Source organism: Pseudomonas sp. YuFO20, from assembly GCF_035064975.1.
Lineage (GTDB): Bacteria > Pseudomonadota > Gammaproteobacteria > Pseudomonadales > Pseudomonadaceae > Aquipseudomonas > Aquipseudomonas putida_AE.
In genome coordinates, this window is sequence record NZ_JAXDEO010000016.1 from 56,317 (window position 1) to 113,987 (window position 57,671).

Annotated in this window: 49 protein-coding genes (2 of these 49 only partly in view); 23 read left to right on the forward strand and 26 right to left on the reverse strand. The window is 61.0% G+C overall.

Annotation, left to right across the window (positions count from 1 at the left end; genetic code table 11):
• Positions 1–1,170, forward strand: partial view of a pyruvate kinase gene (gene pyk / locus SOP85_RS11220; protein ID WP_274074334.1) — the 3' portion only. 282 nt of this gene lie to the left of the window's left edge; 1,170 of the gene's 1,452 nt are visible here — the last part of the coding sequence; the start codon falls outside the window, past its left edge; the stop codon is at positions 1,168–1,170.
• Between the two features lie 238 nt (positions 1,171–1,408).
• Entirely contained in the window at positions 1,409–2,791 is a 1,383-nt protein-coding gene (locus SOP85_RS11225; RefSeq protein ID WP_323626975.1) for a hypothetical protein, read from the forward strand.
• A 199-nt stretch (positions 2,792–2,990) separates the two neighbouring features.
• Here the strand turns inward: SOP85_RS11225 and SOP85_RS11230 are convergent, their stop codons facing one another.
• Both SOP85_RS11230 and SOP85_RS11235 read right to left on the reverse strand, forming a co-directional pair.
• Positions 2,991–3,926, reverse strand: a complete 936-nt coding sequence (locus tag SOP85_RS11230) for an iron-sulfur-binding ferredoxin reductase (protein WP_323626976.1) — start codon at positions 3,924–3,926, stop codon at positions 2,991–2,993.
• Positions 3,919–5,025 carry a GGDEF domain-containing protein gene (locus tag SOP85_RS11235; RefSeq protein WP_323626977.1) on the reverse strand — a complete coding sequence of 369 codons (1,107 nt, stop codon included), beginning with the start codon at positions 5,023–5,025 and terminating at the stop codon, positions 3,919–3,921. The genes SOP85_RS11230 and SOP85_RS11235 overlap by 8 nt, the downstream gene beginning before the upstream one ends.
• 311 nt (positions 5,026–5,336) lie before the next feature.
• On the opposite strand from SOP85_RS11235, the gene SOP85_RS11240 reads away from it, so the two are divergent.
• The 6 genes from SOP85_RS11240 to SOP85_RS11265 all read left to right on the forward strand — a co-directional run bounded on the left by SOP85_RS11240 (position 5,337) and on the right by SOP85_RS11265 (position 13,127).
• Entirely contained in the window at positions 5,337–6,860 is a 1,524-nt protein-coding gene (locus SOP85_RS11240; RefSeq protein ID WP_323626978.1) for a fumarate hydratase, read from the forward strand.
• A 135-nt stretch (positions 6,861–6,995) separates the two neighbouring features.
• Entirely contained in the window at positions 6,996–8,762 is a 1,767-nt protein-coding gene (locus SOP85_RS11245; RefSeq protein ID WP_323626979.1) for a sensor histidine kinase, read from the forward strand.
• The gene (locus SOP85_RS11250) at positions 8,756–10,081 is read left to right on the forward strand and encodes a sigma-54-dependent transcriptional regulator (RefSeq protein ID WP_274074328.1); all 1,326 of its coding nucleotides are present in this window, start codon (positions 8,756–8,758) and stop codon (positions 10,079–10,081) included. The genes SOP85_RS11245 and SOP85_RS11250 overlap by 7 nt, the downstream gene beginning before the upstream one ends.
• 307 nt (positions 10,082–10,388) lie before the next feature.
• Positions 10,389–11,708 (forward strand): MFS transporter, encoded by a 1,320-nt coding sequence (locus tag SOP85_RS11255; RefSeq protein ID WP_274074327.1) that lies wholly within the window; start codon positions 10,389–10,391, stop codon positions 11,706–11,708.
• A 320-nt stretch (positions 11,709–12,028) separates the two neighbouring features.
• Positions 12,029–12,244, forward strand: coding sequence for a hypothetical protein (locus SOP85_RS11260; RefSeq protein WP_323626980.1), 216 nt, complete (start codon positions 12,029–12,031; stop codon positions 12,242–12,244).
• A 253-nt stretch (positions 12,245–12,497) separates the two neighbouring features.
• Complete coding sequence (locus SOP85_RS11265; RefSeq protein ID WP_323626981.1) at positions 12,498–13,127, forward strand: flavin reductase family protein; 630 nt, start codon at positions 12,498–12,500, stop codon at positions 13,125–13,127.
• Here SOP85_RS11265 and SOP85_RS11270 read toward each other — a convergent pair whose 3' ends face one another.
• Together SOP85_RS11270 and SOP85_RS11275 are read right to left on the reverse strand one after the other, a co-directional pair.
• Positions 13,128–13,358 (reverse strand): hypothetical protein, encoded by a 231-nt coding sequence (locus tag SOP85_RS11270; RefSeq protein ID WP_323626982.1) that lies wholly within the window; start codon positions 13,356–13,358, stop codon positions 13,128–13,130.
• Positions 13,359–13,399: 41 nt separating this feature from the next.
• A complete protein-coding gene (locus tag SOP85_RS11275; protein WP_274074323.1) occupies positions 13,400–13,753 on the reverse strand; it encodes an antibiotic biosynthesis monooxygenase family protein in 354 nt (117 codons plus the stop codon).
• A 404-nt stretch (positions 13,754–14,157) separates the two neighbouring features.
• On the opposite strand from SOP85_RS11275, the gene SOP85_RS11280 reads away from it, so the two are divergent.
• Positions 14,158–15,087, forward strand: coding sequence for an AraC family transcriptional regulator (locus SOP85_RS11280; RefSeq protein WP_323626983.1), 930 nt, complete (start codon positions 14,158–14,160; stop codon positions 15,085–15,087).
• Between the two features lie 103 nt (positions 15,088–15,190).
• Here SOP85_RS11280 and SOP85_RS11285 read toward each other — a convergent pair whose 3' ends face one another.
• From SOP85_RS11285 to SOP85_RS11310, 6 genes are all read right to left on the reverse strand, one after another.
• Positions 15,191–16,246 (reverse strand): ABC transporter ATP-binding protein, encoded by a 1,056-nt coding sequence (locus tag SOP85_RS11285; protein WP_274074321.1) that lies wholly within the window; start codon positions 16,244–16,246, stop codon positions 15,191–15,193.
• Between the two features lie 16 nt (positions 16,247–16,262).
• Positions 16,263–17,111, reverse strand: coding sequence for an ABC transporter permease (locus SOP85_RS11290; protein WP_007986104.1), 849 nt, complete (start codon positions 17,109–17,111; stop codon positions 16,263–16,265).
• Positions 17,108–18,016 (reverse strand): ABC transporter permease, encoded by a 909-nt coding sequence (locus tag SOP85_RS11295; RefSeq protein WP_323626984.1) that lies wholly within the window; start codon positions 18,014–18,016, stop codon positions 17,108–17,110. Before SOP85_RS11295 ends, SOP85_RS11290 begins: the two co-directional genes overlap by 4 nt.
• Before the next feature lie 193 nt (positions 18,017–18,209).
• A complete protein-coding gene (locus SOP85_RS11300) occupies positions 18,210–19,313 on the reverse strand; it encodes an extracellular solute-binding protein (RefSeq protein ID WP_274074319.1) in 1,104 nt (367 codons plus the stop codon).
• 218 nt (positions 19,314–19,531) lie between these two features.
• On the reverse strand, positions 19,532–20,980 hold the full coding sequence (locus tag SOP85_RS11305; protein ID WP_323626985.1) for an aldehyde dehydrogenase family protein: 1,449 nt from the start codon (positions 20,978–20,980) through the stop codon (positions 19,532–19,534).
• Positions 20,977–22,614 carry a 5-guanidino-2-oxopentanoate decarboxylase gene (locus SOP85_RS11310; protein WP_323626986.1) on the reverse strand — a complete coding sequence of 546 codons (1,638 nt, stop codon included), beginning with the start codon at positions 22,612–22,614 and terminating at the stop codon, positions 20,977–20,979. Before SOP85_RS11310 ends, SOP85_RS11305 begins: the two co-directional genes overlap by 4 nt.
• Before the next feature lie 159 nt (positions 22,615–22,773).
• Here SOP85_RS11310 and SOP85_RS11315 point away from each other — a divergent pair, with 159 nt between their 5' ends.
• On the forward strand, positions 22,774–23,655 hold the full coding sequence (locus SOP85_RS11315) for a LysR substrate-binding domain-containing protein (protein ID WP_323626987.1): 882 nt from the start codon (positions 22,774–22,776) through the stop codon (positions 23,653–23,655).
• 103 nt (positions 23,656–23,758) lie between these two features.
• On the opposite strand, the gene SOP85_RS11320 is transcribed toward SOP85_RS11315, so the two are convergent.
• The gene (locus tag SOP85_RS11320; protein WP_323626988.1) at positions 23,759–24,637 is read right to left on the reverse strand and encodes an MBL fold metallo-hydrolase; all 879 of its coding nucleotides are present in this window, start codon (positions 24,635–24,637) and stop codon (positions 23,759–23,761) included.
• Positions 24,638–24,750: 113 nt separating this feature from the next.
• On the opposite strand from SOP85_RS11320, the gene SOP85_RS11325 reads away from it, so the two are divergent.
• Together SOP85_RS11325 and SOP85_RS11330 are read left to right on the forward strand one after the other, a co-directional pair.
• A complete protein-coding gene (locus tag SOP85_RS11325) occupies positions 24,751–25,656 on the forward strand; it encodes a LysR family transcriptional regulator (RefSeq protein WP_323626989.1) in 906 nt (301 codons plus the stop codon).
• Between the two features lie 207 nt (positions 25,657–25,863).
• The gene (locus tag SOP85_RS11330; RefSeq protein WP_162837843.1) at positions 25,864–26,040 is read left to right on the forward strand and encodes a hypothetical protein; all 177 of its coding nucleotides are present in this window, start codon (positions 25,864–25,866) and stop codon (positions 26,038–26,040) included.
• A 6-nt stretch (positions 26,041–26,046) separates the two neighbouring features.
• On the opposite strand, the gene SOP85_RS11335 is transcribed toward SOP85_RS11330, so the two are convergent.
• Positions 26,047–26,943, reverse strand: coding sequence for a helix-turn-helix domain-containing protein (locus SOP85_RS11335; protein WP_274074313.1), 897 nt, complete (start codon positions 26,941–26,943; stop codon positions 26,047–26,049).
• 190 nt (positions 26,944–27,133) lie between these two features.
• On the opposite strand from SOP85_RS11335, the gene pobA reads away from it, so the two are divergent.
• The gene (pobA, locus tag SOP85_RS11340) at positions 27,134–28,318 is read left to right on the forward strand and encodes a 4-hydroxybenzoate 3-monooxygenase (RefSeq protein ID WP_323626999.1); all 1,185 of its coding nucleotides are present in this window, start codon (positions 27,134–27,136) and stop codon (positions 28,316–28,318) included.
• Between the two features lie 76 nt (positions 28,319–28,394).
• On the forward strand, positions 28,395–29,912 hold the full coding sequence (locus SOP85_RS11345; protein WP_323626990.1) for an MDR family MFS transporter: 1,518 nt from the start codon (positions 28,395–28,397) through the stop codon (positions 29,910–29,912).
• A 96-nt stretch (positions 29,913–30,008) separates the two neighbouring features.
• On the opposite strand, the gene SOP85_RS11350 is transcribed toward SOP85_RS11345, so the two are convergent.
• The 4 genes from SOP85_RS11350 to SOP85_RS11365 form a co-directional block, all read right to left on the reverse strand.
• Positions 30,009–30,857 carry a cache domain-containing protein gene (locus tag SOP85_RS11350; RefSeq protein WP_274074383.1) on the reverse strand — a complete coding sequence of 283 codons (849 nt, stop codon included), beginning with the start codon at positions 30,855–30,857 and terminating at the stop codon, positions 30,009–30,011.
• Between the two features lie 100 nt (positions 30,858–30,957).
• Entirely contained in the window at positions 30,958–31,830 is an 873-nt protein-coding gene (locus SOP85_RS11355) for an ATPase (protein ID WP_323626991.1), read from the reverse strand.
• A gap of 108 nt (positions 31,831–31,938) precedes the next feature.
• Entirely contained in the window at positions 31,939–32,931 is a 993-nt protein-coding gene (locus tag SOP85_RS11360; RefSeq protein ID WP_323626992.1) for an NAD-dependent epimerase/dehydratase family protein, read from the reverse strand.
• Positions 32,932–33,027: 96 nt separating this feature from the next.
• Positions 33,028–33,927 (reverse strand): LysR family transcriptional regulator ArgP, encoded by a 900-nt coding sequence (locus SOP85_RS11365; protein WP_274074309.1) that lies wholly within the window; start codon positions 33,925–33,927, stop codon positions 33,028–33,030.
• Between the two features lie 96 nt (positions 33,928–34,023).
• Here SOP85_RS11365 and SOP85_RS11370 point away from each other — a divergent pair, with 96 nt between their 5' ends.
• The 3 genes from SOP85_RS11370 (at position 34,024) to SOP85_RS11380 (ending at position 35,807) form a co-directional block, all read left to right on the forward strand.
• On the forward strand, positions 34,024–34,425 hold the full coding sequence (locus SOP85_RS11370; RefSeq protein ID WP_323626993.1) for an ACT domain-containing protein: 402 nt from the start codon (positions 34,024–34,026) through the stop codon (positions 34,423–34,425).
• 5 nt (positions 34,426–34,430) lie between these two features.
• Positions 34,431–35,033: a LysE/ArgO family amino acid transporter gene (locus SOP85_RS11375; RefSeq protein ID WP_274074307.1), complete on the forward strand. Its 603-nt coding sequence runs from the start codon at positions 34,431–34,433 to the stop codon at positions 35,031–35,033.
• 177 nt (positions 35,034–35,210) lie between these two features.
• The gene (locus SOP85_RS11380; protein ID WP_274074306.1) at positions 35,211–35,807 is read left to right on the forward strand and encodes a superoxide dismutase; all 597 of its coding nucleotides are present in this window, start codon (positions 35,211–35,213) and stop codon (positions 35,805–35,807) included.
• A 116-nt stretch (positions 35,808–35,923) separates the two neighbouring features.
• On the opposite strand, the gene SOP85_RS11385 is transcribed toward SOP85_RS11380, so the two are convergent.
• On the reverse strand, positions 35,924–36,235 hold the full coding sequence (locus SOP85_RS11385) for a YqfO family protein (RefSeq protein ID WP_323626994.1): 312 nt from the start codon (positions 36,233–36,235) through the stop codon (positions 35,924–35,926).
• Between the two features lie 5 nt (positions 36,236–36,240).
• Positions 36,241–40,137, reverse strand: coding sequence for a phosphoribosylformylglycinamidine synthase (gene purL / locus SOP85_RS11390; RefSeq protein ID WP_323626995.1), 3,897 nt, complete (start codon positions 40,135–40,137; stop codon positions 36,241–36,243).
• Between the two features lie 285 nt (positions 40,138–40,422).
• Between purL and mltF the strand changes: the two genes are divergently transcribed.
• Positions 40,423–41,883 (forward strand): membrane-bound lytic murein transglycosylase MltF, encoded by a 1,461-nt coding sequence (gene mltF / locus SOP85_RS11395; protein WP_274074303.1) that lies wholly within the window; start codon positions 40,423–40,425, stop codon positions 41,881–41,883.
• Positions 41,884–42,009: 126 nt separating this feature from the next.
• Here mltF and pdxJ read toward each other — a convergent pair whose 3' ends face one another.
• From pdxJ to lptF, 8 genes are all read right to left on the reverse strand, one after another.
• Positions 42,010–42,753, reverse strand: a complete 744-nt coding sequence (gene pdxJ, locus SOP85_RS11400; protein ID WP_323607852.1) for a pyridoxine 5'-phosphate synthase — start codon at positions 42,751–42,753, stop codon at positions 42,010–42,012.
• A gap of 49 nt (positions 42,754–42,802) precedes the next feature.
• The gene (recO, locus tag SOP85_RS11405; RefSeq protein WP_408598671.1) at positions 42,803–43,486 is read right to left on the reverse strand and encodes a DNA repair protein RecO; all 684 of its coding nucleotides are present in this window, start codon (positions 43,484–43,486) and stop codon (positions 42,803–42,805) included.
• Between the two features lie 172 nt (positions 43,487–43,658).
• Positions 43,659–44,561 carry a GTPase Era gene (gene era / locus SOP85_RS11410; protein WP_020799458.1) on the reverse strand — a complete coding sequence of 301 codons (903 nt, stop codon included), beginning with the start codon at positions 44,559–44,561 and terminating at the stop codon, positions 43,659–43,661.
• Positions 44,554–45,243 carry a ribonuclease III gene (rnc, locus tag SOP85_RS11415; protein WP_018927089.1) on the reverse strand — a complete coding sequence of 230 codons (690 nt, stop codon included), beginning with the start codon at positions 45,241–45,243 and terminating at the stop codon, positions 44,554–44,556. The genes era and rnc overlap by 8 nt, the downstream gene beginning before the upstream one ends.
• A 184-nt stretch (positions 45,244–45,427) precedes the next feature.
• Positions 45,428–46,282: a signal peptidase I gene (gene lepB, locus SOP85_RS11420; RefSeq protein ID WP_180205237.1), complete on the reverse strand. Its 855-nt coding sequence runs from the start codon at positions 46,280–46,282 to the stop codon at positions 45,428–45,430.
• A gap of 5 nt (positions 46,283–46,287) precedes the next feature.
• Positions 46,288–48,087 carry a translation elongation factor 4 gene (gene lepA / locus SOP85_RS11425; RefSeq protein WP_046818874.1) on the reverse strand — a complete coding sequence of 600 codons (1,800 nt, stop codon included), beginning with the start codon at positions 48,085–48,087 and terminating at the stop codon, positions 46,288–46,290.
• A gap of 171 nt (positions 48,088–48,258) precedes the next feature.
• Positions 48,259–49,320, reverse strand: coding sequence for an LPS export ABC transporter permease LptG (lptG, locus tag SOP85_RS11430; RefSeq protein ID WP_323607854.1), 1,062 nt, complete (start codon positions 49,318–49,320; stop codon positions 48,259–48,261).
• Entirely contained in the window at positions 49,313–50,431 is a 1,119-nt protein-coding gene (gene lptF / locus SOP85_RS11435) for an LPS export ABC transporter permease LptF (RefSeq protein ID WP_274074300.1), read from the reverse strand. The genes lptG and lptF overlap by 8 nt, the downstream gene beginning before the upstream one ends.
• Before the next feature lie 416 nt (positions 50,432–50,847).
• Here lptF and SOP85_RS11440 point away from each other — a divergent pair, with 416 nt between their 5' ends.
• From SOP85_RS11440 to SOP85_RS11460, 5 genes are all read left to right on the forward strand, one after another.
• Positions 50,848–52,338: a leucyl aminopeptidase gene (locus SOP85_RS11440; protein ID WP_323626997.1), complete on the forward strand. Its 1,491-nt coding sequence runs from the start codon at positions 50,848–50,850 to the stop codon at positions 52,336–52,338.
• Positions 52,339–52,397: 59 nt separating this feature from the next.
• Positions 52,398–52,826 carry a DNA polymerase III subunit chi gene (locus SOP85_RS11445; RefSeq protein ID WP_274074298.1) on the forward strand — a complete coding sequence of 143 codons (429 nt, stop codon included), beginning with the start codon at positions 52,398–52,400 and terminating at the stop codon, positions 52,824–52,826.
• 8 nt (positions 52,827–52,834) lie between these two features.
• On the forward strand, positions 52,835–53,224 hold the full coding sequence (locus tag SOP85_RS11450) for a DNA polymerase III subunit chi (protein WP_274074297.1): 390 nt from the start codon (positions 52,835–52,837) through the stop codon (positions 53,222–53,224).
• Positions 53,225–53,641: 417 nt separating this feature from the next.
• Complete coding sequence (locus SOP85_RS11455) at positions 53,642–54,568, forward strand: hypothetical protein (protein WP_323626998.1); 927 nt, start codon at positions 53,642–53,644, stop codon at positions 54,566–54,568.
• A gap of 321 nt (positions 54,569–54,889) precedes the next feature.
• A protein-coding gene (locus SOP85_RS11460; RefSeq protein ID WP_274074296.1) for a valine--tRNA ligase crosses the window boundary here: on the forward strand, positions 54,890–57,671 show its 5' portion. Its footprint extends 65 nt past the window's final position; 2,782 of the gene's 2,847 nt are visible here — the first part of the coding sequence; the start codon lies at positions 54,890–54,892; its stop codon lies beyond the right edge, outside the window.

A 57,671-nucleotide genomic window follows, 5' to 3' on the forward strand; every position in this document is an offset into this window, starting at 1 on the left:
TCCACCAGCCATCCCCTGACCGAAGGCAACCAGCAAGTGGTCGGCATCGACTACCCGGACCTGGTCAAGGACTGCGGCGTGGGCGACGAACTGTTGCTCGACGACGGTCGCGTAGTGATGCGCGTCGACACCGCCACAGGCACCGAACTGAACTGCACCGTGACCATCGGCGGCCCGCTGTCCGACCACAAGGGCATCAACCGTCGCGGTGGCGGCCTGACCGCTCCGGCCCTGACTGAAAAAGACAAGGCTGACATCAAGCTCGCCGCGGAAATGGAAGTCGACTACCTCGCGGTGTCCTTCCCGCGTGACGCCGCGGACATGGAATACGCCCGTCAACTGCGCGACGAAGCCGGCGGCACTGCCTGGCTGGTAGCGAAGATCGAACGCGCCGAAGCCGTGGCCGATGACGAAACCCTCGACGGCCTGATCAAGGCGTCCGACGCCGTGATGGTGGCCCGTGGCGACCTCGGTGTGGAAATCGGCGACGCCGAGCTGGTGGGCATCCAGAAGAAGATCATTCTGCACGCACGCCGCCACAACAAGGCCGTTATCGTGGCGACCCAGATGATGGAGTCGATGATCCAGAACCCGATGCCGACCCGCGCCGAAGTGTCGGACGTAGCCAACGCCGTGCTCGACTACACCGACGCCGTGATGCTCTCGGCCGAAAGTGCTGCCGGCCTGTACCCGCTGGAAGCCGTGCAGGCGATGGCGCGCATCTGCGTCGGCGCTGAAAAGCACCCGACCAGCAAGACCTCCAGCCACCGCATCGGCAAGGAATTTACCCGCTGCGACGAGAGCATTGCGCTGGCGACCATGTACACCGCCAACCACTTCCCGGGCGTCAAAGCGATCATCGCCCTGACCGAAAGTGGCTACACCCCGCTGATCATGTCGCGTATCCGTTCCTCGGTGCCGATCTACGCGTTCACCCCACACCGCGAAGCCCAGGCCCGCGCGGCGATGTTCCGTGGCGTGTACACCATCCCGTTCGACCCGGCTTCGCTGGCGCCGAACGAAGTCAGCCAGAAGGCGATCGACGAGCTGGTCAAGCGCGGCGTCGTACAGAAAGGCGACTGGGTCATCCTGACCAAGGGCGACAGTTACCACACCACCGGCGGCACCAATGGCATGAAGATCCTGCACGTTGGCGATCCAATGGTCTGAGTGACACGCTGAAAACCAAAAGCCCTGCCATGTGAATGGCGGGGCTTTTTTTTGCCTGAAACTTCGCCATCAGAAAGTTTTTTTATCTCAAAATAATCGACAAACCTGTCAACTCTGACAGTTGTTCATTTCCCCCCGCCCCCGTCTCATAGAGAGCAGCAGCACCGTACTGTTTTTGCGGAACGGGCAGAGGATGCGAGTGCAAACGCACTCGCCCATTACATCAAGGGAAAGTGCAATGACCACGGAAAAAATACATGCTTCGACTCTATCAGGCGAACTGGACCCCATTTTTGGTGAAAACGGCTTGGCCGTCCTCCGTTCACCAAACCCCGATTTCCCAAACTGGTCCTCACGGGTTGTCGCTGTAGGTCCTGACGATATGATCTACATCGCGGGAGTTCTATATGATGATGTCAACGGAATGCTCTTCGCGCTGACACGCCTGAATGAAGCTGGCTCTGTCGACACCAGCTTTGGCAAACAGGGTTTCTTCTACGATTTTTTTTACGGATCCGCTAACTCCAGCTTCTACGCCGAACAGATTGCATTTGTGAATGGCAGAATTCTGCTGACGGGAACGCTGTTTTACCGTGTAGGCGGCGTGAGTGCGCGGGATAAGGCCGCCGTTCGTTTTCTTCCCAATGGCACCATTGATAAAGAATTTGGCAAAGAAGGAAAAGTCATTATCCCGGCTCCCAACACGACTGCTGATTTACACGCCGTATCCGCGTACAACGAAAAATGTCTGGAAATCGAAAAATCAAGATGTGTTTCATCCGATTCTCTGAACAAGCTTGCGCCCTACGCGCGCGAAGCTTCGCCAATTACCGACGATCGCATCATATTGCTTCATGAATCTGGCACCTTCGCCTCGATTGATGCCTGGATCATCTGCTTGACTCCAAGCGGGGAACTTGACGTTTCATTCAATGAATCGGGTTTTGCTCGTGTCAGACATGACATGTTTAACTTCTTGCAACTGATTAGCCTGATCGTCGACGATGCGGGCAACTACATCAGTGCCGGCCACGCCAAAACAGGTTACTCCAATCCCCCTGAAGCAGTTGTTCTAGTAAAACACAGCAGAGACGGCAAACTGGATAAATCCTTTCAACGAGACGGATTTCTGGTTATGGAAGATGAAGACCCACTCTATTACCAGGAGCTTGCCAGTATAGTAAAACAACCCAACAATCGCATTCTGTGCACAGGTTCAAGGCATTCAAGACACGACACTGCGATCTCCGGATTTTTAATGAGTCTGGAAGCTGACGGCTCGAACAATATCCAGTTCAACGGTGGAAAACCGGTATTCATGAACATAAATTCATCCAGTACGTATTGGTACACTGCTGACTTCCTGCCTGACGGAAGCTTCGTGACTACCGGACTTTTAGAAAAATCCCGTAATGAAAGTCGTTACGCTATCTCGCGTTTCTTTTACAACGGCGTTCATGACAAGGACTATAACAACGGGGTGGGCTGGCTTGACTATAAAGAAGCGGTAAACATTGGTTTGTATTCTTCAGCCATTAAAGACAACAAGGCCTTTTTTGCGGTGGAATTTAAAGAAGAAACTGTAGTCATCCGCGCAGTAGCAAAAGGACTGATGCCCTGAAAAACAAAAGCCCTGCCATGTGAATGGCGGGGCTTTTTGATTTTTGATCCGGAAGATGTGTTGCCTGGGTAGGCCTCATCGCGGGCAAGCCCGCGAAGAGGCTTGTCAGGGCGGTTCAGTCGTAGCGTCAGCAGGCCGCGTTCGCGTTCAATCTGGATGGCATCGGGCATGGAGGGTCTCGCATCTGAAAAATCAGCGCTCAACCGCGGGGCAGGAAGACGTCGGCCAACAGTTGGTTGCGTGGCAGCCCAGCCAGGTACAGGCGCCGGGCAAAGGCATCGACGCTGTCGGGGGATCCGCAGAGCAAGGCCTGGGTTTGTCGCGAAACAAGCCGCAGTTGCGCCAAAGCCGCGAGCAACTCGGTCGGTGTCCACAGCTCGATGCTGAGGTTCGGACGGCTGGCGGCCATGGCTTGTAGAGGTTTGGCCAGATAATGCTCGTTGGCATCATGGGCCAGGTGGATGACCCGAATGGCGCCCCGATGATCCTGGCGCAAGGCTTCTCGCAAGACGCCGAACAACGGTCCCAACCCGGTGCCGGCCGCCATCAGCCACAGCGGTCGGTCGTGCCAGTCCGGGTCGTAATGCAAGGCTCCGCCACGCAATTCGCCGAGACGGATCGGGTCACCAATCTTCAATTGACGCGCGGCATCACTGAATTCGCCGGGTTGGCGACAATCAAGGTGAAACTCCAGAAAACGGTCTTCTTCCGGCAGGCTGGCCAAGGAATACGGCCGCGCCACATTGCCCGCCCACAACACCAGATGCTGCCCGGCGCTGTAGCGCAACGGGCGTTGTGGCGTCAGGCGCAGGCGCAAAACGCTACTGCTCAACCAATCAGCCGCAGCGACCTCGGCCGGACGGCCGTCCTCTTGCGGGTCGAAGGTGTGCACTTGCAAATCTTCAATCACCTGGCACTGGCAGGCCAGGCGCCAGCCTTGCTGACGCTGCTCTGCGCTCAGGGCATCGGGGCGGCTGTCGCTCGGTAATCCTTGCATGCACTGCACCAGGCAGGCATGACAACTGCCGGCGCGGCAGCTGTAGGGTACCGGTACGCCGTTCTGATTCAGGGCATCAAGCAGATTGGCGCCGGTTGCCACCGACCATTGGCGATCGCCCACGCGTAATTCAGGCATCGACGTTTTCCCACGCCGCCGCGCACCGGTTGCGGCCGTCACGCTTGGCGCGATACAGCGCCTGATCCGCCCGCTGCAAGGCCTCGTCAAGATCATCGCCCATGTCCAGCAGGGTCATGCCCGCGGACAAGCTGAGACTACCGACCTTCAAACCGATCAACTCGACATCGATGAAGGCGAGGCGCAGCCGCTCGCAACAGGCGGTCAAGCGCTCGGCATCGCAATCGGGCAGCAACACCACGAACTCTTCTCCGCCATAGCGTGCCAGGACATCGCCGTCGCGCAGGCAGGCCGACGCCACGCCGGCAAACGCCTGCAGCACCTGATCCCCAGCCGCATGGCCATAAATGTCGTTGATCCGTTTGAAGTGATCGAGGTCGATCAGCGCCAGGCCATGCACGACGCCGGCGTCCATGGCTTTGAGTTCGCGCGAAGCCAGGCGCAGGAAATGCCGGCGATTGAACAATCCGGTCAACTCGTCGGTGGCCACCAGGTCCTCGAGCTGACGCATCATCCCGCGCAACGTGTCCTGGTGCGCCTGCAGGGCGAAGCGGCGCTGACGCATGCGCAGTCGCGAGGCCTGGACGTAGCGGGCGTACATTTCCAGCCAGACCAGCACGATAAACAGCACGCACACCTGCACCACCGCCAGCGCCGGGTCGGCCAGCTGAAAGTGGTAACCCTCCCACAGGGTGATCGCGCTGAAACTGAAAAACACCAGCAGCGCGCACCGCGCAAATGCACGGCGCGACAGATGAAACAGCCCGAACAGCAGAATCAGCACGTAGAACACCAGGAACGTGCCGCGGGCCTCATCCAGATTGGCAATCAGCCAGGTTTGCCAGCCAAGCCCCAGCAGCACCTGCGCCTCGGTCAGGCTGGGGTCGGAAAAACGCAGGTTGCAGCCGCTGTAAAACACCGCGAACAACGCCGCCTGGCTGATGACCACCAGAGCGCTGCCAACGGCGACATTGGCCAGCGGTTCATCGTAATGGCCGGTGAAAAACGCCAGCCACAGCAGCAACAAAGCCAGGGCATAAGTGCCGGCCGCGAGGGCAAACCGTTTGAGTAACAGGCGCTGGATGGCGTTATGGGTCAATCGTTGACTCACCCTATGAAAGGAGACTGACAGAGCGTCCTACTCTACAGACCGATAACCACTTTAGTGGTGCGGCCGATAAATGACCATTCAATTTTCGGGCTGACCCGATTCGGGGATCGGGTTCGACCATGCGACCAAGGTTTGACCACCGGCGCGTGTACCCGCCAGCAAGGCGCGTTATACTGCCGCGCCTTTTTAGCGTCGCGCCAGCAGCCCCGGCGTGCCTTGAAAGGTGCTTGCAACCGACCGATGCACCCAAGCTGCAAGCACCTTATTGAATGTTCCCGTCTTTTAGAGGAGCGCGACTCATGACCGTGATCAAGCAAGACGACCTGATTCAGAGCGTTGCCGACGCCCTGCAGTTCATTTCCTACTACCACCCCGTGGATTTCATCCAGGCGATGCACGAAGCCTACCTGCGCGAAGAATCGCCAGCGGCCCGTGATTCGATGGCGCAGATCCTGATCAACTCGCGCATGTGCGCCACCGGCCACCGCCCGATCTGCCAGGACACCGGCATCGTCACCGTATTTGTCCGCGTGGGCATGGACGTGCGTTGGGATGGCGCCACCATGGGCCTGGACGACATGATCAACGAAGGCGTGCGTCGCGCCTACAACCTGCCGGAAAACGTCCTGCGTGCTTCGATCCTCGCCGACCCGGCGGGCGCTCGCAAGAACACCAAGGACAACACCCCGGCGGTTATCCACTACTCCATCGTTCCGGGTAATACCGTGGAAGTGGACGTGGCGGCCAAGGGCGGCGGTTCCGAGAACAAGTCGAAAATGGCCATGCTCAACCCGTCCGACTCGATCGTCGACTGGGTCCTGAAGACCGTTCCGACCATGGGCGCCGGCTGGTGCCCACCGGGCATGCTCGGCATCGGCATCGGCGGTACCGCCGAGAAAGCCGCTGTCATGGCGAAAGAAGTGTTGATGGAATCCATCGACATCCACGAGCTGAAGGCCCGTGGCCCGCAGAACCGCATCGAAGAAATGCGCCTGGAGCTGTTCGAGAAGGTCAACCAGCTGGGCATCGGCGCCCAGGGCCTCGGTGGCCTGACCACCGTGCTCGACGTGAAGATCATGGATTACCCGACCCACGCCGCTTCGTTGCCGGTGTGCATGATCCCGAACTGCGCCGCCACCCGTCACGCCCACTTCGTGCTCGACGGTTCCGGCCCGGCTTCGCTGGAAGCGCCACCGCTGGACGCCTACCCGGAAATCGTCTGGGAAGCCGGCCCGTCGGCTCGTCGCGTCAACCTCGACACCCTGACCCCGGAAGAAGTGCAGAGCTGGAAGCCGGGCGAAACCGTCCTGCTCAACGGCAAGATGCTCACCGGTCGCGATGCGGCGCACAAGCGCATGGTCGAGATGTTGAACAAAGGTGACACCCTGCCGGTGGACCTCAAGGGTCGCTTCATCTATTACGTCGGCCCGGTCGATCCGGTGCGCGAAGAAGTGGTTGGCCCGGCTGGCCCGACCACCGCAACGCGGATGGACAAGTTCACCCGGCAGATCCTCGAGCAAACCGGCCTGCTGGGCATGATCGGCAAATCCGAGCGCGGCCCTACCGCTATCGACGCGATCAAGGACCACAAGGCCGTTTACCTGATGGCAGTGGGCGGCGCGGCTTACCTGGTGGCGCAAGCGATCAAGAAATCCCGCGTTGTCGCTTTCGCCGAACTGGGCATGGAAGCGATCTACGAGTTCGACGTGAAAGACATGCCGGTGACCGTTGCGGTCGACAGCAAGGGCGAGTCCGTACACATCACCGGTCCTGCCATCTGGCAGCAAAAGATCAGTGAAAGCCTGGCGGTAGAAGTGCAGTAAGCGCTTCGGCTGTCTGAAAAAGGCGACAGGGGATTCAACCCCTGTCGCCTTTTTTATTACCTGCACAAGGCGTGGGAATACCGAAGAGGGGCATGTTATGGTGCGCCCCCTCCGTACACCTGTGTAATGCCCAGCATGTTTGAGTCCTCTCGCCCTTTGCGCCTGGCGCTGTATACCCTGTTGATCATCGCCGGCGCCGCCCTCGCCGCGACCCTGGCCGTTCGTCAAACGGTGCGCCAGTCATTGGTCGATGACGCAGCCCGTGCCAATCAGCAACTGGCGCTTTACGCCACTTCCCTGCACACCCTGATCGAACGCTACCGCGCCCTGCCCTCGGTGCTGGCACTCGACCCGCAGTTGCGCGACGCACTCAAAGGCCCGGTGAGCCCCGAGCTGGCGCAGGAATTGAACCGCAAACTGGAAAAAATCAACGGCGCCGCCGAATCCTCGACCCTGGAGCTGCTGGATCGCACGGGCCTGGCCGTGGCGGCGAGCAACTGGCGCTTGCCCAGCAGCTACGTCGGCCACAACTACGGTTTTCGTCCCTACTTCAGCCAGACCCGCACCCAGGGCACCGGGCGTTTTTACGCCGTTGGGGTCACCAGTGGCATTCCTGGCTATTTCCTCTCCAGCGCCGTAACCAACGACGATGGCCAGTTCCTCGGGGCCATGGTGGTGAAACTGGAGTTTCCCGAGCTGGAACGCGAATGGCGCCAGGGTAGCGACACCCTGCTGGTCAGCGATGCCCGCGGGATTATCTTCATCGCCAACCAGTCGGGCTGGCGCTATCGGTACCTGAAACCGCTGAGCGACAGCGATCACGCCGAACTCAAGGTCACCCGCCAATACGACAAGCAGCCGCTGACGCCGCTTCAATACCAATCGTTGCGCCGCTTCGACGAGAACAGCGACCTGGCACGGGTCGATGGCCCCGACGGCCCTGCCGATTACCTATGGGAATCCCTGCCGCTGGCCGCCGAAGGCTGGACCCTGCACCTGCTGCGCCGCCCGCAGGTTGCCTTCGAAGACAGCCGCAACGCCGCACTCGCTGCGGCGGGTATCTGGCTGACGCTGGTATTTTTGCTGCTGTTTCTCACCCAGCGCTGGCGCCTGGCCAAGCTGCGCCAACGCAGTCGCGAAGAACTCGAACAGCTGGTAGAAGAGCGCACCCGCGATCTGCGCACCGCCCAGGAAGGCCTGGTGCAATCGGCCAAGCTCGCGGCCCTCGGGCAGATGTCAGCGGCGCTGGCCCACGAGATCAACCAGCCGTTGACCGCCCAGCGCATGCAGCTGGCGACCTTGCGCCTGTTACTGGATCACGGTCGCGTCGACGACGCCTACAAGGCGCTCAAGCCGGTGGATGACATGCTCACGCGCATGGCCGCCCTCACCGGCCACCTGAAGACTTTTGCCCGCAAAAGCCCCAGTGGCTTGCGCGAACGCCTGGACCTGGCAGCGGTGGTGGACCAGTCCCTTGAGCTGCTCGACACGCGTCTGCGCGATGAACAGGTCAGCACCGTGCTGCACCTGACACGCCCGGCCTGGGTGCGGGGCGATGCGATTCGCCTGGAACAGGTACTGATCAACTTGCTGCGCAATGCCCTGGATGCGATGCAGGATAAACCCTGCAAACGCCTGGAAATCCGCCTCGAAGCCGACGAACAATTGTGGCGCCTGAGCGTCATCGACAACGGCAGTGGCATCGCCGAGGAAAACCTGGCGAAAGTGTTCGACCCGTTTTTCACCACCAAACCGGTGGGTGATGGCCTGGGCATCGGTCTGGCCGTATCCTTCGCCATCGTTCACGAATCGGGCGGACGCCTGAGCGCTGATAATCACGACAACGGCGCGGTGTTCACCCTCACCCTGCCCATCGACGCGGAGGCTCATGACCCATGCTGAATTCAGTGATGGTGGTCGACGACGAAAGCAGCATTCGCAGCGCCGTCGAGCAATGGCTGAGCCTGTCGGGTTTCGAGGTGCAGCTGTTCAGCCGCGCCGACGAGTGCCTGGCGCAGTTGCCCAGGCATTTTCCCGGGGTGATTCTCAGCGACGTGCGCATGCCCGGCATGAGCGGCCTGGAACTGCTGGCCGAAGTACAGCGCCGCGATGCCGACTTGCCGGTGATTCTGCTGACGGGCCACGGCGACGTGCCGATGGCTGTCGACGCGATGCGCGATGGCGCCTACGACTTCCTGGAAAAACCCTTCAGCCCCGAAACCCTGCTCGGCAGCTTGCGCCGGGCGCTGGACAAGCGCCGGCTGGTCCTGGAAAACCGTGCCCTGCACGAACAGGCCGACAACCGCGCCAAACTTGACGCCACCTTGCTTGGCGTCTCCCGTGGCTTGCAGACTTTGCGCCGGCAGGTGCTCGACCTGGCGGCGCTGCCGGTCAACGTGTTGATCCGCGGCGAAACCGGTAGTGGCAAGGAGCTGGTTGCCCGTTGCCTGCACGACTTCGGCCCACGCGCCGACAAACCCTTCGTCGCTTTGAACTGCGCGGCCATCCCCGAACAACTGTTCGAGGCCGAGCTGTTCGGCCACGAAAGCGGCGCATTCACCGGCGCCCAGGGCAAGCGCATCGGCAAGCTCGAATACGCCGATGGCGGCACGCTGTTTCTCGATGAAATCGAAAGCATGCCCCTGGCGCAGCAGGTGAAATTGTTGCGGGTGCTGCAGGAGCAAAAACTCGAGCGATTGGGTTCGAACCAGAGCATTCGCGTGGATCTGCGGATCATTGCCGCGACCAAACCGGACTTGCTGGAGGAAGCGCGGGCCGGACGTTTTCGCGAGGACCTGGCTTACCGCTTGAACGTCGCCGAGCTGCGCCTGCCGCCGTTGCGCGATCGCCGCGAAGATATTCCATTGTTGTACGAGGCCTTTGCCCGGAGTGCCGCCGAACGCCTGGGTCGCTCCTTTGCGCCGTTGAGCGGGCCGCAGTTGAGTCATCTGCTGAGTCACGACTGGCCGGGCAATGTGCGTGAGCTGGCGAACGTGGCCGAGCGCCAGGTGTTGGGGCTTGGCGAGCCCGTGCCGGCGGGCATCGAGCCTGGGCAGTCACTGGCGGCGCAGCAGGAGGCGTTTGAAGCGCAGTGCCTGCGCGCAGCGTTGACCCGGCACAAGGGCGATGTGAAAGCGGTGCTCGAAGAGCTGCAACTGCCGCGCCGGACTTTCAATGAAAAGATGCAGCGGCATGGATTGAGCCGGGAGATGTTTTTGTAGTGACTGTGCAGGCCTCTTCGCGAGCAAGCCCGCTCCCACAATGACCGCGCCGGTCGCGAATTTTGTGTACGACACCCGCCACTGTGGGAGCGGGCTTGCCCGCGAAGAGGCCAGTTCAGGCAACACACCTGCCAGGACCTAAGCAGTTTTCCGCTCAAGCCCAGCCTTTCATGAGCGGATTTCCGCTCATCAACTCCCCTAAACCCCTCTAAACCGCCCCTCTCCCCGTTGGCACAGCTCCTGCTATAGCCCCCGCAGGCTGCGTTTAATCGCGCTCCACAAAAACAATTAAACGAAGGATCCTTCAATGGATAACTCCAACGCCCTGCCACTTGGGTCGGCTGCCGCGCCGGCCAAAGCAAGAACCACCGCCAGTCGCATCAAATCGATCTTCAGCGGTTCCGTTGGTAACATGGTCGAGTGGTATGACTGGTACGTCTATGCCGCCTTCTCCCTGTACTTCGCCAAGACCTTTTTCCCCAAAGGCGACACCACCGCACAACTGCTGAACACCGCTGCGATTTTCGCCGTGGGCTTCCTGATGCGTCCGATCGGGGGTTGGCTGATGGGCCTGTACGCCGACAAAGTCGGGCGCAAAAAGGCGCTGATGGCCTCGGTGTACCTGATGTGCTTCGGCTCGCTGTTGATCGCCCTGAGCCCGGGTTATGAAATCATCGGCATCGGCGCGCCGATCCTGCTGGTGTTCGCCCGTCTGCTGCAGGGCCTGTCGGTCGGTGGCGAATACGGCACCTCCGCCACCTACCTCAGCGAGATGGCGACCAAGGAACGTCGCGGTTTCTACTCCAGCTTCCAGTACGTGACCCTGATCTCCGGCCAGCTCATCGCCTTGGCCGTGCTGATCATCCTGCAAAACGTACTGACCACCGAAGAGCTGTATGCCTGGGGCTGGCGTATCCCGTTCGCCATCGGCGCGCTGTGTGCCGTGGTCGCACTGTACCTGCGTCGCGGCATGGAAGAAACCGAGTCGTTCACCAAGAAGGAAAAGGCCAAGGAAAGCGCGATGCGCACCCTGATGCGCCATCCGAAGGAACTGATGACCGTGGTCGGCCTGACCATGGGCGGTACGCTGGCGTTCTACACCTACACCACCTACATGCAGAAATACCTGGTGAACACCGTCGGCATGAGCATCTCCGACTCCACCACCATTTCCGCCGCCACGCTGTTCCTGTTCATGTGCCTGCAACCAATCATCGGCGGGCTCTCGGATAAAATCGGTCGCCGGCCGATCCTGATCGCCTTCGGCATTCTCGGCACGCTGTTCACCGTGCCGATCCTCACCACCCTGCACACCATCCAGACCTGGTGGGGCGCGTTCTTCCTGATCATGGCGGCGCTGATCATCGTCAGCGGCTACACCTCGATCAACGCAGTGGTGAAGGCCGAACTGTTCCCGACCGAAATCCGCGCCCTGGGCGTCGGCCTGCCGTATGCCCTGACCGTGTCGATCTTCGGCGGCACCGCTGAATACATCGCGCTGTGGTTCAAGAGCATCGGCATGGAAACCGGGTACTACTGGTATGTCACCGCGTGTATCGCCGTGTCGTTGCTGGTGTACATCACCATGAAAGACACCCGCAAGCATTCGCGGATCCTCACGGACTAAGTCCAGGCGCGTTTGACAAAAGGGGGCAGACCGTCGGGGTCTGCCCCCTTTTTTGTTGCTCGTGCGCTACATGAAAAATCCTTCACTGCCGTGGGAGGCAGATTAATCACGAGTTAATGCGCTCCCCTCATCCTGAACCTGCCTGATCGATTACCTGTGATGCGCTCATTCAGACCTTGAAAGCGAAAACGCCTGCTGGCCTTAACATCAATTAAATCGATTGTTTTTAGCATTATTTTGCGCTTTTTAATCAGTTTAATTGGCGTAGCATAAAACCCATGCCCAAGACACAAAACGCCAAAGAACCTGGAGAAATGAAGATGAAAACCAAACTGTTCCTCGCCATCGCCCTGTCCGTACTGGCCGCCAACACCTTCGCCGCCGACGGTTACGACCGCACAGGCTCCGCCGTTGCCGCCGATGGTTATGACCGCACTGGCTCCGCTACCGTCGCCGCAGACGGCTACGACCGCACTGGCGGCGCTACCGTCGCTGAAGATGGCTACGACCGTACTGGCGGCGCTACCGTCAGCTGATTCACTCAAGCGGCACCACAGCCCGGCTTCGGCCGGGCTTAGTCATTTCTGTGGCACCGAAAATCTGCGGGCAAACCATAGAACCTGTGGGAGCGGGCTTGCTCGCGAATGCGGTTTTACATTCAACATTTCTGTTGCATGACACACCGCTTTCGCGAGCAAGCCCGCTCACACATTGACTGAGTCCGTACTGGAAAAATGTCGGCGGTCCTTGCACCATGTCCGCCTCCCGCAAGTGCCAGGAATTCCCGCCATGCCCGACGACATCCACTATTACGAACCCGCCAACGGCCACGGCCTGCCCCACGATCCCTTCAATGCGATCGTCGGCCCGCGTCCCATCGGCTGGATTTCCTCACAGGATGCCGAAGGCCACTTGAACCTGGCGCCCTACAGCTTTTTCAACGCCTTCAACTACATTCCGCCGATCATTGGTTTTTCCAGCGTCGGGCGCAAAGACAGCCTGAACAACATCGAACAGACCGGCGAATTCGCCTGGAACCTGGCCACCCGGCCATTGGCCGAGCGGATGAACCAGAGCAGTGCCATGGTCGAGCCCCAGGTCAACGAGTTCGAGCTGGCGGGCCTGAGCACCGTCGCCTCGAAAGTCATTCAGGTGCCACGGGTCGCCGAAAGCCCGGTGTCCTTCGAGTGCAAGGTCACGCAGATCATTCAGTTGCAGCGGGCCGATGGCAATGTGGTGCCGAGCTGGCTGATTCTCGGCGAAGTGGTCGCCGTGCATATCGCCAAGTGGCTGTTGAAGGATGGCGTGTACGACACCGCCGCGGCAGAACCGATTCTGCGCGGCGGCGGGCCGGCGGACTATTTCCAGCTGGGGCCTGAGGCGTTGTTCAAGATGTATCGCCCGGGGGCGGTGAAGTAATTACCAGAGCAGGTCGGTGTCTTCCTTCACATCCTTGAGGCGGGTCAGCTCCTTGGCCGCCGCCAGGTCAGCCTCATTGGCCGTCTTGAAAGTCTGGCCTTCCAGCACTTTGTGAAAACGCGGGGCGCCGGAACCACCCAGCGCTTTGACGGCGATAGCGGCGTGGTAACCACCCTCACCCGGTACTACGGCGGAAACAGCTTCGAAGTGTTCAAAGGCTTTACGTGCCATGTCGCGAATCCTGGCTGGTTGAGAATGCCGCCATTAAACCCTCAACCGGCCAGTTTGTGTATATCTGCCCCGGACTGTCGCAAGGCCTGCGCCGCCGACACATCCTTGAAGGTGTGAAAATCCAGGCTATTGACCACCAGTTCCTGCACCAGCTCGGCAAAAACCTCCATCGCCGGGGTGCTGAAATACGCGGTCATGGCCTGCTGGTTGACCCAGAAACCGGACACCAGCCACAACTCGGGGTCGCATAACGAATGCTGCAAGGCAAAGTTCAGGCAACCGGGTGCAGCGCGGGACGGCTCGATCAGCGCGCTCAGGCGCACACCCAGCTCTTGGGAACGCCCGGCGCGCGCTCGGACAAAGGCCATATGACTGACGGGGATCTGCTTGGACATGTTCAACCCTCCCGGGGAGTCGCGTGGCAGCCAGGGGCGGGCTGCGACAGGATCAAAGGTTAAAGGCCTCTGCGCCTGCGTCGTTAGTCGATTCCTGCTGGCGCGTTGCACAATCCTGCGAAGGTGCATCAGTCACCTGTAACAATGCGTAAAACATTGTCGGGGTTGTACCCTGTAGGAGCTGCCGCAGGCTGCGATCTTTTGATCTTAAAAACAAAATCAAAAGATCGCAGCCTGCGGCAGCTCCTACAGGGGTTTGGCTGTGCGTCGGGACGCTGGGTAGGCGAAGGGATGAAGACACTCCGTGCAGAATCAGGCAAGCATCAGGCAGGATGTGTCTACCGCTATGGCTTGCACAAACTTATGCTCTAGCCATCACCCAAGCCTTGCCGAGGATGCCTTGCATGTCGTCGTTCGATCAATTTCAAGCCCCGCTTGACACCGACATGGAAAAGCAGCGCGCGGAACTGGCGGCGATCATCCGTCACAACACCGCCGAAGATGGCAGTTATGCCACTGCCATCGGCTCGCTGTTCATGTCGCGCCACAGCCAATCCCACGAGTTCGCCCCGGTGCTCGCGCAACCGGCGCTGTGCATCATGGCCCAGGGGCGCAAGGAAGTTCAGTTGGCCAACGAGTACTTCAATTACGACCCGCTGAACTACCTGGTGGTCTCGGTCTCGATGCCGCTGAGCGGGCGGGTGATCGATGTTTCGGCCGAGGAACCGATCCTGGCCTTGCGCCTGGACATCGACCCGACGGAAATCACCGCGCTGATCGCCGACGCCGGCCCCCTTGGCGTACCCACCCGGCCGACCGGGCGCGGGTTGTATGTCGAACAGCTCGACAGCGCCATGCTCGACGCCGTGCTGCGCCTGGCGCGGTTGCTCGACACACCCAAAGACATCGCCATGCTCGCGCCGCTGATTCGCCGGGAGATTCTCTATCGGTTGTTGCGCAGCAAGCAGGGACACCGGCTGTATGAAATCGCCATTGCCAACAGCCAGAGCCATCGCATCAGCCAGGCGATCAAGTGGCTCAACGGCAACTATGAGCAGCCGTTGCGCATCGATGATCTGGCCAAGGAAGTGAACCTGAGCGTGTCGACCTTGCATCACCGCTTCAAGGCGATGACGGCGATGAGTCCGTTGCAGTATCAGAAGCAGTTGCGCTTGCAGGAAGCCAGGCGGCTGATGCTGGCCGAAGGATTGGAGGCTTCGGCGGCGGGATATCGAGTGGGGTATGAAAGCCCTTCTCAGTTCAGCCGGGAGTACAGCCGGTTGTTCGGGGCACCGCCGTTGCGGGATTTGGCGCGGTTGCGGTTGTCGGTTTGATCCGGCATTCGCGGTGCCGTGACCGGCGCCTTCGCTGGCAAGCCAGCGCCTACAAGGGATCGCTGTAACCTGTAGGAGCTGGCTTGCCAGCGAAGGGGGCCTGTCAGGCGCCGAGTACCCGGCAAGCCTCGACCGGCAATGTCACCGACACCGGATGCCCAACGCTCAAACCAAAGCCCTGGCACGGCGTACTCAACGCCGTAAACGACACCCCGGAACACTCCACCGTAGTCTCGATGGTCGCGCCAATATCCCGCACGAACGTCACCTTGCCCAGCAAGCGGTTGCCCGCCGTGGCCTGCGGCGCCGACAGTTGCAGGTCTTCCGGACGAATCAGCATCTTCACTTTTTCCCCCACCACAATGCTGCTGCAGATCGGCACTTGCAGTGCATCACCGCCTGGCAGGCTGACCTTGCCGTTGCCCAGCGCCGTGGCCGGGAAGATGTTGCCCGAACCGATGAAGTCCGCGACGAATTCGTTGGCCGGGTGCCGGTAGATCTCGATCGGCGTACCCACCTGCTGCACCTTGTGCTCGCCCAACACCACGACAATATCGGCCATGGTCATGGCTTCGCGCTGGTCGTGGGTGACCATGATGGTGGTGATGTTCAGGCGCTGTTGCAGCTGACGGATCTCCACCTGCATCGACTCGCGCAGCTTGGCGTCCAGCGCCGACAGCGGTTCGTCGAGCAAGAGGATTTTCGGGTGATTGGCAATCGCCCGGGCAATCGCCACGCGCTGACGCTGGCCGCCGGACAGTTTCGCCACCGGCCGGTCGATCATCGGTTGCAGCTGGATCAGTTCCAGCAACTCCACCACCCGCGCCTGCTGGTCAGCCTTGCTGACCCCGCGCAGTTTCAGTGGATAGGCAATATTTTCGCCCACGGTCATGTGCGGGAACAGCGCCAGGGACTGGAACACCATGCCGAAATTACGCAGGTGCGCCGGGGTGTGGCCGATGTCCTCGCCGTCCAGGCGAATCTCGCCACCGCTCAGGGTTTCCAGCCCGGCGATCATCCGCAGCAAAGTGGTTTTGCCGCAACCCGAGGGCCCAAGGAAACACACCAGTTTGCCTTCGGGCAAATGCAGGTTTACATCCTTTACCGCGCAGGCCGAGCCGTAATGTTTCTCGACGTTTTCCAGAATCAGACCAGACATAAATCACCTCAAGAAATCAGAACGAAACGCCACCTTCACCGACCAGCTTCTCCAGCGCCCAGATCAGGACGAAGTCGATCAGCACGATCAGCACGGCAAACGAAAATACGGTGGGGTCGAGCGAGGACACGGTGCGGCTGTACATCCAGATCGGCACGGTCATGACGTCGATGGTGTAGAGAAAATAGGTCACGGTGAACTCGTTGAACGAGACGATGAACGCCAGCAGCATGCCCGCCAGGATCCCCGACTTCATCAACGGCACCACCACGTCGACAATCGCTCGCAGCGGTGAAGCGCCAAGCATTTGCGCGGCCTCCTCGACTTCGCTGCCGATCGAGAGCATGGCCGCCGTGCAGTTCTTCACCACGAACGGCAAGGCCAGGATCACATGGGCAATCACCAGGCGCGAGGTGGTCATCTGGAACGGCAGGCTGTCGAACACCAGCAGCAACGCCAGCCCCAACACCACCATCGGGAACACCAGGGGCAGCGACATCAGTTGCAGGGCCACGGCCTTGCCACGGAACTCACAACGGGTCAGCGCATAGGCTGCCGGCACGGCGATGATGGTCGCAAAAACCATGGTCAGGCAGGACACCATCAGGCTGGTGGTCATGGCCTTGCCCAGGCTCAGCACATCGCTGGCATCGGGCGAGACGAAGGTGTGCCAGGCGGCCTTGTACCATTGCAGGCTGTAGCTGCTCGGCGGGAAGTCGAGGTTCGACGCGCCGCTGAACGACATCACGATCATGGTCAGGATCGGCAACACCGCCAGCAGCAGGATGAAGCCCGAGAGGATGCCGGCGAACTTGCCGGTTTCGCCCGGCAGTAGCCCATAGCGTTTCTTGGTCAGGGTGCTCATTGCGAAGCCTCCAGCATGCGCCGACGGCGGCCAGTGATGTATTCGGACAGGGTCATGATCGCGAGGGTGGTGACGATCAGCACCACGCCGGCGGCGGAGGCGGCGGGCCAGTTCATCAGTGGGGCGATCTGGTCATGCACCATCACCGCCAGCATCGGCACGCGGCGGCCACCGAGCAGCAACGGCACCACGAAGCTGCTGGCGTTGTAGGCAAACACCAGCGTCGCGCCGGTGATGATCCCCGGCAGACTCATCGGCAACACCACCTGGCGGAACACCTGGAAGCGACTGGCGCCCAGGGTCGCGGCGGCCTCTTCGTATGTACGGGCGACGCCGCGCATGGCACTGGCGATCGGCAGCACGGCCAGCGGGAAGGCGGTTTGTACCAGGCCCATCAGCACGCCGTTCTGGTTGTACAACAGCATGATCGGACGCTTGATCAGGCCCAGGCCCATCAGTGCCTGGTTGAGCATGCCGCCGGGGCCGAGGATGACCAGCCAGCCGTAGCTTTGCAGCAGCAGGTTGACCAGCAAGGGCAACAGCACCGCGGCGAGGAAGATCCGGCGCACAAACGGAGAGGTCAGCCGCGACATGGTGTAGGCCACCGGGATCGCCAGCACCACCGCGATCACCGCGCTGATCAGCGCCAGGCGCAGGGTCAGCATGAGGGATTTGAGGTAGTAGGGTTCGAGCAATTGGGCGTAGCTGGCCAGGCTGAACCCGGACCATTCCGCGCCCTTGGTGCCCACGCTCATGCGCAGCACCAGCAGGCTGGCGGCAATCAGCACGCCCAGGAACAGCATCGACGGCGTGAGGAAAAACCAGGCGCGGGCCGTCGGCGAAACGCCCCGACTCGGGCGCGACTCAGCGGCGCTGACCGAATGGGTCAAAGGTTGGTGTTCCATAGCAAAGGTCTCGTCAATGGAAAGCAGCTGAAGAACACGTCCTTCAAAACCACCGTGAACCCTGTGGGAGCGGGCTTGCTCGCGAAAGCGGCCTGTCAGTCACATGTATGTTGAAAGTGCTGACGCATTCGCGAGCAAGCCCGCTCCCACATTGGATTTGTGGTGTTCCAAAGAGCCGGTGTTCGTCAAACGATCAGGAAGAAAAGATTTCCGTGTAACGACGAATCCATTGGTCATGCACGGTGGCCAGGAAGGCGTTGTCGTGCATGATCGCCTTCTCGGCAATCTGCTCCGGCGTGAGAATGAACGGGCTCTTGCGCGCTTCGGCGGAGATGATCGCCTTGGCGTTGACCGGGCCGTTGTAGATGTCTTCAGCCATCTTGCCCTGCACCAGCGGGTCCAGGGAGTGGTTGATGAAGGCGTAGGTCAGGTCGGTATCGCCCGGACGATTCTTCGGCATCACCGAGAGCATCAGGTCGGTGTAGAAACCTTCCTTCATGCCGAAGGTGGCGCCCAGGCCGTAGGCCGGATCGCGGATCTGTTTCGGGAAAAACGCCGGGGCGTACAGGCCGCCCATGTCCAGGGAACCGGTGCGGAACAGCTCGGCGATCTGGTTCGGGTTTTCGCCCAGGGTCACCACGCGATCCTTGAGCTCGGCGAGTTTCTTGAAGCCCGGCTCGATGTTGTGCTCGTCACCACCGGCCAGTTTGGCGGCGATGATGATCAGGTCCATGGCCTCGGTCCAGTTCGGCGGCGGCAGGAAGATGTTCGGCGACAGGTCGGCGTCCCACAGGGCGGCGTAGCTGTCCGGCGCTTGCTGGATGGTGCGGGTGCTGTAGACCAGGCTGTTGCACCAGAGCAGGTAACCGATACCGTGGCCATTGGCGCCGGTACGGTATTTTTCCGGTACGTCGACCAGGTTGGGAATGCGGTTGAGGTCGGGTTTTTCCAGCAGGTTGGCGGCGGCCAGGCCTTCGGCGCCGACGCCGGCCAGGGTGATGATGTCGTACTGCGGACGATCACCGCCGGCCTTGAGTTTGGCGACCATTTCCGAAGTACTGCCGGTGCGGTCGGCGATGACCTTGCAGCCGTACTTGTCTTCGAAGGTCGCGGCGATGTTGCGCAGGGCAGCCAGGCCGGTGTCGTCGGACCAGGTCAACAGGCGCAGGGTCTTGCCTTGAAAGCGGGTGTCGCTGGCATTGGCCTTGACGAATGGCAGGCTCATGGCCGCCGCGGCAACCGAGGCTACGCCCACGGTCTTGATGAATTGACGTCTGTTCAGATCATGCTCGCCCATTACGGACTCCCTTTGTTTTTGTAGGTATAAGGCAGGTCGAAACTGTTGCATCCGCGCGGCTGGAGCAGCGGGTTACCCCTCGTATTTGCGGGGCTTGGCTGAACCAGTGAGTTCATCCTGAGGTGGTGCAAAACACCTGACTATCGATAAAAAATCATCGAAGCCATGACGCCAACGCATGCCTCGCCATGAGGCATGCGTTCACCGTTTTCGTGCCGTCAGACGGCGCGAATCACGTGTTTGATTTCCTGGAAAGCCTGCAAGCCCCACGGCCCCAATTCGCGACCGATGCTGCTCTGCTTGTAGCCACCCCAGGCGGTCTGCGGGAAGATCACTTGCGGCGCGTTGATCCACACAAGGCCCGCCTGCAAAGCGTTGGCGACGCGGTCCGCCGCCTCGGCATTGCGCGTGACCACGCTGGCGACCAGGCCGAACTGGCTGTCGTTGGCCAGAGCAATCGCTTCGGCCTCCGAGGCGAAACGGCGCACGCAGATCACCGGGCCGAAAATCTCTTCACACCACAGCGCACTGTCGAGGGGCACGTCGGTGAAAACCGTCGGCTGCAAAAAATACCCGCGCGGCAGATCCGCCGGACGATTACCGCCGCAAACCAGCTTGGCGCCCGCACTCAAACCACGATCGATGTGGCCGAGCACGCGCTGGTATTGCGCCTGATTGACCAGCGCGCCCATTTCCACGTTCGGGTCGAACGGGTCGGCCACGCGAATGGCTTCGGCGCGGGCCTTCACCCGGGTGAGGAATTCATCGGCCAGTTCATCGGCAACCAACACGCGGCTGGTGGCGGAGCACATCTGCCCGGCGTTGAAGAAACCGCCACCGCAGGCCACGTCCACCGCCAGGTCGAGGTCGGCATCGGCCAGCACCAGCAAGGAGGATTTACCGCCCAGTTCCAGGCTCACGCCTTTGACGGTTTCCGCGGCACGCTGCATGACCTGCACGCCGACCGCGTTGCTGCCGGTGAACGATACCTTGGCGATACGCGGGTCCGCCGACAGCGGTGCGCCAACGGCCAGGCCGGTGCCGCACACCAGGTTGAACACACCGGCAGGCAAGCCGGCCTGGGCAATGATGGTCGCCAGTTCCAGCTCCGGCAGCGGCGTCACTTCAGATGGCTTGAGCACTACACAGCAACCGGCGGCCAGGGCCGGAGCGAGCTTCCACGCGGTGGTGACCATCGGGAAGTTCCACGGCACGATCAGGCCGACCACACCGCACGGCTCGCGGCGCAGGCGCGCACTGAAGTCGTCAGTCGGCAGTTCGACCGGGCTGTCCTGTTTCGCGTCCAGCCCTTCGGCCAGACCTGCGTAATACTCGAACGTGGCGATCACGTCATCGACGTCGATGGCCGCCTCGAACAAAGGCTTGCCGTTGTTGCTCGACTGCAAATGCATGAGTTTTTCGCGACCGGCCTGCACACCTGCCGCAATCGCTCGCATGATCGCACCGCGCTCGGCACCGCTGGTTTGCGACCAGGCGGCGAAAGCCTTAGTCGCCGCGCCCACGGCCAGGTCGACGGCGCGTTCGTCACCGCCATTCACCGTGGTCAACAGCGCTTCGGTGGCCGGGTTGATCACGCGCAAGTGTTCGTCGCCCGCCGACCATTGGCCGTTGATGTACAGGCCATCCAGGGTGGTTGGAAAACTCATTTCGACACCGCCTTGGTCCACTCGGTCTGATCGATTTCAATCAGCGTCGGCCCCTGGCGATCGGTGGCGACACGCAATGCCGTACGCAGTTGTTCGACGCCATTGACCGCCTCGGCCGCGCAACCCAGGGCCTTGGCCACACCGATGAAGTCCGGGGTGTAGATGTCCACGCCGACCGGTTCGATATCCCGGTTGACCATGTACTTCTTGATCTCTTCGTAGCCCTGGTTATTCCACAGCAGCACGATCACCGGGGTGCGCGCTTCCACGGCGCTGGCCAGTTCCGGCAGGGTGAATTGCAGGCCGCCGTCGCCGATCAGGCACACCACTGGAGGACGTGCGCCGCCTTCGACGGTGCCGCCCAACCAGGCGCCAATCGCCGCCGGCAAGGCGTAACCCAGGGTGCCGTAACCGGTCGACGAGTTGAACCAGCGACGCGGGCGCTCGGGGTTGAACGTCAGGTTGCCGGTGTACACCGGTTGGGTCGAATCGCCGACGAATACCGCGTTCGGCAGTTCGTGCAGGACGGTTTCCAGGAAGCGGGTCTGGGCCAGGGTCGGTGCATCCCAGGTGGCGGCCAATTCTTCACGCAAGCGGGCGGCGCGCACCTGGCCCCAATCGTTGCGACGTTCGGCCAGCGGCTTGTGCGACAGCGCGCTGAGCAAGGCCTGGGCGGCGTTGCGCGAGTCGGCCACCAGGGCCACGTGTGGCGGGTAGTTGCGTACGGTCTGGTCTGGATCGATATCGATGCGCAGCAGCTTGCCGGGGATCTCGAAACCACCGGCGAAGGTGACGTCGTAGTCGGTCTCGGCCAGTTCGGTACCGATGGCCAGGACCACATCGGCCTCGGCGACCAGTGCGCGAGTGGCGACCAGGCTCTGGGTCGAACCGATCAGCAACGGGTGAGCGGAGTGCAGCATGCCCTTGGCGTTGATGGTCAGCGCGACAGGCGCGTCCAGCAGTTCAGCCAGTTCGGTCAGCTCGGCGGCGGCATCGATGGCACCGCCACCGGCGAGGATCAACGGCCGCTTGGCGCCCGCCAGCAGGTCGGTCATGCGCGAAACGGCGGACGGCGAAGCGCCGGCGCGGTCGATGTGTACCGGCAGGCTGGCGAGCAGTTCGTCGGCTTCTTCAACCAGCACGTCCAGCGGAATTTCGATGTGCACCGGACGCGGGCGACCGGCCTGGAACAGCGCGAAGGCACGGGCCAAAACACCCGGTAATTCCGACGCCGACATCAGGGTATGGGAGAACGCCGCCACGCCACCGACCAGTGCGCTCTGGTTCGGCAGCTCATGGAGCTTGCCGCGACCGCCGCCCAGCTGGTTGCGGGTCTGTACGCTGGAGATCACCAGCATCGGGATCGAGTCGGCATAGGCCTGGCCCATCGCCGTGGTGATGTTGGTCATGCCAGGGCCGGTGATGATGAAGCACACACCCGGCTTGCCGCTGGTGCGGGCATAGCCGTCGGCCATGAAGCCGGCGCCCTGTTCGTGACGCGGGGTGACGTGGTTGATGCTCGAACGGGCCAGCCCGCGATACAGCTCCACGGTATGCACCCCGGGAATGCCGAACACCTGCTCGACCCCGTAACCTTCGAGTAACTTGACCAATACTTCGCCGCACGTCGCCATGTGATTGCCCTTCCTGTTCGTTTGAGACGCCGGGCCTGCGCAGTGTTTATGATGGATTGGCAGGTCCAGGGATGGCCTCATTGGAACGGGCGACACGTAGCCGCAACAATGGATAAAAAGTCATACTAGCCATGTCCTCACGTCATACCTTGGATCCCAATGAAACGATTGCCTCCCCTGCCGGCGCTGCACACTTTTCTGATTACCGCGCAGTGCTGCAACTTCACCCGGGCCGCCGAGCAACTGCACATCACCCAGGGCGCCGTGAGCAGGCAGATCGCCGGGCTGGAAGATCACCTGGGTTATGAACTGTTCATTCGCCAGGCCCGAGGCCTGGACCTGACCGCCGAGGGACGCGAGTGGTTGCCACGGGTCCAGCAGATTTTCGGCCTGATCGACGAAGCCGTTGAGCAGATCGGCGAGAAGCGCGAAACCCTGCAACTCAAGGCCCCGACCTGTGTCATGCGCTGGCTGTTGCCACGGCTGTTGCAGTGGCAAAAAGAACGCCCGGACGTGCCGGTCGAGCTGACCACCACGGTCAAGCACGGGGTGGATTTTCATCTCGAACAATTCGACGCAGCGGTGATGTACGGTGCCTCGCCGGACGACTCGCTGGTGGCGCAAAAACTCTTCGACGAGCAACTGACACCGGTGTGTTCGCGGCCCATGCTCGAAGGCCCCCTGGCCCTGCAGTCACCGACCGATCTGCAACAACACCTGCTGCTGCACCCCACCCGCGACGAACGGGACTGGAAGGCCTGGTTGAAAGCCGCGGACGTACAGTTGAGCAATGTCGGCAAGGGCCAGCATTTCGAAACCCTGGACCTGGCGATGTCGATGGCGTCCCAGGGGACCGGCGTGGCGATCGGTGACTGGTCGCTGATCGGCGACGACCTGAATGCCGGGCGGCTGGTCATGCCTTTCGAATTGAAGGTGAAAACCGGGTTGGCGTATTACCTGGTGTTCCCCGAAAAACCCGGACCTTCAGCGAAGTTGCGTGAGTTGATGGGGTGGTTGGTGGAGCAGGCCCAAAGTCGCTGAGCCCTGTGTAGGAGCTGCCGCAGGCTGCGATCTTTTGACTTTGCTTTTAAAAAACAAGATCAAAAGATCGCAGCCTGCGGCAGCTCCTACAAGGTACCGCGGGTTACCACTTCATTTCGCCTTTGGCGACTTTGGCGCTCAGCTCCAGTGAGCTCTCTTCACCCAGTGCCGGATAGCGCTTTTTCATCGCTGCAATCAGGGCCGCCGAATCCTTGGCCTTCGCAGTTTCTTCGTCGAAGGCCTTGATGTAATCAGCGGTGAACTGCACGCCGGCCAGGGAACGGGCGCTGTCGCCGAGGTAGTGACCCGGCACGATGGTTTTCGGCTTCAGGGTTTCGATCGAGTGCAGCGTCGCCAACCAGTCGGCGTGGGACTGCGGGGTCTGGGTGTCGGCCATCCACACATGGATGTTCTCTGCCACGACCACACCACCGACCACGGCCTTGATCGATGGAATCCACACGAAACTGCGATCCGGTTGCTTGCCCGCAAGGCCGACCACCTGCAGTTTCTGCCCTTCGAGTATCAGGCTGTCGCCCTTGAGCACGTCCGGCACGACGGTTCTGGCCGGCACATCAGCGCCCATTTTCGGGCCCCAGAACGCCAATTTGCCGTCGACGGTTTGCTTGATGTGATCAACGGTCGGCTGCGATGCGAGCACTTTGGCCTTGGGGAATGCAGCGGTCAGGGTATCGAGGCCGAAGTAGTAGTCCGGGTCGCCGTGGCTGATGTAGATGGTGGTCAGTTGCTTGCCGCTGGCGCGGATTTTTTCCACCACCTGTTCGGCCTGGGATTTGCCGAACTGGGCGTCCACCAGGATCGCCTCCTTCTCGCCGCTGACCAGCACCGAAGACACCGGGAAAATCGCTTTTTCGCCGGGGTTGTACACATCCAGGGTCAGTGTCGACGCGGCTGCGTGTGTGGCAAAACCGAGGGCAGTGGTCGCCAGCAAAATGCGCTTCAGGGTGGTGAAACCGATCATCTGTTGCTCCGTTGTTTGATGGCCAAGGTTGGCCGATAACAGAGCTTAATTGCCTGGTTCAGTACAAAAAATGCGATACTTGAACATAGTTTGTTTCTGGAATCGGGCAAATCATGGATCGTCTGCAAGCAATGAGGGTGTTCGTCACAGTGGTCGATCTCGGCAGCCAGTCAGCTGCCGCCGATCATCTGGAGCTTTCAAGGCCGGTGGTTTCGCGCTATCTGGCGGAACTGGAAGACTGGGTCGGCGCACGCCTGATGCACCGCACCACGCGCAAATTGAGCCTGACCGCCGCCGGCAGCGAAATACTTCCCCGCTGCCGGCAGATGCTCGACCTGTCCACGGACATGCAGGCCGCCGTCAGCGTATCGGACGATGCACCCCGTGGCCTGCTGCGCATCAGCGTCAGCACTTCGTTCGGCCAGGCGCAACTGGCCGATGCCATGGCGGCCTACGTCAAGCGCTACCCGGGTGTCAGCATCGACATGCAGATGCTCGATCGCACGGTGAACCTGGTGGATGAGCGCATCGACCTGGCGATTCGCACCAGCAATGACCTGGACCCGAACCTGATCGCCCGTCGGTTGACGGTGTGTCGTTCGGTAATCTGCGCCACCCCTGCCTACCTGCGCGAACACCCGGCACCCCAGCGGATCGAGGACCTGAGCCAGCACAATTGCCTGACGCACTCGTACTTCGGCAAAAGCTTGTGGCACTTTGAGTTCGGGGGAGAACAGGTTTCGGTACCCGTGCAAGGCAACATCAGCGCCAACGAAGCCAGTACCCTGCTGCGCGCCACCCTGGCCGGCGCCGGCGTGGCCATGTTGCCTACCTATCAGGCCTGCGTGCACATCCACAGCGGTGAGCTGGTCCGTCTGCTGCCCCAGGCCGAGCCAAGGCAGATGAACGTGTACGCGGTGTATGCCTCACGCAAGCACATGCCGACGGCGCTGCGCAGCTTGCTGGATTTTCTGGTGGCGAGGTTTCCCGAAGAACCGGAGTGGGATGTTGGCCTGTAACCGGTCCGAAATGTGGGAGCGGGCTTGCTCGCGAAGAGGTCGGTACATCCGACGCAAATTTTGCGCATGAAAGACCGTTTTCGCGAGCAAGCCCGCTCCCACAGGGGGTTCATCAGTGTTCTGAATACAGCGCTATTGCTGGCAACTCCCCGCCCCTGACCTATGCTCATGGTAATACCCAAGGGTATTCGTTCAGAGGTCTACGCCATGAACATCAAAACAAGAAGGTACCTCGCCATCTTCATCACCTGCGCGGTCACGCTCGGCCTGTATGGCGCCGCCGCCTGGCGCGTCGAGCAGCTGCGCAACCTGCCCCGGGAGTACGCCAGCTGCAATTTCGAGCGCTGCATTCCCCACAACGCGACCCTCAACGCCTTGCGGTAACCAGGGTCAGGCCTCGTTGTCCTGATCGGCCTTCAAGCGGTCGCGGAACGCCTTTGGCGAGATTCCCACCCGGCGTCGGAACAGGCGCGTGAAGTTGGTCGGATCAGAGAACCCCAACACGTCGGACATTTCATAGATGGTCATGCTGGTGTAGGTCAGCAGGCGCTTGGCCTCCAGCAATTGCCGTTCGTGCATGATCTGCAACGCCGGTTGCCCCGCCAGCTCACGGCAGGTGCCATTGAGGTGCGAAACCGAAATCCCCAGGCGATGAGCCAGGTCCTCGACCTTGACGTGCTGGCGATAGGTCTCCTCCACCAACTGGATGTAGCCATTGAGGTATTCCCGCGCCCGCTGCGGTCGTTGACTGGCCGACCGGCGCTGGATCACCTGGCGGCTGACCCACACCATGATCACGCTGACCAGCGAATGCATGAGCATTTCCCGCGCCGGTTGATGGCTGGTGTATTCGTTCTGCAACGCACAAAACAGACTGTTCAAGTACTCGGCGTCCTGTCCCGCCGGGTAGCTCTCGGCCTGGGCCAGGGCATTCACCGAATGCCCCAGTTGCCCCTGAAGATGCGTGATCAGCGGCGCCGCAAGGGTCACCACGAAGCCCTCGACATCTTCACTGAAGCGGAAGCCATGCACCGACAGCGGCGGCAGGATCTGGATCGCCGCTTCAGTCAGTTGCGTACGTTTGCCTTCGATTTCAAGCTCTGCCTGACCTTTGAATACGAAGAGCAACTGACATAAATCGGCGTGACGGTGGGGTTTGATTTCCCATTGATGTTCGCGACTGCGTTTGGAAATGGTTTCACAGTGCAGCAAGTCCGGAGTCGGCCAATCCAGGCTTTCCCCGTAGAGCTTGAACACCGGAATCGAAGGCAGGTCAGGCTTGTTCATCACTTCAATCCAGGTTTCGGAATGGACGACGGGCGATAATCGCACCGATTGGCAGAATGTACAGCTATCCGCTCAGTTTTCACCTTCAATTGACAGACCCGCAAGGGAAAAATGCAAGCACTCGATCCATAAAAATCATTCACCGACCCCCGTCGCGTGTAGCTTGCGAGTCATAAAAACAATGAAAACACTGAAAACCCAAGTTGCCATTATCGGTGCCGGCCCGTCCGGTTTGCTCCTCGGTCAGTTGTTGCACAACGCCGGCATCGACACCGTCATTGTCGAGCGTCAGGCTCCGGACTACGTGCTCGGGCGAATCCGTGCCGGGGTACTCGAACAAGGCATGGTAGAGCTGTTGCGCCAGGCCGGTGTGAGTCAGCGCATGGACGCCGAAGGGCTGGTCCACGGTGGCTTCGAACTGGCGCTGGATGGCCGTCAGGTGCACATCGATCTGCAGGCCCTGACCGGTGGCAAAACCGTGATGATCTACGGTCAGACCGAGGTCACCCGCGACCTGATGGCCGCTCGTCAGGTCGCCGGAGCGCAAACCATTTATCAGGCCGCCAATGTCGTTCCCCACGGCATGAAAACCGATGAAGCGTTCGTGACCTTCGACAAGGACGGCGAAAGCTGGCGCCTCGATTGTGACTACATTGCCGGTTGCGACGGCTTCCATGGCGTGGCGCGCCAATCGATTCCCGCCGAATGCCTGAAGGTCTTCGAACGAGTCTACCCCTTCGGCTGGCTGGGGATCCTGGCCGATACCCCGCCTGTCCATGAAGAGCTGGTGTACGCCCGCCACGAGCGCGGTTTTGCCTTGTGCAGCATGCGTTCGGCAACCCGCACCCGTTATTACCTGCAGGTACCGACGGACGAAAAGGTCGAGGCCTGGTCCGACCAACGCTTCTGGGATGAACTCAAGACCCGCCTGCCGCAAGCGTTGGCGGAGAAGCTGGTGACCGGTCCGTCCATCGAAAAGAGCATCGCGCCGTTGCGCAGTTTCGTGGTCGAACCGATGCAGTACGGGCGCATGTTCCTGGTCGGCGACGCAGCGCACATTGTCCCGCCCACCGGGGCCAAGGGCCTGAACCTGGCAGCCAGCGATGTCAGCACGCTGTTCAATATCCTGCTCAAGGTCTACCGCGAAGGCCGTGTCGATCTGCTGGAGAAATACTCCGAGGTCTGCCTGCGCCGGGTGTGGAAAGCCGAGCGGTTTTCATGGTGGATGACCTCGATGCTGCACCGCTTCGACGATCACGACGCCTTCAGCCAGCGCATTGCCGAATCGGAGCTGGACTATTTCGTCGATTCCGAAGCGGGCCGCAAGACTATTGCGGAAAATTACGTCGGTCTTCCCTATGAGGCTATCGAATAGCTTGCTATCGACTTAAACTGGCGAGCATCCCGCTCGCCGTGCCTCTGGCGGGTGAATCACTGCCGCAGGTTTACCCGTGACCACTCTCCACCAGCCTGACTTGCCCAAACCGGCCATCCGCAGCGTGCTGATCGCGCTGATGCTGGCGATTTTCCTCGGTGCGCTTGACCAGACCATCGTTGCCGTGTCGATGCCGGCCATTTCCGCGCAGTTCAAGGACGTCAGCCTGCTGGCCTGGGTGATTTCCGGCTACATGGTGGCGATGACGGTGGCGGTGCCGATCTACGGCAAACTGGGCGACCTGTACGGCCGGCGCAAACTGATGCTGTTCGGCATGGGTCTGTTCACCCTGGCGTCATTGTTCTGCGGCATGGCCCAGAGCATGGAGCAGCTGGTGCTGGCACGCATTCTCCAGGGTATCGGTGCCGGTGGCATGATCTCGGTCAGCCAGGCGATCATCGGTGACATCGTGCCGCCCCGCGAGCGTGGCCGCTATCAGGGCTACTTCAGCAGCATGTATGCAGTGGCCAGCGTCGCCGGCCCGGTGCTGGGCGGGTACATGACCGAATACCTGTCCTGGCGCTGGGTATTCCTGATCAATCTGCCGCTGGGCCTGGGCGCGTGGCTGGTAGCCAATCGCACGCTGGTGGGCTTGCCGATTCCGCAACGCAAGCCGGTGATCGATTACCTCGGCACGCTGTTGATGATCATCGGGCTGACAGCCTTGTTGCTGGGCATTACCGAATTCGGCCAGGGCCATTCCTGGCGCAGTGTCGAAGTATTGGGTTTGCTGGCTTGCGCGGCGGCCGTGCTGGGCTTGTTCGTGCTGCATGAACGACGGGCGGCGGAGCCATTGTTGCCCATGCACCTCTTCGCCAACCGCAATGCCATCCTGTGCTGGTGCACGATTTTCTTCACCAGCTTCCAGGCCATCTCGATGATCGTGCTGATGCCACTGCGGTTCCAGAGTGTCACCGGTGCCGGTGCAGACGCCGCCGCCCTGCACCTGCTGCCGCTGGCCATAGGCTTGCCGATCGGCGCGTATTTCGCCGGCCGCCGTACCTCCATCACCGGTCGCTACAAGCCGATGATCCTGGGCGGTGCCCTGCTCATGCCGCTGTCGATTCTGGGCATGGCGTTCAGCCCGCCCCAGGCCTTCTGGTTGAGCAGCCTGTTCATGCTGCTCTGCGGGATCGCCTCGGGTATGCAGTTTCCCACCTCGCTGGTCGGCACGCAGAACTCGGTGCAACAGCGGGACATCGGCGTCGCCACCAGCACCACCAACCTGTTCCGCTCATTGGGCGGTGCGGTGGGCGTGGCCTTGATGTCGGCACTGTTGCTGGCGTTGCTGCAGGATTCGAGCTTCGCCCATCTGGCCGGCGCTTCGCTGCTGGCCGAGGGTCATTCGGGGAATGTTTTACTGGACGGCCTGAACGCCACGCCGGGGGAGGCACAAAATGCCTTGCGCGCTGAATTGCTGCTGACGTTCCGGCATTTGCTGATGATCAGCGCGGCGGTATCGCTGCTGGGGCTGGCGGCGGCGATCGCCATGCCGAACATGTTGTTGCGCGGACGCGAAGATAAAGTCCTGTAGGAGCCCGGCTTGCCGGCGAACCAGACGCTGCGGTGGGTCTTTAATACCGCGTTATCGTTGTTCGCCGGCAAGCCGGGCTCCTACAGGTCTGCGATCTCAAGGGCTGTAATACCCCACAGCCACCAGGAAATGCCCGACCTTTTTCAGGTAGGCATGCTTGTTCTCGACCTTCCCGGTCACCGGGTTTTTCCAGCGGTACTCATACTCGCCGTAATCCTGTTTCGCGATCAACGCCAGCATCGGTTCACCCACCGGCTTGCCATCCGGATCCTTGATCATGCTGAAATCAGTGTTGATCAATCGCAGGTTAGTGCCATGGGCCACGTAGCGCCCGGTATTGATGTCGACGACAAAGACATACAGGTCATCCTGCAGATATCCGCCCTTCAGGGAGTTGATCGCCGCCAGGGTGCCCTTCTCGTCCTTGGCCAGGTCGGTCGCTGCCTTGTTCAGCAAGGCCATGGCCTGTTCCGCCGAGGCCCGGGGCAGGTAGTAGCCGACCGCGAGAATGCGCTGGCCGACGCGCTGATAGTAGACATGCTTGCGCTCGACCTTGCCGTCGGACCAGTTCTGCCATCGGTATTCCGCTTGCTGGATGCCATTGCCCTCGGGCGTTTTCAGCGCCTCCTTGAAGGCCTTCTGCAGATCCGGCCCGAGCACATCCGACACATCCCGGCCAATCAGCGCCGCCGAGGGCCCGCCGCTGGCGAGCATCACACCCTGGGTATCGACCACGAAGACATAGCGGTCCTGATCGACGAACTCCCCCTGGCGGCTGAACGCGGCGAAGGCCTTGTCGCCATTGTCGTGGTAGTAGGCCAGGGCCTTTTCGAGCAAGGCGATGGCGGCCTGGCTGTCAGCCTTTTCCGTCTCAGCCGCTTGAACCTGGCCCAGGCACATCAGCAGCATGCCGCATAACCAGGCCAACTTGTGCACAACTCCCATGGCGCGTCCCTCGTTCTTTTTTGGTGTTTCAAGAGCGTAGACGGCAATGGCGTGGGTGCGGGAGGGATTCATTCCCGGCGAACCGGGAATGAAACAGGGCTTACTGGCGAGTGCGTAACTGCTGCTGCAGGTACTGGATCTGCGCTTGCAGGGAGTTGATGGTCCGGGTGACCTGGCTGCGGAACGCATCGAACTCCGCCAGGTTGGCGCTTTGAGAAGCGCCCGAACGGTTGTCCTGCTGGCTTTTGAGGACAACGATGTCCTGCTCCAGACGGTCGATGGCGGCGCCTGGATTGCCCTGTTTCTTCAGCGCCGTGATGTCAGCCCCCAGGCTTTTAAGCTGCGCATCGAATTTTTCGGTGTCCGCCGGGGTGTCCTTCAGGGTGGTCAGTTCAGCGCTCAAGGCTTTGACCTGCGCCTGCAATTGCGTGTCGGCATTCTGCTGCTCGGTGTACTGGGCGCTCATCTGGGCCAGGCGCTTGTCGAGCTCGCTGGTTTGCGCGGTCATCTGCGCCAGGCGCTTGTCCAGGTCCGAGGCCTGGCCGGCGACGCCCAGCTGTTGTTTGCCCTGGTCCTGCAACTGGTTTTCCAGCTGTTTGATTTGCAGTTTCAGCGCTTCGCTGTCGCTGGTGACGTTAGTCTGGCTGGCGACCACCTTGCCGGAAATATCCTGCAGGCGCCCCGCCGCTTCTTCACTGATACGCGCAAAGCTTTCCTGGGTCGCCACCAGCTGTTGCTCCATCAGCGAAATCTGCTGGAAGCTCCACCAGGCAAGGCCCGCGAAGGCAAAGAACAAGGCGCCGACCAGGGCCCACAACGGCCCTGTGCTCGCCGCCTTGACCCTGACCGCGGGCGGTGTGCGCGAATGCACGGTGGTGCGGGTGGTCTTCGGGTAATCATCGTCATCGAGGATGTCTGCACGCAGGCTCGGTACATCGTCGAAGTCATCGTGGGCATCGTTACGCATGGACATTGAGTCAACCTTTGTGAAACACGGTGATGGCTTGATGCGGCGCAGTATAACCCCCCATGGCCGCATCGATTGACCCCGGACCCGAACCTCGGTTCAGTGCGGCAGGTATCAGCGAAGGTCCTGGGCCTTCCACCAGGCGCAGAATTCATCGAGCGCCGTCCAGAGACTGACCTTGGGGTCGTAGTCCAGATAATGCCGGGCGCGGCTGATATCCAGGGTGAAATTCTTCTTCATGACCTGCATGCCCAGGCGCGACAGGGTCGGTTCGGGACGTCCCGGCCACAGCTTGCAGAACCCCTCGTTGAGCGCCGCGACGCTGTAGCCCAGGCCGTAGGAACGGTAGCGCGTCACTTGTGGGACTTCCATCCTGCGCATGACGTAATTGACCACGTCCCACAACGGGATCGGCGTTCCGTTGCTGATGTTGTACACCTTGCCCAGGGCTGAACCGCTGGCCAGCAAACTGCTGAGCAAGGCTTCATTGAGGTTTTGCACACTGGTGAAATCGACCTTGTTCAAGCCGTTGCCGATGATCGCCAGGCGCCCCTTGCGCTGCATGTTCAGCAGCCGCGGGAAGATGCTCATGTCGCCCGCCCCGGTGACGAAACGCGGACGCAGCGCCAGGGTTTCCAGGCCAAACTCCTGGGCACCGAAGACTTTCTGCTCAGCCAGGTACTTGGTCGCCGCGTACGGGTGCTTGAAGCGTTTGGGCACTTGTTCTTCGGTCAGCCCCAGGTGATCGCGGCCATCGAAATAGATCGACGGCGACGACAGATGCACCAGCCGCCGCACCCGCTGCTTCAGGCAGGCTTCGACCACGTTTTCGGTGACCTGGACGTTGCCCAGATGAAAGTCCTGATAACGCCCCCACAATCCAACGGCACCGGCGCAATGCACCACGGCCTCAACCCCGGAACACAGGTCGTGGGCCAGGATCGGATCGCTCAAGTCGCCCTGGACGAACTCGGCGCCACGGCGCACCAGGTGCTCGACACTTTCGGCCCGGCGACCGTTGACCCGCACGTCCAGGCCCTGCTCCAGGGCGAAACGCGCAAAGCGCCCGCCAATGAAGCCGCTTGCGCCGGTGACCAGAATTTTCATGAAGTATTCCTTCGGATACAGCTGCGAGATTCAAGCTTCAAGCTGTAAGTTAAATATGATGCGCAGGTTGTTCTCTTGCCGCTTGCAGCTTGACGCTCAAATCTGCCCGAAGGGCACTAGACATTGCCTGGACGCCTGCACCAATTGCTCGGTCAACAACCCCAGCAACTGACCGCCATTGCGCCAATGATGCCAGTACAGCGGCACGTCGATCGGTTTATCTGGCAACAACTCCAGCAAAATGCCGCGTTCCAGCTGCTCGCGCACCTGCAGTTCCGGCACCAGGCCCCAGCCCAGCCCGGCCTCTGTGAGGCGAATGAACCCTTCGGACGAGGGGCACAGGTGGTGTTCGAAACCACCATCGACGCCCAGGGACGCCAGGTAGCGATGCTGCAGGAAGTCGTCCGGGCCGAAGACCAGCGCCGGGGTTCGGGCCAACTGATCGGCACGCACGCCGTGAGGAAAGTGTCGCGCAATGAACGCTGGGCTGGCCAGGGCCCGATAGCGCATGGCGCCGAGCAATACGCTGCGCGCACCGGCTACCGGGCGCTCGCTGGCACACAGACACGCCGCGACTTCGCCGGCGCGCATGCGCTTGAGGCCGACGGTCTGGTCTTCGACCACCAGGTCCATCAACAGGTGTTGCTCTGCGCAAAAATCCCCCACCGCCCGGGCCCACCAGGTCGCCAGGCTGTCGGCATTCAGGGCGATCCGCAGGCGTTCGGGCAGGCCCTCCTCGTCCAGCGCCGGCACCAGCGTCTGCAAATCCCGCTCAAGAAGCCGCACCTGCTGCACGTGGTTGAGCAAACGCCGACCGATCTCGGTCGGTGACGGCGGCGTACCCCGCACCAGCACCGGTTGACCGACCCGCGCCTCGAGCAGTTTGATCCGCTGGGAAATGGCCGATTGCGACAACCCCAACACCTGGGCCGCCCGTTCGAAACCGGCCTGCTCGACCACCGCGGCCAGGGCAGAAAGCAATTTATAGTCGAACATCAGTTTTCCTAATGAGCGATCAGCAATATTGGTTTTTCTTATACAGGCTCGTACTGGAGAATGGCTAGCAAGAACTCTCCAACAAGGACCACCGATATGGCTGGTGAAACGTCATTGGCAACGCTGCTGCGCAGCATGAGCCCGCAACTCAACGCCGGCGACTACGTGTTCTGCACCCTGGGCGACGGCGAGTTGCCGGCGGGCCTGGACATCGTCGGCAGTTTTCGCGAGCAGGAAGGCCTGACCGTGATTCTCGAACGTTCCCAGGCTGAACAGGCCGGTTTCAGCTACGACTACGTCGCCGCGTGGATCACCCTGAACGTGCATTCGGCCCTCGAAGCTGTCGGCCTCACCGCGGCGTTCGCCACGGCCCTGGGCCAGGCAAGCATCAGCTGCAACGTGATCGCCGGTTATTACCACGACCATTTGTTCGTCGGCCAGGCCGACGCCGAGCGCGCCATGCAAGTGTTGCGTGACCTGGCGGCGAACGCGGAGTAAAAGCCATGTGGCAAAGTTATGTGAACGGCCTGCTGGTGGCCTTCGGCCTGATCATGGCGATCGGCACGCAGAATGCATTTGTGCTGGCGCAAAGCCTGCGCCGCGAACATCACCTGCCGGTGGCGGCACTCTGCGTGGCCTGCGACGCCTTGCTGGTGGCCGCCGGTGTATTCGGCCTGGCGACGGTGCTGGCACAGAACCCCACCCTGTTGGCCATTGCCCGTTGGGGCGGCGCGGCGTTTCTGCTGTGGTACGGCAGTCAGGCACTGCGCCGCGCCTGCTCGAAGCAGAGCCTGCAACAAGGTGAAAACCAGACCGTGCGTTCGCTGCGCGCGGTAATGCTCAGTGCCCTCGCGGTGACGCTGCTCAATCCCCACGTCTATCTGGACACTGTGTTGCTGATCGGCTCCCTCGGCGCCCAGCAAACAGAACCCGGCGCTTACGTGGTAGGTGCGGCGAGTGCTTCATTGCTGTGGTTCTTCACCCTGGCGCTGGGTGCGGCGTGGCTCGCGCCATGGCTGGCTCGCCCGAGCACCTGGCGTATTCTTGATCTGTTGGTGGCCGTGATGATGTTTGCCGTAGCACTGCAGCTGATCACCGCTGGTTGAATTATTCCAAACGGCTCTGGAACCTCTATTCCACACAGTTGTTGCGTGGTTATGCCGCCACCCCGGTGCTATGATCCGAATCCCTGCGCCGCAAAGAGTACAAACTCCCCGGCGCTTGTTTGGCCGCCCGTGATCGGCCTTGCGCTCACAGCAACAGACCTGATTAGGAGAATCATCATGGCTTTCGAATTGCCGCCACTGCCGTACGCACACGATGCCCTGCAGCCGCACATCTCCAAGGAAACCCTGGAGTTTCACCACGACAAGCACCACAACACCTACGTCGTGAACCTGAACAACCTGGTGCCAGGCACCGAGTTCGAAGGCAAGACCCTGGAAGAAATCGTCAAGACTTCCTCGGGCGGCATCTTCAACAACGCCGCTCAAGTGTGGAACCACACTTTCTACTGGAACTGCCTGGCGCCAAACGCTGGCGGTCAACCAACCGGCGCGCTGGCTGAGGCCATCAACGCAGCCTTCGGTTCGTTCGACAAGTTCAAGGAAGAGTTCAGCAAGACTTCCATCGGCACCTTCGGCTCCGGCTGGGGCTGGCTGGTGAAAAAGGCTGACGGTTCCCTGGGCCTGGCCAGCACCATCGGTGCCGGCAACCCGCTGACCAGCGGCGACACCCCACTGCTGACCTGCGACGTCTGGGAACACGCTTACTACATCGACTACCGCAACCTGCGTCCGAAGTACGTCGAAGCGTTCTGGAACCTGGTCAACTGGAAATTCGTGGCTGAGCAGTTCGAAGGCAAAACCTTCACCGCTTAAGCTCGATGCCCCAAAAAAACCCGGCTTTCATGCCGGGTTTTTTGTGGGTGCAGAAAATGAAGGCAATAAAAAACCCGCTGACGAATCAGCGGGTTTTTTATTTGGCAACCACAGGATCAGAAATCCTCCAACCGCCACACTTCATAAGCCGGCGTCTCATAGGGGTGACTCTGTTTCAGAGCCGCCACCACCGAGCCAATCAACTCATCGGCCACCACAAGCTCGACCTTCCATTCCTCGACCCGTTCGACCTGCCCGGCCTCACCAATGAACGGCGTACTGCCGTCCAGTGGACGAAACTGGCCCTGGCCCAACACCTGCCAGGCGCAGTGATCGTAAGCGCCGATCCGCCCGCCACCGGCAGCGAATACGGCGCTCTTGACCACTTCGACATGACTGTCGGGTACAAAGAAAGAGAGCTTGTACACAGCTATCAGTTAACCCACACGCGGGCATTACGGAACATACGCATCCAAGGCGCGTCTTCGTTCCAGTCTTCCGAACGCCACGAGTTCTGCACGGCACGGAACACACGCTCCGGGTGCGGCATCATGATGGTCACGCGACCGTCGCGGCTGGTCAAACCGGTGATCCCGCGCGGCGAGCCGTTCGGGTTGGCCGGGTAGCTTTCGGTGACCTTGCCGTGGTTGTCGACGAAACGCATCGCCACGCAACCGGACAGGTCGGCTTCCAGCAACGCTTCTTCGCTGGCGAACTCGGCATGGCCTTCACCGTGGGCGATGGCGATCGGCATGCGCGAACCGGCCATGCCCTGCAGGAAGATCGAGTTCGACTCCTGGATCTGCACCATGGCTACACGGGCTTCGAACTGCTCGGAACGGTTACGCACGAAGTGCGGCCAGAACTCGCTGCCCGGGATCAGCTCGTGCAGGTTGGACATCATCTGGCAACCGTTGCACACGCCGAGGGTGAAGCTGTCGTTACGCTCGAAGAAGCCCTGGAACGCATCACGGGCACGGCTGTTGAACAGCGCCGACTTGGCCCAACCTTCACCGGCACCCAGTACGTCGCCGTAGGAGAAACCGCCGCACGCCACCATGCCCTTGAACTCGTTCAGGTCGACACGGCCGGCGAGGATGTCGCTCATGTGCACGTCGATCGCGTTGAAACCGGCGCGGTCGAACGCGGCCGCCATTTCCACCTGACCGTTGACGCCCTGCTCACGCAGCACGGCAACCTGTGGGCGGATGCCTTTCTTGATGTAAGGCGCGGCGATGTCCTGGTTGACGTCGTAGCTCAGCTTGACGCTCAGGCCCGGGTTGTCTTCTTCCAGCAGGACGTCGAACTCTTGATCGGCGCAGTCGGCGTTGTCGCGCAGACGCTGGATCTGGTAGCTGGTCTCGGCCCACTGGCGTTGCAGCAGACGACGCTGGCCTTCGAACACGGTGTCACCGTTGAAGGTGATGTTGATCTGGCCATTGTTGATCGGCTGACCGATCACCGACACGCACTCGCCCAGGCCGGCAGCGCTGAACTGCGCGAGGATGTCCGCGGTAGCGTCCTGGCGAACCTGGATCACGGCGCCCAGTTCTTCGTTGAACAGGATCGCGGCGATGTCGGCGGACGTTTCCGCCAGGCCATCGAGGTTCAGGCTCAGGCCGCAGTGACCGGCGAACGCCATCTCGACCACGCTGGTCAACAGACCACCGTCGGAACGGTCGTGGTAGGCCAGCAGGTGACCGTCGGCGTTGAGGCCCTGGATCACCGCGAAGAAGGCCTTCAGGTCTTCGGCGTCGTCGACGTCCGGCGCCTGCTTGCCGAGCTTGCCGTGAACCTGCGCGAGGATCGAGGCGCCCATGCGGTTCTGGCCACGGCCCAGGTCGATCAGGATCAGGTCGGTAGTGCCCTTGTCCATGCGCAGTTGCGGGGTCAGGGTCTGACGGATGTCAGTCACTGGCGCGAAACCGGTCACGATCAGGGACATTGGCGAAGTCACGGACTTGTCCACGCCTTCATCGTTCCAGCGCGTGGCCATGGACATCGAGTCCTTGCCCACCGGAATGGTGATGCCCAGCTCAGGGCACAGTTCCATGCCGACCGCTTTCACGGTGTCGTACAGACGTGCGTCTTCGCCCGGGTGACCGGCGGCGGACATCCAGTTCGCCGACAGCTTGATGTCGGAGATCTTGCCGATGCGCGAGGCTGCGATGTTGGTCAGGGTTTCGCCGATGGCCATGCGGCCCGACGCTGGAGCGTCCAGCAGTGCCAGCGGAGTGCGCTCGCCCATCGCCATGGCTTCACCGGTGTAGACGTCGAAGCTGGTGGCGGTGACGGCAACGTCGGCCACTGGAACCTGCCACGGGCCGACCATCTGGTCACGGGCCACGAGGCCGGTGATGGTGCGGTCGCCGATGGTGATCAGGAAGCTCTTGCTGGCCACAGCCGGGTGATGCAGGACGCGCTCGACGCACTCGCCGATGTCCAGGGTCGACGGATCGAAATCGTCGCCCAGCTCGTTTTCACGTACCACCGAACGGTGCATGCGCGGGGCTTTGCCCAGCAGCACTTCGAGCGGCATGTCCACCGGGCTGTTGCCGAAGTGGCTATCCGTAACAGTAAGCTGCGGCTCGGCAGTGGCTTCGCCGACGACGGCAAACGGGCAACGCTCACGTTCGCAGATTGCCTTGAAGCGCTCGAAGTCGGCCGGGCCGACGGCCAGTACGTAACGTTCCTGGGATTCGTTACTCCAGATTTCGTGCGGGGCCATGCCCGGCTCGTCGTTTGGAATGTTGCGCAGTTCGAAACGGCCACCGCGGTCGCCGTCGTTGACCAGTTCCGGGAAGGCGTTGGACAGACCGCCCGCACCCACGTCGTGGATGAAACTGATCGGGTTCTTGTCACCCAGCTGCCAGCAACGGTCGATGACTTCCTGGCAACGGCGCTCCATTTCAGGGTTTTCACGCTGTACGGAAGCGAAGTCCAGGTCCGCCGAGCTGGTGCCGGTGGCCATGGAGGAAGCCGCGCCGCCACCCAGGCCAATCAGCATCGCCGGGCCGCCGAGCACGATCAGCTTGGAGCCGACGACGATCTCGCCTTTCTTGACGTGTTCTTCACGGATGTTGCCCATGCCGCCAGCCAGCATGATCGGCTTGTGGTAACCGCGCACTTCATCGCCGTGCGGGGTGCTGATCGACTGTTCGAAAGTACGGAAGTAACCGGTCAGCGCCGGACGACCGAATTCGTTGTTGAACGCAGCGCCGCCCAGCGGGCCTTCGATCATGATGTCCAGCGCGGTCACGATGCGCTCGGGCTTGCCGTAGGGCACTTCCCACGGCTGTTCGAAACCCGGGATCTGCAGGTTGGACACGGTGAAGCCGGTCAGGCCAGCCTTCGGCTTGGCGCCACGACCGGTCGCGCCTTCGTCGCGGATCTCGCCACCGGAACCGGTGGATGCGCCCGGGAACGGGGCAATCGCGGTCGGGTGGTTGTGGGTCTCGACTTTCATCAGGATGTGCACCGGTTCCTGCACCGCGCCGTACTGGCGGGTTTCAGGGTCCGGGAAGAAACGCCCGGCCACGGAGCCGACGATCACCGAAGCGTTGTCCTTGTATGCCGACAGAACGCCTTCGCTGTGCATCACGTAGGTGTTCTTGATCATGCCGAACAGGCTTTTTTCCTGGCTCTCGCCGTCAATGTCCCAACTGGCGTTGAAGATCTTGTGACGGCAGTGCTCGGAGTTGGCCTGGGCAAACATCATCAGTTCGATGTCGTGCGGGTTGCGCTTCAAGCCGACGAAAGCGTTGACCAGGTAGTCGATCTCGTCTTCGGCCAGGGCCAGGCCCAGCTCGGTGTTGGCTTTTTCCAGCGCGGCGCGGCCGCCACCCAACACGTCGATCGCGGTCAGGGGCTTGGGTTCGGCGTGGCTGAACAGGCCGGCGGCCTGTTCCAGGTTGCCCAGGACGATCTGGGTCATGCGGTCGTGCAGTGCATCGGCAATCAGCTGGGCGTCAGCATCGCTGAACTGGCCGGCGACGTAGAAGGCAATGCCGCGCTCCAGGCGCTGGATCTTGCCCAGGCCGCAGTTGCGAGCGATGTCGCTGGCCTTGCTCGACCATGGCGAGATGGTGCCGAAACGCGGCAACACCAGGAACAGACGACCGGTCGGTTCCTGGACCGGAACACTTGGACCGTACTTCAGAAGGCGCGCCAGCACCTGCTGTTCGTCGCCGGTCAGGACGCCGGTAACTTCGGCGAAGTGAGCGAATTCAGCATACAGGCCGCTGACAGCCGGAACCTTCTGGCTCAGTTGCTCAAGGAGCTTGCTGTGGCGAAAGGCAGAAAGGGCAGGAGCGCCGCGCAGGATCAACATCTTCGGGACAGCCTCGGGAAGGGGTGTGCTTTGAGGCCGTGCATTCTAGCCTAAACAGCCCGCGACAGCACCCGAAACGCTACGCACGGTTGCACTCGAGTGCCGATCTGTGTTTCTGCCCCGAGAGTCAGGTTAACCGGGCGTGTGGCGACAGCTTATTTTTACTGTATCAAAATGCACAAAAGGTCCATTCCTGCGGGCTTTCGGCCGGTTTTTCGATCGCTAGCAGATAGGCCCTTCGCTGTCGAGATATGGCGCCCGTGGTCCTTTGCGTATACTGCGCAGATGTTTTCCCCAACGGCTTTGCGTCCGCGGTACGCCAAATGGCTGATCGCAACCGGACTCTTCCTGATGCTCAGTGGCTGTGTTGATAAACCCAACACACTGGAGCGCGTAAAGGAGGATGGTGTGCTGCGGGTGGTTACCCGGAACAGCCCCGCCACCTACTTTCAGGATCGCAACGGTGAAACCGGCTTCGAATACGAGCTGGTGAAGCGCTTCGCCGACGATCTGGGGGTCGAGCTCAAGATCGAGACGGCCGACAACCTCGACGACCTGTTCGACCAGGTGGGCAAGCCCAATGGCCCGGTACTGGCGGCCGCCGGCCTGGTCAGCAGCGAAGCGCGCAAGAAGCAGGTGCGGTTTTCCCACTCCTACCTGGAAGTCACGCCGCAGATCATCTACCGCAACGGCAAGTCGCGCCCTACCGACGCCAAGGATCTGGTCGGCAAGAAGATCATGGTGCTCAAGGGCAGCACCCACGCCGAGCAGCTCGCACAGCTGAAACAGAAATTTCCCGGCATCGAATACGAAGAATCCGACGCGGTCGAGGTCGTGGATCTCCTGCGCATGGTCGACGAAGGCCAGATCGATCTGACACTGGTCGACTCCAATGAAGTGGCGATGAACCAGGTGTACTTCACCAACATCCGGGTCGCCTTCGACCTGGGGGATGCCAGCAACCAGAGCTGGGCCGTGGCCCCGGGCGACGACAACAGCCTGCTCAACGAGATCAACGAGTACCTCGACAAGGTCAAGAAGAACGGCACCCTGCAACGCCTCAAGGACCGTTACTACGGGCATGTCGATGTGCTCGGCTACATGGGCGCCACCACGTTTGCCCAGCACTTGCAGCAACGCCTGCCCAAGTACGAACAGCACTTCAAGGCGTACGCCAAGAAAGAGAAAGTCGATTGGCGCCTGCTGGCGGCGATCGGCTATCAGGAGTCCCTGTGGCAACCGACCGTGACCTCCAAGACCGGCGTGCGCGGCCTGATGATGCTGACCCAGAACACCGCGCAGGCCATGGGCGTGTCCAACCGCCTCGATCCGAAGCAGAGCATCATGGGCGGCGCCAAGTACCTGGCCTACATGAAAGAACAGTTGGACGATTCGATCCAGGAACCGGATCGCACCTGGTTTGCCCTGGCCGCCTACAACGTCGGCAGCGGTCACCTCGACGACGCCCGAAAGCTGGCCGCCAAGGAAGGATTGAATCCGGACAAATGGCTGGACGTGAAAAAGATCCTGCCGCGCCTGTCCGAGAAGAAGTGGTACAGCAAGACCCGTTACGGCTACGCCCGTGGCGGCGAACCGGTGCATTTTGTGGCGAACATCCGTCGCTACTACGACATCCTGACCTGGGTCACGCAGCCGCAGCTTGAAGGTGATCAGGTCGCCGAGGGTAACTTGCATGTGCCCGGCATCGACAAGTCCAAGCCGACCCAGGAACCTGCCCCCCTCTAACATTCACCACCAAACAACTGTGGGAGCCAGCCTGCTGGCGATAGCGGTTCATCATTCAACATCTTTGTTGACTGACTCGCCGCTATCGCCAGCAGGCTGGCTCCCACATTGGTTTTGTGTTGTTGCTCAGGCCTTGGCCGCAGCCAGGATCAAGGCTTTCATTTCGGACACGGCGGATTTGAACCCCACAAACAACGCATGGGCCACCAGCGCATGCCCAATGTTCAATTCGTTGATGCCCTTGATCGCCGCCACCGCCTCGACGTTGTGATAATGCAGGCCGTGGCCGGCATTGACGATCAGGCCTTGAGTCAGGCCGAACGCTACGCCATCGGCGACGCGCTTGAGTTCTTCAGCCACTTCGGTCGGCGTCTCGGCGTCGGCATAACGCCCGGTATGCAGTTCGATGGCTGGCGCACCGACGCGACGCGAGGCCTCGATCTGCCGTTCGTCGGCATCGATGAACAGCGAAACTTCCGAGCCGATCTTCGACAGGCGCTCCACAGCAGCCTTGATCCGCGCTTCCTGCCCCGCCACATCCAGCCCGCCTTCGGTCGTCAGTTCCTGTCGGGTTTCCGGCACCAGGCAAATATGCGCCGGGCGAATACGCTCGGCGAACTGCATCATTTCCTCGGTGACGCCCATTTCGAAGTTCATGCGGGTTTGCAGCACGTCCTTGAGCAGCAGCACGTCGCGCTCCTGGATGTGCCGGCGGTCTTCACGCAGGTGCACGGTGATGCCGTCAGCGCCCGCCTCTTCCGCATCCAGTGCTGCCTTGACCGGGTCCGGGTAGCGAGTGCCCCGGGCCTGACGCAGGGTGGCAACGTGGTCGATGTTTACGCCAAGAAGAATGCGGGTGCTGGTGGTCACGGAAGCGCTCCAGAATCAGAAAAAGTTCGGTGCACAGCATACGGGGAGACTACGGCTTGCGAAACAGCTCGCGACTGACCAGAGGCCGGCCACCCAGGTGAACGGCCAGCGCCTGGCGCATCAGACGCTTGGCCGCCGACAACGCACCCGGTGCGCTCCAATCAGCTTCAGCCATGGCCAGCAGCTCCGTGCCATTGAACAACCCGGGCTGCAGCAGATAGACCCGCTCCAGGCCCGCATCCACCTGCAAACGATAGAGGCCGTCTGGCGCAACGGGTTGGTCGTGGATATCGGTTATCAATGAAAAGCCGTAGCCCAGGTCATCCAGCAAACGCCATTCGAACGAACGCAGCAACGGCTCCAGCGCTCGACCTTCGGCCAGGGCGAGCAAAGTCGCCGCGTAGTGATCGAACACCGCAGGGAAAGGGTCTTCGGCGGGTAGCAGGCGAATCAACAGCTCATTGAGATAAAGCCCGCTGAACAGCGCCTCGCCGTTGAGCCAGGTGGCGATGCCGGCACTCTCCATGCGCCCGACGTTCTTCAGCTCGCCCCGCCCGCGAAACTCCACCTCCAACGGCACGAACGGGCGCGCCAACGTCCCGGCCTTGCCCCGCGCACTGCGCAATACCGCCCGCAGCCGACCTTGCGGCGTGAGGAAGTCCACCAGGGCGCTGCTCTCGCGGTAGGCGCGGGAGTGGAGGACGTAGGCGGGTTGGGGGATGGGTTGGGACATGGAGATCAGAGCTCTCAATGAATAAACGCAGTTTTACAAGCAACCCAAAACCAATGTGGGAGCGGGCTTGCTCGCGAAAGCGGTGTAACAGTCAACATCAATGCTGAATGTTACATCCTCTTCGCGAGCAAGCCCGCTCCCACAGGGTTTTGCTGTGTATCTGAAGCCCCAGTTACAGGTCGCCGTAACCCAGCGAACGCAAGGCGCGCTCGTCATCGGACCAGCCACCCTTCACCTTCACCCACAGGTTGAGCATGATCTTGGAGTCGAACAACAGCTCCATGTCCTTGCGCGCTTCGGTGCCGATGCGCTTGATGCGCTCGCCCTTGTCGCCAATGATGATCTTCTTCTGGCCATCACGCTCGACGAGGATCAGGGCATGGATGTGCAGGGTCTTGCCCTGCTGCTTGAACTCTTCGATTTCAACGGTGATCTGGTACGGCAGCTCGGCGCCCAGCTGGCGCATGATTTTCTCGCGTACCAGCTCGGCGGCGAGGAAACGGCTGCTGCGGTCGGTGATCTGGTCTTCCGGGAAGAAGTGATCGTTTTCCGGCAGATGATCAGCGATGACCTTTTCCAGCGCGTCGAGGTTGTGCCCGTGCTGCGCGGAAATCGGGATGATCTGCGCGTTCGGCAGCTGCTCCTGCAACCAGCTCAGGTGCGGCATCAGCTCGGCCTTGTCTTCGATGCGATCAGTCTTGTTCAGTGCCACGATCAGCGGGCCGGTCACGTACTGGACGCGCTCGAGGACCATCTGGTCTTCGTCGGTCCACTTGGTGCGATCGACCACGAAGATCACCACGTCGACGTCTTTCAACGCCGCCGAAGCGGTCTTGTTCATGTAGCGGTTCAAGGCCTTCTCGCCACCCTTGTGCATACCAGGGGTGTCGACGTAGATCGCCTGCACATCGCCCTCGGTCTTGATGCCGAGCATGTTGTGACGGGTGGTTTGCGGCTTGCGCGAGGTGATCGCCAGCTTCTGGCCGAGGATGTGGTTGAGCAACGTGGACTTGCCCACGTTCGGACGGCCGACGATGGCAACATAGCCACAGCGTGTTGCGTTTGTATCAGTCATTGCCATTCTCCACACCCAGGGCAATCAGTGCTGCGGCGGCCGCTACCTGTTCGGCAATACGACGGCTCACACCCTGACCTCGGCTTTTTTCATTCAATAGGATGATTTCACATTCGACGAAGAACGTCCGGCAATGCGGTTCACCCTGGATATCCACCACTTCGTAACGCGGTAGCTCGCAACCACGGGACTGCAGGAATTCCTGCAGGCGGGTCTTTGGATCTTTGTTGGTGTCGACCAGCGTCAGGCCTTCGAACTCTCCGGCCAGCCAGGCCAGCACGCGCTCGCGTGCCACTTCCATGCCAGCGTCCAGGTAGATCGCACCAATCAGCGCTTCCAGGGCATCGGCCAGGATCGACTCGCGACGGAAACCGCCGCTTTTCAATTCACCGGAGCCCAGGCGCAGGTATTCGCCCAGGTCGAAACCACGGGCCAGTACGGCCAGGGTCTCACCTTTGACCAGGCGTGCGCGCAAACGCGACAGCTGGCCTTCGCGGGCCAGCGGGAAGCGATCGAACAAGGCCTCGCCGGCGACGAAGTTGAGGATGGCATCACCGAGGAATTCCAGGCGCTCGTTGTTACGCCCGGCAAAACTGCGGTGAGTCAGGGCCAGGACCATCAGTTCCTGATCCTTGAAGGTGTAGCCGAGCTGACGCTCGAGACGGCTTAAGGAGACGCTCACGGTTTACCCACGCTGAGTTCGTGGTTGGATTCCACCGCCATCGCCGTGAGTCGGCGCAGGCTTGGGACAATTAACGCTGTGTTCAAAAATAACGTCCTGAATATCGTTGTTTTCATGCAACTGTCGCCGATTGTACCGACTCCAGAAATGCATTCGGCGCTGTGTTCAACAGCGCCGTGTTTGATTACTGGATCAGGCCAACCCGCGAGAAATTCGGCAGGTGACTGAGTTTGGGTTCCGGCCAGCTCATCCAGACTGCGAAGGCCTTGCCGACGATATTCTTGTCGGGAACCATGCCCAGCAGATCCTTGGGAATGGCTGGATCATCCCAGTAGCGACTGTCGTTGGAGTTGTCGCGGTTGTCGCCCATCATGAAGTAGTGCCCGGCTGGCACGGTCCAGGTACGGTCCGGCGTTGCGCGGTAGCGGCTCATTTCCTTGCGGATCAGGTGCTCGGCGACACCGAGTTTTTCCTTGTAGAGCTCGGCGCTGCCCAGCGTGCCCGGCTCGGAGCCGACCAGCTTTTCGGCAATCGACTCGCCGTTGACGAACAGACGCTTGTCAGCGGTGTACCGCACCGTGTCGCCCGGCAGCCCCACTACACGCTTGATGTAGTTGACGTTCGGATCGCTCGGGTAGCGGAACACCATCACATCGCCACGCTGTGGCTCACCGACTTCGATGACTTTCTTGTCGATCACCGGCAAGCGGATCCCGTAGGAAAACTTGCTCACCAGGATGAAGTCGCCGACGTCCAGGGTCGGTTTCATCGAGCCGGACGGGATCTGGAACGGTTCCACCAGGAACGAACGCAGCACCAGCACGATGAACAACACCGGGAAGAACGACTTGCCGTATTCAACCAGCAGCGGTTCCTTGCTCAGCTTCTCGACCACCACCCCGTCAGGCTGGCTGACGCTGCCCTGATAGGAAGCGATGGCGGCACGCCGACGCGGTGCCAGGATCAACAGATCGAGCAACGCCAACAGGCCGCAGACGAACACGGCGATGACCAGCAACAGCGGGAAATTTAGTGACATAGGACCTAACTATCCAACCTGAGCACGGCAAGGAAGGCTTCTTGTGGAATTTCCACGTTGCCGACCTGCTTCATGCGTTTCTTACCGGCCTTTTGCTTTTCCAGCAGCTTTTTCTTACGGCTGACGTCACCGCCGTAGCATTTGGCCAATACGTTCTTTCTGAGCGCCTTGACGGTTGTACGCGCCACAATCTGCCCGCCAATGGCGGCCTGGATTGCCACGTCGAACATCTGCCGCGGAATCAGTTCTTTCATCTTCTCGGTCAACTGGCGACCTTTGTAGTGCGCATTGTCACGGTGCACGATCAGCGCCAGGGCGTCGACCTTGTCGCCGTTGATCAGCACGTCCAGTTTCACCAGACTAGCCGATTGGTAACGATCGAAATGGTAATCCAGCGAAGCATAGCCGCGACTGGTGGATTTCAGGCGATCGAAGAAGTCCAGCACCACTTCGTTCATCGGCAAGTCGTAGGTCACCTGGACCTGGGAGCCGAGGAACAGCATGTCGACCTGCACGCCACGTTTTTCAATACACAGGGTAATGACGTTACCCAGGTGCTCTTGCGGCACAAGGATATTGGCGCGCACGATCGGCTCGCGCATGTCTTCGATCGACGACAGATCCGGCAATTTAGACGGGTTATCGACGTAGATCGTCTCACCGGTCTTGAGCAGCAGCTCGAAGATTACCGTCGGCGCCGTGGTGATCAGGTCCAGGTCGTACTCGCGCTCCAGGCGCTCCTGGATGATTTCCATGTGCAGCATGCCGAGGAACCCGCAGCGGAAGCCGAAGCCCAGGGCGTCGGAGCTTTCCGGGGTGTACTGCAGCGACGAGTCGTTCAGGGTGAGCTTTTGCAGGGCTTCACGGAAGTCTTCGAAGTCGTCGGAGCTGACCGGGAACAGACCGGCGTAGACCTGCGGCTGAATGCGCTTGAAACCTGGCAGCACATCGACGTCCGGTGTCGAGCTCAAGGTCAGGGTGTCACCTACCGGTGCACCGTGAATGTCCTTGATACCGGCAATGATGAAGCCCACTTCACCGGCCTTCAGGTCGACGGTAGCGGTGTGTTTCGGGTTGAACACGCCCACGCTGTCCACCAGGTGGATCTTGCCGGTGGACTTGACCAGGATCTTGTCGCCCTTCTTCACGCGACCGTGGCGCACGCGAACCAGGGACACGACGCCCAGGTAGTTGTCGAACCAGGAGTCGATGATCAACGCCTGCAGCGGATCTTCGATGTTGCCGGTTGGCGCAGGAATGGTGGTGACCAGGCGCTCCAGCACTTCATCGACGCCCAGGCCGGTCTTGGCACTGCAAGTGACCGCGTCGGTGGCATCGATGCCGATGATTTTTTCGATTTCTTCTTTGACGCGGTCCGGATCGGCCTGTGGCAGGTCGATCTTGTTCAGCACCGGCATCACTTCCAGGCCCTGTTCGATCGCCGTGTAGCAGTTGGCAACCGACTGTGCCTCGACGCCCTGACCGGCATCGACCACCAGCAGCGCGCCTTCACAGGCGGCCAGCGAACGGCTCACCTCATAGGTGAAGTCAACGTGGCCGGGGGTATCGATGAAGTTCAGCTGGTAGGTGACGCCATCGCGAGCCTTGTAATACAGCGTAACGCTGTGCGCCTTGATGGTGATCCCGCGCTCACGCTCAAGATCCATGGAGTCCAGTACCTGGGCTTCCATTTCACGCTCGGCCAGGCCGCCGCACATCTGGATGAAGCGATCGGCCAGCGTCGACTTGCCATGGTCAATGTGGGCGATGATGGAGAAATTGCGGATATGACTCAAATCACTCACGGATCAACACTCAAAAAGGCTGCAGGCATAGCCCGCCGAAAAATAGCCGGGAATTGTACCTGATCCACGGCGCAAGCGTCACGTTTGCAGGCCAGACGGCCCGTACAAAAACGCCCCGGTCTGGTGACAGGGGCGTTTTTCATCATCGGCGCAGCGCGGAACAGGCCGCCATCAACCGGCGCGACGCAACAACCAGAGCCCGGCCAGGGCACAGACACTGGCGGGCACGAGCACCGCGAACAGTGGCGAAAAACCGAACACCAGGCTCGAAGGCCCGAGCAAATCCTGGGCAATACGGAAGGTGAAGCCCACCAGCACACCGGTGAAAACCCGCTGACCAAGGGTCACCGAGCGCAGCGGACCGAAGATGAAAGAGATCGCCATCAGCACCAGGGCCGCGGTGACCAGGGGCTGCAACACCTTGACCCAAAATGCCAGCCAGTAGCGGCCGTTGTTCAGCCCCTGGTCCGCCAGATAGTGGATGTAGCCCCAAAGCCCCGAGATCGACAGCGATTCCGGCGCCATGACCACCGTACTCAACAGTTGCGGGCTCAACGCCACTTCCCAGCGCTCGACCGGAGCGGTGACCACTTCGGTGCTCTTCTCGTGGAACACCGTGGTGGTGACATCGGACAACTGCCAGTGATCCTTGTCGAACTCCGCGCGCTTGGCGAAGCTCGCCGACAACATGTGGCGTTCCTTGTCGAAGTGATAGCGGGTCACGCCATACAGCAGGCCATTGGGTTGCACGGAGTTGACGTGGATGAACTCGTCACCCTGGCGATGCCACAGGCCGTGCTTGGCGCTTTGCGCGTCGCCACTGCCCTGGGCCAGCGAGCGGTTGGCCTGGGCAGTGCTTTCGGTCGCCGGCGCCACGTATTCGCCGATCAGCACCCCCACCACCATCAGCACCAGCATCGGCTTCATGACCGCCCAGACGATGCGCCCGATGGACACGCCAGCCGCGCGCATGATGGTCAGCTCGCTGTTGCTGGCCAGGCTGCCGAGACCGATCAGGCAACCGATCAGGGCTGCCATCGGCAGCATGTCGTAGAGCCGGCGTGGCGCCGTCAGCAACACGTAGCTCAGGACATCGAGCAGGGTGTAGGTATCGCTGGCGTCGCCCATCTCGTCGATGAACGCGAACAGCGTGGCCAGGCCGAGAATGATCCCCAGTACCGCCAGGATCGCCACGAATACGCTGCTACCGATGTAGCGATCGAGCTTAACCACGGGCCACCTCCCGCGCGCTGCGGCGACTCGCCCGCTTCAATTGCAAGGGTTCCCAGTAGAGCAGGCCCAGGCCGATGACCAGGAATATCCCGTGCACCCACCACAAGCCCAGCGCCGGCGGGATCTTGCCCTTTTCGAGGGCGCCGCGCGCGGCAATCAGGATGGTCAGGTAAGCCATATAAAGAAGGATCGCAGGCAACAGCTTGAGGAAACGGCCCTGGCGCGGATTGACCCGCGACAGCGGCACCGCCATCAAGGTCACGATGAACACCAGCAACGGCAGGGACAGGCGCCATTGCAGCTCGGTGCGGGAGCGGATGTCGTCGCTGCCCAGCAAGGAGCCCGTGGTCATGGCGTCACGGTCGGTCACTTCGTCGCTGACGTCCGGCTTGGGCAGCAGCACGCCGTATTCGTCGTACTTGATCGCCCGGTAATCAGCCTGCCCCGGGTTACCGTCATAGCGGTAGCCGTTGTCGAGGATCAGGTAGCGGTTGCCGTCGGGGCGGATTTCCTGCCGGCCTTTTTCAGCCACCAGTACGGAGATCCCGCGATCCTTCTTGTCGGAACTGATGTTCTTTTGCGAAATGAAGACCCCCGCCAGGTTGATGCGGTCGTCTGTCAACTGCTCGGTATAGGTCACCCGCGTACCGTCGCGCAGGGCCTGGAAGCGGCCTGGCTCGAGGGTGTCGAACTCGGTCAGGGCATCCTGCTTGTTCAGCAGCAACTGGAACTGATTGGCACCCTGGGGCGCCAGGCTCAGGCTCAACCAGGCAACGACCAGGGCAACCAGGGTCGCCGGGAACAGGGTCATGCGAAACAGGCGTTGCTGGCTCATGCCCGTGGCCGACAGCACGGTCATCTCGCTTTCAAGGTACAGGCGGCCATAGGCCAGCAGGATCCCGAGAAACAGGCCCAGCGGCAGGATCAGCTGCAGGAACCCTGGCAGGCGAAAGCCCATGATGAGGAACAGCGAGCCCGGATCCAGTTGACCCGAAGCGGCCTGCGCGAGGTACTTGATGAAGCGTCCACTCATGATGATGACCAGCAACACCGCACTGACGGCGCTCAAGGTCAACAGGACTTCGCGGGATAGATAACGGAAGACAATCAAACCAGACACTCCAGGGTTGTCAGGCTAAGGCGGCCAAACAAGCAAACACATCAGACAGCCCGCATTGCAGAACTGCTGAAAAAAAGATGGCGCATTATCCTGTGATTGGGTGCGCCTGTCACTGCGCAATGCGCGGGCAGGTATGTAGGAGCGAGCTCGCTCGCGATGGTCGTCAACGATAACGCGTGAAGCCTGACACCCCGTGGCGCTCTCAGGTTTTTCGCGAGCAAGCTCGCTCCTACAGTGGCCGACGAAACCGTGAAGATCGTACAACACAGGGTTGTCAGGCGCCGCCGGCGAGGTTCAAACTGCCGCCTTCGTCGCCGATCGATCCTGGCGCCTCTCTCTTTATAAGCAAGCGCTGCCCGCACCTTGTCCAGCGCTTGCGTATCGACCATCAATTCAGGGACCCGGACATGGAACTGGTTGTAAAAAGCGTCAACCCGCAAACGTTGAAAACCGCCACGCTGGTGGTCGCCGTCGGCGAAGGCCGCAAGCTCGGCGCTGTTGCCAAACAGCTCGACGAACTCAGCGCCGGCGCCATCAGTGCCGTGCTCAAGCGCGGCGACCTGGCCGGCAAGGTTGGCCAGAGCCTGTTGCTGCACAGCCTGCCGAACCTGAAAGCCGAGCGCGTATTGCTGGTCGGCGTGGGCAAGGATGAAGAACTGGGCGACCGCCCGTTCCGCAAGATCATTGCCGGCATCCTCAACACCCTCAAGGGCCTGGGCGGCAGCGATGCGGTGCTCGCCCTGGATGAAATCGTGGTCAAGGGCCGCGACAGCTATGGCAAGACCCGTCTGCTGGCCGAAACCCTGGTGGACGGCGAATACCAGTTCGACCAGTTCAAGAGCCAGAAAGCCGAGCCACGCGCCCTGAAGAAAATTACCCTGGTGACCATCAAGGCCGCCGAGGCTGAAGTGCAACGCGCCGTGAACCACGCCACCGCGATCGCCAACGGCATGGCTTTCACCCGCAACCTGGGCAACCTGCCGCCGAACATCTGCCACCCGACTTTCCTCGGCGAGCAGGCCAAGAGCCTGGGCAAAGAGTTCAAGGACCTGAAAGTCGAAGTCCTCGACGAGAAGAAGATCAAGGCCCTGGGCATGGGCTCGTTCTACGCGGTCGGCCAGGGCAGCGCCCAGCCTCCGCGCCTGATCGTCATGCAATACAACGGCGGCAAGAAGTCCGAGAAGCCCTACGCTCTGGTCGGCAAGGGCATCACCTTCGACACCGGCGGCATCAGCCTCAAGCCGGGTGCCGGCATGGATGAAATGAAGTACGACATGGGCGGCGCCGCCAGCGTGTTCGGCACCCTGCGTGCCGTGCTCGAACTGAAGCTGCCGATCAACCTGGTGTGCATCCTGGCCTGCGCCGAGAACATGCCGAGCGGCAACGCTTCGCGTCCGGGCGACATCGTCACCACCATGAGCGGCCAGACCGTGGAAATCCTCAACACCGACGCCGAAGGCCGCCTGGTGCTGTGCGACGCCCTGACCTACTCCGAGCGCTTCAAGCCGCAAGCGGTGATCGACATCGCCACCCTGACCGGCGCCTGCGTGGTTGCACTGGGTTCCCACACCTCGGGCCTTTTGGGCAACAACGACGAACTGATCGGCCAACTGCTGAGCGCCGGCAAGGCTGCCGACGACCGCGCCTGGCAACTGCCGCTGTTCGATGAGTACCAGGAACAGCTGGACAGCCCGTTCGCCGACATCGCCAACATCGGTGGCCCGAAAGCCGGCACCATCACGGCGGCCTGCTTCCTGTCGCGCTTCACCAAGAACCTGAACTGGGCGCACCTGGACATCGCCGGTACCGCATGGACCAGCGGCGGCAAGGACAAGGGCGCCACTGGCCGTCCGGTTCCGTTGCTGACCCAGTACCTGCTGGACCGCGCCAAAGCCTGAAACCAATGATCCCGGGTGGCGTTGCCTGCCAGTGACGCCACCCCGGCTCAGGAACCGCAATGACCAAAGTCGACTTTTATATCCTGCCCAGCGCCGATCCTTCGGCACGCCTGGACTTTGCCTGCAAGCTCACCGAGAAAGCCTGGCGCATGGGCCACCGCATCTACCTGCATTGCAGCGATGCGACCCAGCGCGATGATCTCGATGCGCGGCTGTGGGCGTTCAAGGGCGAAAGCTTCGTGCCCCACGGCCCTGCCGACAGCGAACCAGACGGCTTGATTGTCCTGGGATTGGGCGAAGACTGCGGTCAGCATCAGGATTTGCTGGTCAATCTCGACCTGAAAGTCCCGGCCTTCGCCAGCAAGTTCGCCAGAGTGGCGGAAGTGGTGGTGGAGGATCCGACGATCAAGGCTGCTGCGCGGGAGAGTTTCCGTTTCTACCGCGAACAGGGCTATCCTCTGCAAGATCACCGTTTACAGCGACTCTGAGCATTCCGATGGACACTCCAAAACCGCTGCAACAATCCGCGCACCTGCTGGACGACCTCGAGTCGATCCGCCAACTGCTCGGCGATGACAACCTGCAACCACCGCTGCTGACCGATACGGTCGAAGAAGGTGACCAGGAACAGATTCCGATGCTGTTCGACACCGTCAGCGAGCCTGCGCCGGTGGTCGAACCACCCGCCCCCAAACCCGCCGCTGATCCGGCACCGACGGCCAGTAAAAGCGCCGACGCCCTGCTGTATCTCGACAGCGAATTGCGCGCCGCCGCGCAATTGATCATGCAAGACGTGATCGACGACTTCGCGCCGCACATCGAAACCGAAATCAAGCGCCGCCTCAGCGCGCGGATGGAACGGCTCCTCAGTCAGTACAACGACTGAACCACCTGTGGGAAATTCCATATTTGCCCCCAAATATGGAATCCTCCCTCCGATAGGCGCACTCCTGATCGCGCACGGCAGGATGAAGCTGCAAAACCCCGTTGGCCAATTTCAGAAGTAATGACCAATTTATAGCCATCCTCAGGAATGGCTTTTTCAGTTTGACCGCTCGTCGCAACTGTTATTTCTGACAGTAGCCTCATCTCCAAAAACGGACAAAAGTCACCTCACTTTGTTAGCGGCAATCCGCTCTACGGCGCCGCCACAGCAAATGCATTCGATGCCTGGCAATTGCTAGTGACCACCGTTGTTCCCGTGGATCGTGCTCACGTCTGCCTGGCCGAATACGATGCAGCTAACAACCAGGTATTCGCCTGGACAGCTGCCACACTGACCGCAAATTGGAGATTTTGAACCATGCATCTACCTCCCGGCAGCGTCCCTGTCCTCACCAGCCCGAACAATGTTTACACACGTCGCCCCTTGATCACTGGCGATTCGGCCCCCAACGCCCGCATCCGCATGGTCAACACCGGCGGTGCTCCGCACTATGGCGACGCCCAGGCAGATATGAACGGCAAATGGCAGCTGCAAGTGAACACTGACCTACACGTTGACCCTCATGACCGCGCGTTCTTCAACCTGGCCGAAATCGATGCAACTGGCAGCCAGATCTCAACCTGGGGATTTAACCAGCTGTTCGTGACCCGGGCTCCGATCAGCAACCCCCCACCCACAGGCACTCCGCCAGTGCTTACCAACCCGCCAGTGCTCACCAGCTCCACTACCGTGTACTCACTTCAGCCTTTGCTCACCGGTACATCGCGCCCCCTTGCCAGGATTCATGTCGTCCACTCAGGCGGTTTCCCGACCTACGCCGTCGTCTACGCAGATGCAAACGGTAACTGGCAGGCACCAGTGACGACTGACCTCATCGTTACCCCCCCAAACATCGTGCTCATCGGCATAGCCGAATTCGATCCAGCTGGCGGCCAGATATCACCCTGGACATCTGCCACACTGATCGTGAACCAGGCCAGCACCGCCCTGCCCCCAGGCAGTCCGCCAGTGCTCACCAGCTCGACTAACGTGACCTCACTTCGCCCTTGGCTCACCGGTAAATCGGCCGCCTTTGAAAGGATTGAAATCGTCCACTCAGGCGGCTTCCCGACCTACGCCATCGTCAACGCAGATGCAAACGGTGACTGGCAGGCACCAGTGACCACTGACCTCCTCGTTACCCCCCCAAACATGGTGCCCATCGGCCTGGCCGCATACAATGCAGCCAGCGGCCAGGCATCACCCTGGACACCTGTCACACTGTTCGTGAACCAGGGGCCTTGAACCATGCCCCTGTCTTCCGGCAGCGTCCCTGCAATCACCAGCCCGGCCACCGTGAACTCACGCTGGTCCTTGCCTGAAGGAGATACTTTATCTGCAGCCGCCCGCCACAGAACTCACGACGATAAGGGACCCAGGCCCTGCATATCAAGCAACCCTGTTTCCACGCATTCCTAGCCAAAGCAGCGGCTGTTGCACCATCGTACTGGTGCAACAGCCCTGAAATTTCTCCCTTCTCCCCGCTACTCCCGCTACGCCTGCGCAGCCATCCCCGCTATACTTAGCGGCTTTTCCTTAGTCAATGCCAATAGGGTCCCGCCGCGCATGGATAAGACCTACCAGCCGCACGCCATTGAAACTTCCTGGTACAACACCTGGGAGTCAGAGAATTACTTCGCCCCGCAAGGCGCGGGCGAGTCCTACACCATCATGATCCCGCCGCCGAACGTCACCGGCAGCCTGCACATGGGTCACGGCTTCAACAACGCGATCATGGACGCCCTGATCCGTTTCCGCCGCATGCAGGGTCGCAACACCCTGTGGCAACCGGGCACCGACCACGCCGGTATCGCCACGCAAATGCTGGTGGAGCGTCAACTTGAAGCCCAGGGCCAGAATCGCCACGACCTGGGCCGCGAGAAATTCCTCGAGAAAGTCTGGGAATGGAAGGATCAGTCCGGCGGCAACATCAGCCGTCAGATCCGTCGCCTCGGCTCTTCCGTGGACTGGAGCCGCGAGCGCTTCACCATGGACGACGGCCTCTCTGAAGCCGTTAAAGAAGCGTTCGTGCGCCTGCACGAAGACGGCCTGATCTACCGCGGCAAGCGCCTGGTCAACTGGGACACCAAGTTGCACACGGCGATTTCCGACCTTGAAGTGGAAAACCACGACGAGAAAGGCTTCCTGTGGAACCTGAAATACCCGCTGGCCGATGGCGCCAAGACCGCTGAAGGCAACGATTTCCTGATCGTCGCGACGACTCGTCCGGAAACCATGCTCGGCGACTCCGCCGTCGCGGTTAACCCGAACGATGAACGCTACAAAGCCCTGATCGGCAAATTCGTCGAGCTGCCGCTGGTCGGCCGCCGCATCCCGATCATCGCCGACGATTACTGCGACCCTGAATTCGGCACCGGTTGCGTGAAAATCACCCCGGCCCACGATTTCAACGACTACGAAGTCGGCAAGCGCCACAACCTGCCGCTGCTGAACATCTTCGACAAGAACGCCCACGTGCTGCCAGCCGTGCAGGCATTCAATCTCGATGGCACCCTGAACGAAACGATCGACGGCAAGATCCCGGCGGAATATGCCGGTCTGGACCGCTTCGAAGCGCGCAAGCAGATCGTAGCCGCGTTCGAAGCCGCAGGCCTGCTGGTCAGCGTCGACGATCACGCCCTGAAAGTGCCGAAAGGCGACCGCTCCGGTACCATCATCGAGCCGTGGCTGACCGACCAGTGGTATGTGTCCACCAAGCCGCTGGCCGAACCTGCGATTGCCGCTGTTGAAGACGGCCGCATCCAGTTCGTGCCGAAACAATACGAAAACATGTACTTCTCGTGGATGCGCGACATCCAGGACTGGTGCATCAGCCGCCAACTGTGGTGGGGCCACCGGATTCCGGCCTGGTATGACGAGTCGGGCAAAGTCTACGTCGGTCGCGACGAAGCCGAAGTGCGCGCCAAGCACAACCTCGGCCCGGACATCGCGCTGCAACAGGACAACGACGTACTCGACACCTGGTTCAGCTCGGGCCTGTGGACCTTCTCCACCCTCGGCTGGCCGGAACAGACCGAGTTCCTGAAGAAATTCCACTCCACCGACGTGTTGGTCACCGGCTTCGACATCATTTTCTTCTGGGTTGCCCGGATGATCATGCTCACCATGCACTTGGTGAAAAACGAAGACGGCACGCCGCAGGTGCCGTTCAAGACCGTGTACGTACACGGCCTGGTGCGTGATGGCCAAGGCCAGAAGATGTCCAAGTCCAAGGGCAACGTCCTTGACCCGCTGGACATCATCGACGGCATCGAGCTGGAAGAGCTGGTGCAGAAACGCACCTCCGGCATGATGCAGCCGAAACTGGCGAAGAAGATCGAGAAGCAGACCCGCGAAGAGTTCGCCGAAGGCATCGCCAGCTATGGCACCGACGCCCTGCGCTTCACCTTCTGTTCGCTGGCATCCACCGGTCGCGACATCAAGTTCGACATGGGCCGCGTCGAAGGCTATCGCAACTTCTGCAACAAGATCTGGAACGCCGCGCGCTACGTACTGGACAAAGGCGAAGACTGCGGTCAGAACGGCGAAGCCTACGAGCTCTCGCTGGCCGATCGCTGGATCATTTCGCAGCTGCAACGCACCGAAGCCGAAGTGACTCGCCAGCTCGACCAGTTCCGTTTCGACCTGGCCGCGCAAGCCCTGTACGAGTTCATCTGGAACCAGTATTGCGACTGGTACCTGGAACTGTCCAAGCCTGTGCTGTGGGACGAAAATGCCCCGGTCGAACGCCAGCGCGGCACCCGTCGCACCCTGGTTCGCGTGCTCGAAGTAGCCCTGCGCCTGGCGCATCCATTCATGCCGTTCATCACCGAAGAAATCTGGCAGCGCCTCGCGCCGCTGGCCGGTATCGAAGGCAAGACGATCATGCTGCAACCTTGGCCAGTGGCCAATGAAGCACGCATCGACCAGGCTGCCGAAGACGACATCGAGTGGCTCAAGGGCCTGATGCTCGGCACGCGCAACATCCGTGGCGAAATGAACATCGGCCCGGGTAAACCGCTGCCATTGTTCCTGAAGAATGTCAGCGCCGAGGATCAGCGTCGCCTGACCGAGAACGAAGCGCTGCTGAAGAAGCTGGCGCGTCTGGAATCGATCACCGTGCTGGCGGCTGGCGAAGAAGCCCCCCTGTCCGCCACCGCACTGGTTGGCGAGATGGAAGTGCTGGTACCGATGGCCGGCCTGATCGACAAGGGTGCCGAGCTTGCGCGCCTGGACAAGGAAATCCAGCGCCTGCAAGGCGAAGTGCAGCGCGTCGGCGGCAAGCTGTCCAACGCCGGTTTCGTTGACAAGGCACCCGCTGAAGTCATCGAGAAAGAACGCGCCAAAC

Bases quoted from the DNA above. Each gene is read 5' to 3' on its own strand.
- SOP85_RS11370 (WP_323626993.1), top strand. From the start codon at position 34,024: ATGGCTGGTGAAACGTCATTGGCAACGCTGCTGCGCAGCATGAGCCCG.
- lepB (WP_180205237.1), bottom strand. From the start codon at position 46,282: ATGTCACTAAATTTCCCGCTGTTGCTGGTCATCGCCGTGTTCGTCTGC.
- recO (WP_408598671.1), bottom strand. From the start codon at position 43,486: ATGTCCCAACCCATCCCCCAACCCGCCTACGTCCTCCACTCCCGCGCC.
- SOP85_RS11315 (WP_323626987.1), top strand. From the start codon at position 22,774: ATGAAACGATTGCCTCCCCTGCCGGCGCTGCACACTTTTCTGATTACC.
- SOP85_RS11375 (WP_274074307.1), top strand. From the start codon at position 34,431: ATGTGGCAAAGTTATGTGAACGGCCTGCTGGTGGCCTTCGGCCTGATC.
- SOP85_RS11355 (WP_323626991.1), bottom strand. From the start codon at position 31,830: ATGTCCATGCGTAACGATGCCCACGATGACTTCGACGATGTACCGAGC.
- SOP85_RS11255 (WP_274074327.1), top strand. From the start codon at position 10,389: ATGGATAACTCCAACGCCCTGCCACTTGGGTCGGCTGCCGCGCCGGCC.
- SOP85_RS11325 (WP_323626989.1), top strand. From the start codon at position 24,751: ATGGATCGTCTGCAAGCAATGAGGGTGTTCGTCACAGTGGTCGATCTC.
- SOP85_RS11275 (WP_274074323.1), bottom strand. From the start codon at position 13,753: ATGTCCAAGCAGATCCCCGTCAGTCATATGGCCTTTGTCCGAGCGCGC.
- SOP85_RS11440 (WP_323626997.1), top strand. From the start codon at position 50,848: ATGGAACTGGTTGTAAAAAGCGTCAACCCGCAAACGTTGAAAACCGCC.
- SOP85_RS11295 (WP_323626984.1), bottom strand. From the start codon at position 18,016: ATGGAACACCAACCTTTGACCCATTCGGTCAGCGCCGCTGAGTCGCGC.
- era (WP_020799458.1), bottom strand. From the start codon at position 44,561: ATGACTGATACAAACGCAACACGCTGTGGCTATGTTGCCATCGTCGGC.
- SOP85_RS11250 (WP_274074328.1), top strand. From the start codon at position 8,756: ATGCTGAATTCAGTGATGGTGGTCGACGACGAAAGCAGCATTCGCAGC.
- purL (WP_323626995.1), bottom strand. From the start codon at position 40,137: ATGTTGATCCTGCGCGGCGCTCCTGCCCTTTCTGCCTTTCGCCACAGC.
- SOP85_RS11335 (WP_274074313.1), bottom strand. From the start codon at position 26,943: ATGAACAAGCCTGACCTGCCTTCGATTCCGGTGTTCAAGCTCTACGGG.
- SOP85_RS11445 (WP_274074298.1), top strand. From the start codon at position 52,398: ATGACCAAAGTCGACTTTTATATCCTGCCCAGCGCCGATCCTTCGGCA.
- SOP85_RS11380 (WP_274074306.1), top strand. From the start codon at position 35,211: ATGGCTTTCGAATTGCCGCCACTGCCGTACGCACACGATGCCCTGCAG.
- SOP85_RS11455 (WP_323626998.1), top strand. From the start codon at position 53,642: ATGCATCTACCTCCCGGCAGCGTCCCTGTCCTCACCAGCCCGAACAAT.
- SOP85_RS11230 (WP_323626976.1), bottom strand. From the start codon at position 3,926: ATGCCTGAATTACGCGTGGGCGATCGCCAATGGTCGGTGGCAACCGGC.
- mltF (WP_274074303.1), top strand. From the start codon at position 40,423: ATGTTTTCCCCAACGGCTTTGCGTCCGCGGTACGCCAAATGGCTGATC.
- SOP85_RS11265 (WP_323626981.1), top strand. From the start codon at position 12,498: ATGCCCGACGACATCCACTATTACGAACCCGCCAACGGCCACGGCCTG.
- SOP85_RS11360 (WP_323626992.1), bottom strand. From the start codon at position 32,931: ATGAAAATTCTGGTCACCGGCGCAAGCGGCTTCATTGGCGGGCGCTTT.
- SOP85_RS11290 (WP_007986104.1), bottom strand. From the start codon at position 17,111: ATGAGCACCCTGACCAAGAAACGCTATGGGCTACTGCCGGGCGAAACC.
- SOP85_RS11330 (WP_162837843.1), top strand. From the start codon at position 25,864: ATGAACATCAAAACAAGAAGGTACCTCGCCATCTTCATCACCTGCGCG.
- SOP85_RS11450 (WP_274074297.1), top strand. From the start codon at position 52,835: ATGGACACTCCAAAACCGCTGCAACAATCCGCGCACCTGCTGGACGAC.
- SOP85_RS11365 (WP_274074309.1), bottom strand. From the start codon at position 33,927: ATGTTCGACTATAAATTGCTTTCTGCCCTGGCCGCGGTGGTCGAGCAG.
- SOP85_RS11320 (WP_323626988.1), bottom strand. From the start codon at position 24,637: ATGATCGGTTTCACCACCCTGAAGCGCATTTTGCTGGCGACCACTGCC.
- SOP85_RS11260 (WP_323626980.1), top strand. From the start codon at position 12,029: ATGAAAACCAAACTGTTCCTCGCCATCGCCCTGTCCGTACTGGCCGCC.
- SOP85_RS11225 (WP_323626975.1), top strand. From the start codon at position 1,409: ATGACCACGGAAAAAATACATGCTTCGACTCTATCAGGCGAACTGGAC.
- SOP85_RS11280 (WP_323626983.1), top strand. From the start codon at position 14,158: ATGTCGTCGTTCGATCAATTTCAAGCCCCGCTTGACACCGACATGGAA.
- SOP85_RS11245 (WP_323626979.1), top strand. From the start codon at position 6,996: ATGTTTGAGTCCTCTCGCCCTTTGCGCCTGGCGCTGTATACCCTGTTG.
- SOP85_RS11310 (WP_323626986.1), bottom strand. From the start codon at position 22,614: ATGGCGACGTGCGGCGAAGTATTGGTCAAGTTACTCGAAGGTTACGGG.
- SOP85_RS11240 (WP_323626978.1), top strand. From the start codon at position 5,337: ATGACCGTGATCAAGCAAGACGACCTGATTCAGAGCGTTGCCGACGCC.
- SOP85_RS11270 (WP_323626982.1), bottom strand. From the start codon at position 13,358: ATGGCACGTAAAGCCTTTGAACACTTCGAAGCTGTTTCCGCCGTAGTA.
- SOP85_RS11305 (WP_323626985.1), bottom strand. From the start codon at position 20,980: ATGAGTTTTCCAACCACCCTGGATGGCCTGTACATCAACGGCCAATGG.
- SOP85_RS11350 (WP_274074383.1), bottom strand. From the start codon at position 30,857: ATGGGAGTTGTGCACAAGTTGGCCTGGTTATGCGGCATGCTGCTGATG.
- SOP85_RS11300 (WP_274074319.1), bottom strand. From the start codon at position 19,313: ATGGGCGAGCATGATCTGAACAGACGTCAATTCATCAAGACCGTGGGC.
- SOP85_RS11285 (WP_274074321.1), bottom strand. From the start codon at position 16,246: ATGTCTGGTCTGATTCTGGAAAACGTCGAGAAACATTACGGCTCGGCC.